The organism is Klebsiella sp. 2019SCSN059, assembly GCF_021739525.1.
GTDB classification, from domain to species: Bacteria; Pseudomonadota; Gammaproteobacteria; order Enterobacterales; family Enterobacteriaceae; genus Klebsiella; species Klebsiella quasipneumoniae.
Genome location: NZ_JAKKOM010000019.1, coordinates 1 through 57,671 on the forward strand (window position 1 = coordinate 1; position 57,671 = coordinate 57,671).

Consider the following 57,671-nt stretch of genomic DNA (forward strand, 5'->3'; position numbering starts at 1 on the left):
GACAGCGACTCTGACTCCGACAGCGACTCTGACTCTGACAGTGATTCGGACTCTGACAGCGACTCGGATTCCGACAGCGACTCGGACTCTGACAGTGACTCTGATTCCGACAGCGACTCCGACTCGGATTCCGACAGTGACTCGGATTCTGACTCCGATTCTGACTCCGACTCGGACTCTGACAGCGATTCAGATTCCGACAGCGATTCGGACTCTGACAGCGACTCGGATTCCGACAGCGACTCGGATTCCGACAGCGATTCGGATTCCGACTCCGACTCTGACTCCGACAGCGACTCTGATTCAGACAGTGACTCGGATTCCGACAGCGACTCGGATTCGGATTCTGACTCCGACTCGGACAGCGATGCGGACTCCGACAGCGACTCCGACTCTGACAGCGACTCGGACTCTGACAGCGATTCGGATTCTGACAGCGACTCGGATAGCGATTCCGACTCTGACAGCGACTCGGACTCCGACAGTGATGCGGACTCCGACAGCGACTCCGACTCGGATAGCGATTCCGACTCTGACAGCGATTCTGACTCTGACAGTGACTCGGATTCCGACAGCGACTCCGACTCTGACTCCGACAGCGATTCGGATTCTGACAGCGATTCTGACTCTGACAGCGACTCGGACTCTGACAGCGACTCGGATTCCGACAGTGACTCGGATTCGGACAGCGACTCCGACTCTGACAGCGACTCTGACTCCGACAGCGATTCGGATTCTGACAGCGATTCTGACTCCGACAGCGACTCCGACTCTGACAGCGATGCGGATTCTGACAGTGATTCGGATTCCGACAGCGACTCGGACTCCGACTCGGATTCGGACTCTGACAGTGACTCCGATTCAGACAGTGACTCTGATTCCGACAGCGACTCGGACTCTGACTCCGACTCGGACTCTGACAGCGATTCTGACTCCGACAGCGACTCGGACTCTGACAGCGACTCCGACTCTGACAGCGACTCGGATTCTGACTCCGACTCGGACTCTGACAGCGACTCGGACTCTGACAGTGACTCCGACTCTGACAGTGACTCTGATTCCGACAGCGATTCGGATTCTGACAGCGACTCGGATTCTGACAGCGACTCCGATTCAGACAGTGACTCTGACTCGGATAGCGATTCCGACTCCGACTCTGACAGCGATGCGGATTCTGACAGTGACTCGGACTCGGACAGCGATTCGGATTCTGACAGTGATTCTGACTCCGACTCCGACAGTGACTCGGATTCAGACAGCGATGCGGATTCTGACAGCGACTCGGACTCTGACAGCGATTCAGATTCCGACAGTGATTCGGATTCCGACAGTGACTCTGATTCGGACAGCGACTCGGACTCCGACAGCGACTCGGACTCTGACAGCGATTCAGATTCCGACAGTGACTCGGACTCGGACAGCGATTCAGATACTGACAGTGATTCGGATTCCGACAGCGACTCGGACTCTGACAGTGACTCTGATTCCGACAGCGATTCAGACTCGGACAGCGACTCGGATTCTGACAGCGACTCTGACTCCGACAGCGATGCGGACTCGGATAGCGATTCTGACTCCGATAGCGACTCCGACTCCGACTCTGACAGCGATGCGGATTCCGACAGCGACTCGGACTCTGACAGCGACTCGGACTCTGACAGCGATTCTGACTCCGACAGCGACTCGGACTCTGACAGCGACTCCGATTCTGACAGCGACTCCGACTCTGACAGCGACTCGGATTCTGACAGTGACTCGGATTCTGACAGCGATTCGGATTCTGACAGTGACTCGGACTCCGACAGCGACTCCGATTCGGATACCGAACCGCAGGCAAATGATGATACCCATACCGCGGCTATCGATACCGTAGAGGGCAATCTTAACAACGTGACCGGAACCGCAAGCCAGCTGCTCGGCGTCTCCTTACTCAATACGGTGGATGTCTCCCTGCTGGCGGCAAACTCAACGAAGTTCTCGGTTAGTGAAGGAACAACTGAGGACGTGACGATAGCTGTTACCGGTTCAACGTTGCTGAGTCTACAGTCGGTACTGGCACTGGTGGGACAACTGGTGGGAGGTGCTTCATCTATCACCGCCGATCTGTCGATAGTGAATACCGACACCGGTGAGGTGGTGCAGATTATTCCGGATGCCGTGAGCCTGACGCCATCTCTGGCGCTGCTCAATCTGGTTTACTCCGGCAGCGCGACCTTCAGCGACCTGCCGGCAGGGAACTACGCGGTGGTGGTTTCTTCACCACAGGCTTCCGGCGCGCTGGCCGCAGTGGTTGATGAACTGGCTTCAGCCAATCTGCTGTCGGTGGCGCAGGCGACGATCACAGACTCTACGCAGTACACCTCGACGGTAATTGCCGGCAACGTGCTGACTGCAGATGCAGGCGGTGATGTCGCAGACACCGGGGATGGCATTACGGTAAGCAAAATCGCCTCCAGCATGCAGACCACGCCGCTTGATGTGACGTCTGAAGGCGTTGTGATCAACGGTCTTTACGGCCAGCTGACGATCCATGCGGACGGCAGCTATACCTATAAGGCGACTGGCGATGCGGACGCTGTTGGCCAGGCTGATGTCTTTACCTACACGATAGTGGATGAGAATGGTGATATGGCGACGGCCACGCTGACAATTAATATTGTGGCAGGAAGCGATACCGGTGAGTCAGATGCTGATGCGGACAGTGACTCCGACAGTGACTCCGATTCCGACAGCGACTCCGACTCTGACAGCGACTCGGACTCCGACAGCGACTCTGATTCTGACAGTGATTCTGATTCAGACAGCGACTCCGACTCTGACAGCGATTCCGACTCTGACAGCGATTCTGACTCTGACAGTGACTCGGATTCAGACAGCGACTCGGACTCCGACAGCGATGCGGACTCGGACAGTGACTCTGATTCCGACAGCGACTCCGATTCTGACAGCGACTCGGATTCCGACAGTGACTCGGACTCTGACAGCGATTCGGATTCTGACAGTGACTCGGATTCTGACAGTGACTCGGATTCTGACAGTGATTCGGACTCTGACAGCGATTCGGATTCTGACAGCGACTCCGATTCGGACAGCGATTCAGACTCTGACAGTGACTCCGACTCGGATAGCGATTCTGACTCCGACAGCGACTCCGATTCCGTTGAGGCAATACCTGATACTAATAGTTCTGAGATTATTCAGCAGTACGGCAACCTTAATGGCACTGAAGGCAATCTCTCGCAACTGGTTGGTGTCTCGCTGTTGAGCACGATTAATGTGTCGCTGTTGTCTGGCAGTAGTTTCCGCTTCAACGTGGATAACAACACGACAGAAGATATGACGGTTGATGTCAGTGGCGTTTCTCTGCTTTCAACAGCAGGACTGTTAACGTCGATAGTCAATCTGCTGGGGGCGGGAAATACGCTGACAGCCGATCTGTCGGTGATTGATATCGCTACGGGACGCGTTGTTGCTATCGACCCGGGGAGCGTGAGTATTAGCGCAACCTTGCTTGGTGGGTTGGTCTATAGCGGCACCGCTTCCTTTGAGAATCTGCCTGCTGGTAACTATGCGCTGGCGATATCCTCACCCAATTCTGATGGGGTGCTGGTGAGCCTGATCAACACGCTGGCAGGGGCAGGCGTTGCCACCTTCGTTGAGGCAACGGTAACAGACTCGCTCGGTTATAGCGGAAGTACCGTTACAGGCAACGTACTGGAGGGATCCGACAACGGCGATATGGCCGATAGCGGTACCGATCTTACGGTAACGTCGGTAACGGCCACCACTGCCGCAGGCGAGACTGTCTCCGTGGATGGCGGCACAATATCGGTAACCGGTGCTTACGGTGTCCTGACTATTAACGCTGACGGCAGCTATAGCTATCAGGCATCAGGTAAGGCGGGGTCAGCAGGTAATGCAGATGTATTTACCTACACCATTACGGATGGTAATGGACTGCAATCCACCACGACCCTGACCATTAATATTGGTCAGGAGATCGAAACCGCCCAGGCCAACCCTGATACGCAGGCTTATTACGTCGGCAATGTCGAGGATAATCTTGATATTCAAGGGGGCAATGTCGTTCAGGTGGCGGGCCTGTCGTTACTGAATACCGTGAATGTCGCGCTTCCGACTAATGGCTTTAAGTTTACCGTGGCCGAGGGGACTGAACAGGATGTGACGTTAGGCGTTTCGGGGTCTACCGCCCTTAGCATCGCGCTTGGCGCTGTCACTCTGGATCTTATTCTGGTCAATACCGATACGAACCAGATTGTCGGGGTCATTAAGGATGGAATTACAGCAACGCCGACAGGTCTCCTTGGATTAAGCCTTGAGTATGCGGGGGGAGGAGAGTTCGAACGAATTGGCGCCGGTAACTATATGGTCGTTATTTCGTCACCCACCACAGGAGGGGTGATCGGCTCGATTCTGAATCTCAACTTGGGCACCAGTATTAGTATGGAGGTGACTGATTCGGCCAAATATGTGACGGGTAATGTTCTGCATACTGATAGCGATGGTGATGTCGGCGATACCGGAAACGGGATTACCGTAAGCAGCGTCCAGTTTGGTTCGCAGATAGAAACCGTCACCCCTGAGGGCGTCACTATAAATGGCACCTGGGGAACGCTGTTCATCAAGGCGGACGGTAGTTATAGCTATCATGCCAATGGTACAACGGGCGCCGGTCAAAGCGATGTCTTCACCTATACGATAGAAGATGCGTTGGGTCAGACTTCATCGACTACGTTGACGATGAATATTGAATCGACACCGGCGGTGGCGATAGATGATATCGTTTCCCTGTCGGCGCCGACGGCAATGCAAGCGGCCACCTGGACGCAAAGCGTCAGTAATCTTGCGGTGACGAACGCTGCGGTACAGACTGGCGCGACCTCGGCGGTGAAAGTAACAAGCCAGAACTTTACCATCGCGGAAGGCCGGGAGGTGGATGGGGCGTCTATCACTCTCAACCTGAGTGGTAACCGAACCAGTGGCCTTTCACTACTGAATGGCGATCTTTCCGGAACGGTCACGTTAATCCATCATGTGACCGTTGGCGGAGTCACGACAGATGTCACGGTGTGGACGGGGCCTCTGGAGATGGCCCTCAACGGTACCCTCTTGAGCCCGGGGGCGGATTCGGCTACCGCGACGCTAAACCTGGTCAACGGCAGCAACCCGGTACAACTGGCGGCAGGTGATTATACGCTGAGTATTAGTCATACGATGCAGGCTGGCCCGGCGATGACCTACAGCCTGTCAGCGAGCGTGACAGGAACCGAGATCCATACCGATGCGCATCTGACGGTCGCGCAATCCGTGGCAGGCAATATTCTCGACGGTTCCGATGCGAATGGCACACCGGATACGCTTGGTTCGCTGCATAGCGGCTTTACGATAAGTGGCGAAAATAATCTGGGCGTCGTGACCAACTGGACCTTCCATTCGGATGGCACAGTAACTAACGATACGGGGACCAGCGCCTCTAATGGAAATGCGGTGCTGTATGGTGAATATGGGATCCTGACCATTAATGGGGAAGGAGGTTACACCTATCAGTTGAACAATGGTGTCAATACCGACGCCATAACGGCTAAGGAGACGTTTACCTATACCCTTATCAGTAGTGATGGCAGTAGTTCGACGGCGAACCTGACCATCGATCTGCATCCGCAGATCGCCGGCAGCGTCAATGACGATAGCGTTCACAGTACCGCTTACGATGATACCTTCAGCATGGGAGTGGGAGCCGATACGCTGGTTTACAACCTGCTGGCGGATGACGACACAGGAGGCAATGGTAGCGATACCTGGAGCGATTTCTCAGTCGCGCAGGGAGACCATATCGATATTTCGGCGCTGCTGGTCGGCTGGAATGGTTCCAGCGATACGCTGGGTGACTATATTACTCTGAGTTATGTTGGCGGAAATACCGTGGTGTCTATTGATCGCGATGGTAACGGTGGAACCACTCATCAACCTGCGACGTTGATCACGCTACAGGGGGTCCATATCAATTCGCTCGATGAGCTGATTGATACCAACAATTCGAACTAAATATGTCAATGGGAATGGTGGCACAGGGATGTGCTGCCGTTATGGCTTTTGCCAAAAAAGGAGAAAGAAAAAACAAACCCGAGAACGACGGGCTATTGTTAAATAAAAGGAATGATGCGGAAAGAGTATATCCATATTTTCAGTGTGCTTTCTGAAAGGTAATTTTATGCGTCTATTTCAAAAAAAAGGGATGGTCAACGTTTACAGGTGCAGCACTATTTTCCTGTCAATAAGCATGGTATTAACGGTTGAGGCAGAGGAGCTTTCCTTTCCGCCCACCACTATCAGTACCCAGAGATTAAACGATAGTCAGCAGATTGCCGGATATAGCGAAGATCTTATCAATCCTGAAAGTCATCTGGCCGGTCCAGTGGATATTGCCACGGCGGTTAAATCAGCAGTCAACTGGCATCCAGCTATCACTCAACAGGTGAGTAAGCTCCAGGAGCAGGTGCAAAAAGTTGATGTAGCGAAAGCCAAATATTATCCGCAGGTCAATGCGGGTATGAATAATGGTTATAGTAATACCTACTCTGATTCAGGATATTCCCCTTCATTAGTGGTTTCTGTTTCGCAAATGCTGTACGACTTTGGCAAAGTCTCCAGCTCGGTCAGAGCGGCGGATGCCGCTGTTGCCCAACAGCAGGCGATGGTCATGCTTAATATCGATCAAGTGGCTCATGATACCGCGGGTGCAGTGGTACAGATGCAGGGTTATCAAAAGCTGGTGAAAATAGCTCAGGCCCAGGTGGATTCGTTAAAACATATTGGCGATCTTATTCGCCAGCGCAACGACGCCGGCGCAACATCGCTTTCAGATGTGGTGCAGACGGATACCCGCGTAGAGGGCGCGCAGGCAACGCTTATTCAATATCAGGCGGCGCTGGAGCGCTGGAAGGCAACGCTGGCGACTTATCTTGGTCTCGGGAGTATTACCTCCGTAACCGAAAGCGTACCGCAGGCGATGGATGCTGCCTGTGGCGTAAGTAAAATCGATTACCGAACCGTACCAGCGGTGCTCGCGGCTTTGGCGCAGGCTACGCAGGCGCAGGCGCAGTTAGATAATGCCACCGCGCAAATGTTGCCAACTATCTCGCTGGAACCTCAGGTAACGCATTACCTCAATGATAATTACGCCAACAGCGCGGTTTTAAATAAAACTCAGTATTCGGCATGGGTAAAAGTTGAAATGCCGATCTATCAGGGCGGGGCACTCACCGCTTCCCGCGAAGCGGCGCAGCAAACGTTATCTGCGGCTAATGCCGGGATCAGAAACGCGCAACTCGATGCCAGCCAGAAGTTAAGCGCCTCCCGCGACGAGGCGGTAAATCTGAAACAATCTATCGCCATCCAGCGCCGCCAGCAATTACTTGGCGAACAAACTCGCGCTCTGTATCAGGATCAATATTTACAGCTTGGCACGCGTCCGTTACTCGACCTGCTCAATGTCGATCAGGAAATTTATCAGGCGCAATTCAATCAGGTATTAACTGAAGCGCAACTGCGAAATCTGGAACTGGACTGTCTGTTCAGTACGGGGAAAATGCGCGCCGTTTTTGCTCTGGATAACCAAAGAATTCAGGGTGTGGAGATTCGACCATGAGCGAACAACGCCAGCGCAGCGATATTCCCCATTTGCAGGATTGGGCTAACGCTATGGCTTTTGTCGCCAGCCATTATCGGCAAAGTTACTCGCCGGGTACGCTCCATGCCGCGGCGGAGTGGGCGACGCAAAAAACGCTGCCTGATGCGCTTAAACATCTCTGCCGCCATGCCGGATTGCATTGCCAGTTTCTGAATGGCAATGACCGGAAAATGTCGGCCTGGCGTCTGCCGCTTGTGGTACAGCTCAAAGATGGTCAGATTGGCATTATTGAAAGCTTCGATCTGCATAATTCCGTCGGGATCCGTTTTGTCAAAGAGCTGACTTTACTAAGCCACTGCCCGCTTGACGCCTTATTAGATGAGATTGAATTCACCGTGGCTTTTCGTCCGGCCTCGCCGGAGAAAGATATTAGAACTGAAAGCTATCTCTCTCGCTTTCAGCCAGACTGGCTGCGTAAAATCGTTTTAAAAGATTGGCGTCCCTATCTGCATGTCATGCTGGCATCGCTGGCGATTAATATTTTGGCATTAGCCGGCATCCTGTTTTCTATGCAGGTATATGACCGGGTGATCCCTGCTCAATCTTATCCCACTTTATATGTCCTGTTCAGCGGTGTATTAATTGCCGCCCTGTTCAACTTCATGCTGAAAATTACCCGTGGACACGTCACGGATCTGTTAGGCAAACGTGGAGATATCCGTATCTCCGATCGCGTGTTTGGTCACGCATTGCGGCTGAAAAATACGGCGGTTCCACGCTCGACAGGCAGCTTTATTTCCCAAATTCGCGAGCTTGAACAGGTACGGGAAATGATGACCTCGACCATGATGACGGTCATTGCCGATTTGCCTTTTTTCCTGCTTTTCCAGCTTGTGTTATTTATCGTCTCGCCATGGCTGAGCTGGATTGCGCCTGTTGCGACTATTCTGATGCTATTGCCGGGATTGGTACTGCAGAAAAAACTGGCCGAGCTGGCGAACAAAAATCAGCATGAAAGCATGCTACGCAACGCCATTTTAGTGGAAAGCATTCAGGGGCTGCCGGATATCAAAATGATGCAGGCAGAAAGCCGTTTCCTGCAGCAATGGAACAGCTATGTGGCAATTACTGCCGAATCGGGAGTGAAAACCCGCAAAGTCACTCATGGCCTGGTGAGCTGGGGCATGTCGATTCAGAACCTGTTGTATGCCACCGTCGTAGCGGTAGGGGCGCCACTGGTTATTAATGGCGACATCACGACTGGCGCCATGGTGGCGGCATCGATGCTGTCCAGCCGAATGGTTGCTCCGATGACGGCCCTCTGCGGCGTACTGGCTCGCTGGCAGCAGGTGAAAGTCGCGAAAGCAAGCCTGGATAATTTAATGGCGCTGCCGGTAGAGGGCGGGCTGGATGAACCGCGGGTCCACCGAGCGGTTCTGCACGGCAATTATGAATTCCGTAACGCCGAGTTTCGTTACGGCAAAGACAATGGCCCCGCACCGCTGCGAATTAAACAACTTTCTATTAAAGCCGGAGAAAAAATAGCCGTTCTTGGGCGCATAGGCGCCGGAAAATCGACGCTATTGCAGGCGATGATGGGCAATGTCGAGCTGGCGTCAGGCGAACTTCGGCTTGACGATCTTTCGCTGCCACAGATCGATCTTGCAGACATTCGCCGTAACGCCACGCTACTGACTCAGGAGGCGCGGCTGTTTCATGGAACATTAAGGGAGAATCTGACGCTGGGGCGGCCAATGGCGAGCGATGATGAACTGGTGAAAGTGCTTGAACTGTGTGGTGCGCTGGAGTTCGTCAACAAACTGCCTATGGGTCTTGAACATGTGGTGATGGAAGGGGGACTCGGGCTCTCCGGCGGACAGCGGCAGTCCCTGTTGCTGGCGCGCTCGCTCATTCGCGACCCTAATATTATTTTGCTGGATGAACCCACCTCATTTTTTGATGAACGAACAGAAAAAGCGTTCGTCGAGCAACTGGCGTGCTGGGCAGGAGAGCGCACGTTAATCATCGCCACTCATAAAGCAGCAGTGCTCAATATCGTTGATCGTATTCTGGTTATTCAGGATGGTCAGTTAGCGCTGGATAAACCGAAGGCGACCGTATTTGAGCAGGAAAAAGCGCGCGCTCAGGTGGTGAACATATGAATAAACCCAGTACTGCAATTTTCCCGCGAGTACAGGAACCGGATCCGGTTGCCGCGATGGCTGATAACGAGCGTGATGAGGCTGAACTGGTTAATTCGCGACGCCTGATCGCTTTACTGGCACTGCTGTTGGTTGTCACAGGCGTATGGGCGTGGTTCGCGACGCTCGATGAAGTATCCACCGGAACCGGAAAAGTGATCCCCAGCTCGCGCGAGCAGGTGTTGCAAACGCTGGACGGCGGGATCTTAACTGAGTTGCACGTTCGCGAAGGCAGCCGGGTCGCCGCAGGTCAGGTGGTCGCACGATTGGATCCCACCCGCAGTGAATCCAATGTTGGCGAGAGTCAGGCTAAATATCGCGCGTCATTAGCCGCGAGCATTCGCCTGACCGCAGAGGTTAATAACCAACCGCTGATTTTTCCGCCATCGCTGAAGGCCTGGCCGGGGCTGCTGGCGGAAGAAACTCGCCTCTATCACAGCCGCAGGGAGCAATTAACGAAGTCTATGCGGCAACTGGAGCAGTCGTTGTCTCTGGTAAATAGCGAGCTGGCGATAAATGAAAAGCTGGCTAAGACCGGTGCGGCCAGTAATGTCGAAGTACTCCGTTTGCGTCAGCAGGCCGCCGATATTGAATTAAAGAAAATTGACCTTAACACTCGCTACTATGTTGATGCCCGCGAGCAGTTGTCGAAAGCTAACGCGGATGTCGCCAGCCTTGCCGAAGTGATTAAAGGCCGGGCAGATTCAGTGGCTCGGCTGACCGTGCGCTCGCCGGTGCAGGGGATCGTCAAAAATATCAAAGTGAATACCATCGGCGGCGTTATCGCGCCAAACGGTGAGCTGATGGATATTGTACCCATCGATGGTCGATTATTGATCGAAGCGCGTATTTCGCCGCGGGATATTGCATTTATTCATCCCGATCAGAAGGCACTGGTGAAAATTACCGCCTATGATTATGCCATCTATGGCGCCCTCAATGGTGTTGTCGAAACTATCTCTCCGGACACGATCCAGGATGAGGCAAAACCTGACGTCTACTACTATCGGGTATTTATCCGAACCGATCATAACTATCTGGAAAATAAACGCGGCAAGCGTTTTTTAATTGGCCCGGGGATGATCGCCACTGTTGATATTAAAACCGGTGAAAAGACCGTAATGGATTATCTGGTGAAACCATTTAACAGGGCGAAAGAAGCACTGAGAGAAAGGTAACACCCGCTAGCTGGCTGTATGTTTGGTGAAATTTTCAACGTATGGAGATTTGAGATGGCATTAAGCGATTTATTACAACAGGCTTGCTTTCAGTGCAAGCCATTAAAAACGACCGCATTGCCTGCCGATTATCCTGGATGGGTCATCTTTTTTAGCGTCAGTGACGGAAAGCAGCGCGCGCATGTCCAGGTATCGACCGCCGCCAGTTTTGATCAAGCCTGGTTAACCGGCGCCAGAGCGCTGCAGGAGTGGCGTAAAAAGCAGGATAATGAACCGCAATGGTTACGAATTGACATTGTCGATAGCGTAGAAAAACTCACCTGGGAAAATCTGCAAAAGAAACTCAATATCACTAAACGCAATTACTTCCGCTTCGGGATCTCTTTTGATACCCAATTTACGCAAGCGATCCTTGAACAGGAAATTGCGGCGAATGCGTTACTTTATGATGGCGACAATGGCGTAGCGGCGCCAAATGACATCAATCTGGAAAATTATGGTCAACGGCGGTTTAAATGTAGTTTGAACTGGCCGAGCGAGCCTCAGCAGATATTATGGCGTTTTAAAACGCGATCGGTGTTTTGCGATCGTAGCGGTGCCAAACTCATTGAACATAGCGGCCGCAGTTCCGGCTACCGCGTTATCGATGATGAATGGCAAAAAAACTATCTGCCCGAGGTGATTAAAAAGGGGAGCGACTATCTGGCTCGCCAGGTTAAAAAAGATGGGCTCTATTATTACGGTTGGTTTCCCTGCTTTGACCGTCCGGTACGTTCCTATAATGCTCTGCGCCACGCCAGCTCAACCTATTCGCTGATTGAAGGATGGGAAGCCACCAGGCAGCCGCACCTGCGTCAGGCAATCGATCGGGCGATTGGTTACCTGGTCAACAATCTTATTGCCGTTCGTACGCTTGCCGATGGGCGACAGGCCGCGTTTCTTTGCGATGTCGAAAATGAAATTAAGCTTGGCGGGAATGCGGTCAGTATTCTGGCGCTGGTAAAATATACCGAAACGACGGGTGACCGACAATATCTGGACTTGTTGTCGCAACTGGCCACCGGCATTGCCTTTATGCAGGATGCGCAAAGCGGTGAGTTTGTTCATGTTCTTAACAGCAACGATCTCTCATTGAAAGCCAAACATCGCATAATCTATTACGACGGCGAGGCGGCATTTGCCTTAATGCGTTTGTATCGTTTGACGCAGGCGCCGCAGTGGCTGTCCATGGTGGAGAAAGCATTTGAATACTTCATTCGACAAAAACACTGGCAGCATCACGATCACTGGTTGAGCTACTGTGTTAACGAATTGACGCGTTACCGCCCGGAAGAGCGTTATTTCCGTTTCGGGCTGGATAACGTGCGCGATCATCTGGATTTCGTGCTGCAACGCGTAACAACCTATCCGACGTTACTGGAATTAATGATGGCGGCGGCGGAAATGATTGCGCGTCTGGATGCCTCGTCCGAACAGCGCCATTTGCTCGACAACTTTGATAAAGAGAAGTTTTATCAGGCGCTGGAGTCGCGGGCGCGTTACCTGCTGGATGGTTTCTTCTGGCCGGAACTGGCGATGTTTTTTAAAAATCCTGCTCGTATCGTCAACAGCTTCTTCATTCGACACCATAGCTACCGCGTGCGGATTGATGATGTAGAGCACTATCTGTCTGGTTATATTGCTTATCAAAAGTATTATCAGGCTGCCAACACACGTCAGCAATCGCCAATCGCGGCGCCGCCCGCACCTCGGGGAACGACCATTTTTTTGTTAGAGAATCTGCGCGACGTGGGTAATGGTATTGAGGTAGCGGCTTCCCGGCGAGCAAGGCTGTTTGTAGAACATTTACAAACTGTTCCCTGGCTTATTACCGCGATGTGGGATCCCGAACTCAATGAGACGGTAAAAGCATTGAAGGCGCGGGGAGCGCTGCCGGAAGCGGTCCCGGTTTACAATCTGTACCATGCTTTGGTGTCGTGTCTGAAGAGCGGGAAAATCATTCCCCTACCTGCGCTTAAAGGGGAGATCGAACTTCGTCAGGCTGTAGCGCCAAAAGCAGAGGCGACGGTCGGTAAAAATAACTATCAATTACGCCCGCAGGGGCAACTGGTGGAGGATTATGTTGATAGCGCGGGAAACGTTTTGCTGCGTAAATATTTTGACGTGAAGAAAGCGAACCTGCAGATAGCCCGCATGGATCTCGCGCTACCCGGTGGAGAAATAAAATCCTTCAGCCAACAGGAGGCGTTTTTTTCCTGGATGCTGGAAATGATGCTGCCCGCAGCGGGCAGCTGGCATTTTATCGTCGATAAAAACAAAGCCTGGAAAGAATTCGTCTGCTCGCAACCGGCACAGCGGATGAACTGCACGGTTAGCGCAGTCATCCACTCTCATCATCAGTTGCTAAACGGCGGGATAAAAGCTTCATACCGTCATTTACTGGAACAACCGCAACGGGTGGATCGGTTAATCGTACTTACCGACGAACAATGGCAGGATTTACAGCAGGAGGGGATCCCCGGCGATCGCCTGGTGGTCATCCCCAATCATATGGATGACAGCAAAATTCCGGCTGACCCGCAAAAGGAACCCTCGGAAACAGTCATCTATCTGGCGCGTTACTCTGAAGAAAAACAGCATCTGATGCTTTTTAACGCGTTCCGTAACGTAGTGGCGCAATGCCCTGATGCGCGGCTACACACTTATGGCGTCGGTCCGCTTCGCCGTAAACTCAGCGAGCAGGTTAAGGCGTGGGGATTAGAAGAGGTCATAAAAATCAATGGATTTACCTCGGATATTGCTGCTGTCCATCGCCGCGCTTGCTGTACGGTACTCTGCTCAAATCAGGAGGGGCAATCCCTGTCGGCGGTCGAGGCAATGGTCTATGGCACGCCGTTAATTAGCTTTGCTATAAAATATGGGCCGCGCGATATTCTGCAGGATCGTCAGGCCGGGATCCTCGTACCTTACGGCGACGAAGAGGCGCTGGCCGCGGCATTAGTTCAGGTCATCTCCGATAAGGCGTTACAAAAAGAGATGCAGGCCGCCGCCATCCGCAATGCACGCCGTTATTACGCCAGCGCGATAGCCGGGCGCTGGGAGAACTGGTTACAGCAAAATGAGCAGCGAATGAAGGGGCTGGAGGAGAAGCCGGTCAACGTGGTTTCACTCAAACAACGTGTCGTGTGAGAACGTTTCCGCCCTGGTAAAATTAATTCGCTGGGGCGGACTACATCCGGAGAGGCGGTACCTTGCGATATAGCAGAACAGGAGCGGCATGCTGCGCCATATATCTTTTCGCGGCGTTTTGTTTGCCTTCCGCAGTGGCTAATGAAATGGTGCAGGAATCCCGCTGCGTCAAAGGTTCGATATTGCTTAAACATCGCCTCGAAAAAGAATATGTTGAAGATGATTTCCATATTTTTTATAGCCTGCAAGGGCGCGACGCGCTCAAATATCAGTACGACAGTTCAGGCAGTGGCGTCCCTGATAGTATCAAAGATATTGCTGTGCAGCTGCAGGCCGCCAAATATCTTTATTCCCATGTGCTTGGCCTCCGCTTTCCGTTACAGCAAAAGATTTATGCTCAGGCCAGACAAATCAATGTCTATGTATTGCAACTGCCGAAGGGGAATGGTCTGGCTTTCGATCGCGTGGCAGCAGAAACCATGAATGACGGCAGGCAGCTGCCTTGCGGTTTAAAGTTTGTATTGAATGCCGCGCTGGAACCGGCGCGTAACATTACCCCTGCTCATGAATTTTTCCATCTTTATCAGTATGGCTATGCCGTCTTTAAACAAACATGGTATCTGGAGGGCATGGCGCGGTGGATGGAAAACAGCTTTAAAGCCCCGGAGAAAAATACCCGGCCGCGCTTTCCGCTTCCTGATTGCGAAAGTAATTTTACACGCGGTTATAACGCCGCGAATTACTGGGCAAGCTTTGCGCAAGCGCACTTTTCTAATATCACTATCCCCGCAGCAGCACAGCGTTTCCGTTACAGCGATGGTTCGCCGGTCTTGATAGCACAGCAAGTGAAAGGGGGGGCGATGTTAACGCCGTTTTTTAATCAGCTGGCGCAGGGGAGCGCGGTACAGTCGCGGCAGTTAAACCTGGCGAATACCCGCTGGTCAGAAGCGCAGCAGCGCAGCCCCGAGTTTAATGAGACGATTTGTCAGACGCTGGCCGCCGTGGTTGGGGCGAAAAAATAGGCTATAAAGCAAAACGCCGCCCTGAGGGCGGCGCGGGTAGGCTAGTTACGCAACCTGGGCGCCTGCAACTGCTGACGAATTGTTTTGGCCAGCTCGTCGAGGGACGGCTGCTCCGGATGTTCGTCGCGGGGTTCGCTGCTCAGCTGCGCTTCTGCCAGATAGGTGTGGATGGGTTGGCCATCATCATCTTCCATCACTACATGGTACCAGGGGGCCGCGCGCAGTTCGTCATTGGCGGCAATTTCATCCTCTTCCGGTTCCGCGAGCGAGTACTCGGGATCGACATCGACGATGACGCCCAGGTAGCCCAAGAGCGTATGGCGGACCTGTTGGCCGATACCGAATTTGCTGGCTATCATAGGCACCTCCTGGGAAACATGAATACTCCCTATATGAGGCTCATGTTTCGTTTTTCAAGTTACATGACGCGACAGGCAAACCCCTTCAGATACAGCCCTTCCGGATAGGTTGCGATCACCGGATGGTCGGCAGCCTGACGGAACTGTTCTATAAATTGTACATCACGTCCGGCATCAATTGCGGAATCCGCGATGATTTTCTGAAATAAATCGGTGGTCATCAGGCCGGAGCAGGAGAAGGTCAGCAGCACGCCGCCGGGGTTCAGCAGCTGGATCGCCAGCATATTGATGTCTTTATAGCCACGGCAGGCGCCCATCAACTGGCTTTTATTTTCTACGAATTTCGGCGGATCCATCACGATGACGTCGAATTTCTCCCCTTGATCGCGGTATTTACGCAACAGTTTGAACACGTCGTCGCGCACAAACTCCGCTTTGGACAGATCCAGTCCGTTGAGCTCCACGTTCTGGCGCGCAACGTCGAGCGCCTCCTGCGAGGTATCCACGCTGGTGACCTGGCGGCAGCCGCCCATCAGCGCCGACACCGCAAAGCCGCCGGTATAAGAGAAGCAGTTCAGCACCCGTTTGTCCGCCACGTAGCGACGGGTCGCCAGGCGACTGTCGCGCTGGTCGAGGTAATAGCCGGTTTTGTGCCCGCCCTGGATATCGACCAACAGCTTCATGCCGTGCTCAGCGATCGGCAGCAGCGCTGGCGGCAGTTCGCCCACTACCGGCCCCTGGGCCAGCTCCAGCCCCTCTTTTTTACGCACCGCGACATCGCTGCGATCGTAAATGGCGCAGTCCGGGAACAGGCTCTGCAGGGCGCTGATGATGGCGGCGCGCTGGTATTCGGCGCCTGCGCTGAGGAGCTGCAGTACGAAAAAGTTGCCAAAGCGGTCGATTGTCACGCCCGGCAGCCCATCGGACTCGCCGGCGATCAGACGGTAGCTGTCGAGACCATCGCGCTCGGCCAGCCAGGCACGCCAGGTTTGCGCCTGCTGCAGGCGGCGTTCAAAGAAGGCGTTATCAATGGCTTCGTTGCGATCGAAGGTCCACACGCGGGCGCGGATCTGCGACGACGGCGAATAAGCGCCGCGGGCCAGCCATTTTCCCTGATGGTCAACGATATCGATGGTTTCACCGCTGCGGGCTTTACCTTCCATGCGGGCGACACCGCCGGAGAAAATCCACGGATGGCGACGCAGCAGGGATTTCTCGCGTCCTTTGGCTAACACTAAGCGGGGGAATAGGGAATCTGTCATGGAGCTACCTTTAAGCAACGGGAATGTCGGCACCGAAAAATGGCGCGTAGATTAGCACACCTGGCGCATACAAGCATCTTTCCCCCGCCAGGCGCGGTTGAGCGTTTCGGCACAAAATGCAGGCGCTTCAGCACATTCACTTTGCGCGGCGTTTCATACTCTGTCTTCTCACCCCCAGGAGGAGAAGACGATGAAAACAGGTATGCGGATAGTTGTGGCGATGGTTGCGGCAGTGAGCAGTGGCGCGATGGCTGCGCCGTTTAGCGTGAGCAGCAATGATATGCGTGACGGGCAGCCGCTGGCCCAGAAGCACTGGTTTACCGGTTTCGGCTGCACAGGAGGCAATGTCTCTCCACAGCTGGCATGGAAAAACGCCCCGGCAGGCACGCGCAGCTTCGCGGTCACCGTCCGGGATCCTGATGCGCCTACCGGCAGCGGCTGGTGGCACTGGACGTTAGTCAATATTGCCAGCAGCGTCTCTTCTCTGCCCGCTGGCGCGGGAGATAAAAACAGCGCTACACTGCCGGGCGGAGCGGTACAGGGCCGCAACGATTTTGGCTATGCCGGCTTCGGCGGCGCCTGCCCGCCGGCGGGAGATAAACCACATCGCTACCGTTTTACGGTGTGGGCGCTGGATATCCCCACGCTGCCGGTGAACGCCGATGCCAGCGGGGCGCTGGTCGGGTATCTGTTACACAGCCATGCTCTCGCCAGCGCCCAGTTGACGGCGACGGCCGGGCGCTAAAATAAAAGGGTGGTCGGATGGAGAGTATTCATTTTCAGCATAACGCCCTGACCGCCGCGGAGATCACCACCCGACGGCTATGCAGGCTGCATCGGGTGCGTCTGTTCGCCCCGGCGCTCTGTCGGGTAAAGCGCGGCAGCAAGGTGATTGTGCAAGGGGAGAGCCGGGTGCTGGCGACCCCGCAACAGCTGATTGTTTTGCCGGCTGACGTTGAGCTGGAGGTGATTAACCAGCCGGAGAATGGCCTCTTTTGCTCCGATCTGCTGTCGCTGACGCCCGAGCTGTTGACGGCGTTCAAGACCCGCTATGTCAGTGAACCACCGCCCGGGCGTCTGACCTCGCTCTGCGCCCCGGTGACGACTGAGCTGGCGTTTATGTGGCAAAGCGTTCTGCAGGCGGTGCGGGAAGGCTTGTCCCCCTCTCTGCAGCAGCATCAGACCATGGGCCTGCTGCTGGCCTTGCACGAGGCGGGTTATGCCGGCCCGCTGCTCGTCGAGCGGCAGCAGGATCTGTCGGCGCAGGTTCGACAACTGGTCATGCTGTCGCCAGCGCAAGCGTGGAGCGTGTCGCGGGTGGCGAAAATGCTCTTTCTCGGCGAGTCCACGCTGCGCCGTCGGCTGCAGCAGGAATCGCAGAGTTTTCGCCAGATTGTCGAGGAAGTGCGGATGGCCCATGCCCTGGGGCAGCTGCAGACCACTTCGCGGCCCATCGGGGAAATTGCGCAGAACAGCGGATATCAGTCGGGATCGCGCTTTACCGCGCGCTTCCGTCAGCACTATGGTTTACTGCCAAAGCACGTACGCTGAATGAATTTGCTATCCTCAGCGTAAAGGGTGAGCGAAAAGGAGACGATGATGGCCAGTATCTGCACGATGGCATGGGTTTACGGTTCAGTTCAGGGCGTAGGGTTTCGCTATTCGACACAGCGGGAAGCGCTGCAGCTGGGATTGACCGGCTATGCCCGTAATCTGGACGACGGCGGGGTGGAAGTGCTTGCCTGCGGCGAGGCGGAGCAGGTGGAGAAACTCATCGCCTGGCTGAAAGCCGGTGGGCCGCGCAGCGCGCGGGTTGACCGAGTGTTGACTGAACCCCATCAACCCACCCGCAGCTGGGACAAGTTCGCGATCCTCTATTAGATGCACTTCACCGGCTTCGGCAGACCGGCGATTTTGGTCGCTTGTTTGGCGGGGCCTTTCGGAAACAGGCGATAGAGATAGCGGCTGTTGCCTTTCTCTTCGCCAAACTTGTTGGCCATCGCCTTTACCAGCATGCGGATCGCTGGCGAGGTGTTGAATTCAAGGTAAAACTCGCGCACAAAGCGCACCACTTCCCAGTGCTCAACGGCGAGCGTTATCCCTTCCTGCGCGGCGATGACGTCGGCCATCGCCTCGCTCCACTGGGTGGTATCTTTCAGATAGCCTTCGCTATCCGTCTCAATTTCGTTGCCTTCAAAAATAAACATAATTTTTCACATACCGCCTGAAACTGGCCGCAGTGTAGCAAAAAAAAAGGCCCCGCATAAGCGAGGCCTTTGTTAGCAGGAGAACGGTTAGTCCCGGCTGGCGAAGCCCAGGATGCTCAGCAGGCTGACAAAGATGTTGTACAGCGAGACATACAGGCTGACCGTGGCGCGAATGTAGTTGGTTTCACCACCGCGGATGATGTTGCTGGTCTCGAACAGGATAGCGCCCGAAGAGATCAGGATGAACACCGCGCTAATCGCCAGGTGCAGCGCCGGCAGCTGCAGGAACAGGTTAGCGACCATACCAATCAGCACCACGACCACGCCGGCCATCAGCATCCCGCCGAGGAAAGACATATCTTTGCGCGTCGTCAGCACGTAGGCCGAGCAGCAGAAGAAGACCAGCGCCGTACCGCCCAGCGCCAGGCCGATCAAATCGCCCATGCCGGCAGAAAGGTACGCGTTCAGCATCGGTCCAAGGATATAGCCGAGGAACCCGGTGAAGGCGAAGGCGGAAATAATCCCGGTGGGCTTATTCGCCGTTTTATAGGTCAGGAACATCAGACCGTACATCCCCACGAGGGTTAAAATCAGCCCCGGGGAAGGAAGCATCAGCACCGTGCTGGCGGTAGCGGTGATGGCGGAAAACGCCAGCGTCAGGCTGAGCAGGAAGTAGGTGTTACGCAGAACCTTGTGCGTGCTGAGCAGCGAGGAACGGTCACGCGATGATGTAATTATGCGATCCATGAGTCACTCTCTTATGACAGATGTAATTAGGTATAAAGAATAAGAAAAACAAGCGTGAAGCCCTAATGCTTTTACCCATCTTTACTTAGCTTTTGCCGCTTTTGACTAGCATAAAATTCTGCATGGATTGGAAAAAGCGATATGTTTTCGCGTTTCGCTTCGGTGAGCCGATCGAAATCTTATAGGTTACTGAAAAATATTGCTTTATTGAAATTCTGCGACTAAGTGTGGAAGGGGGAATAACTCCGTACGTTAAAGGCAAAGGGAAATGACATTACATCAAAACAATCACATCACGCGAACGCTGCTGGCAGTCAGTATGATAGCAATGATCGGCGGGGCGCAGGCGGCGCAGGTGCCGCCGGGCACCCAGCTGGCGGAAAAGCAGGAGCTGGTCAGAAATAACGGCAGTGAACCAGCCTCGCTCGATCCGCACAAAGTCGAGAGCGACGTTGAAAATAATATTATTAGCGATCTCTTCGAAGGTCTGGTCAGCGTATCGCCTGCGGGGGCGGTCGAGCCCCGGCTGGCGGAACGCTGGGAAAACAAGGACAACCAGCTGTGGACCTTCCATTTACGTCCCGGCCTGACCTGGTCCGACGGCACGGCCATCACGGCGCAGGATATCGTCTGGAGCTGGCAACGGCTGGTCTCGCCGGCCACCGCCTCCCCCTATGCAAGCTACCCCGGCAATATGCATATCACCAACGCCCGAGAGATTGCCCTGGGGCAAAAGGGCCCCGAGACGCTGGGGGTGAAAGCCCTAAACGACACCACGCTGCAGGTCACCCTGACTCAGCCGAATGCTGCCTTCCTGGCGATGCTGGCGCACCCCGCGCTGGTGCCGATCGACAAAGTGCTGGTGGAGCGTTTTGCCGATAAATGGACCCGGCCAGAGCATATCGTCACCAGCGGGCCCTATAAGCTGACCCAATGGGTGGTGAATGAACGGCTGGTGGCTGAACGTAATGTGAAGTACTGGGACAATGCGCACACGGTTATCAATAAAGTCACTTACCTGCCAGTCTCTTCCGAGGCCGCCGATGTCAATCGCTACAAAGCGGGGGAGATCGATATTGTTTACACGGTGCCGATCAATCAGTTTGCGCAGTTGCAGAAAACCATGGGCGACCAGCTGGACGTTTCGCCACAGCTGGCGACCTATTACTACGAGTTCAATACCACCCGGCCGCCGTTTAACGACGCGCGCGTGCGTCGGGCGCTGAATATGGCGCTTGATAAAGATATCATTGCCGGAAAAGTTCTCGGCCAGGGCCAGCGCCCGGCCTGGGTGATCAGTCAGCCGGATATTGGCGGCGTGACGCTACACAACCCGGACTATGCCAGCTGGCCGCGCGAGAAGCGGATTGCCGAGGCGAAAAAACTGCTGGCGCAGGCGGGGTACGATGAGCGGCACCCACTGATCTTTACCCTGCTATATAACACCTACGAGTCACATCAGCGCATCGCCATCGCCGCCAGCTCTATGTGGAAGAAAAACCTCGGCGTCGAGGTGAAGCTGCAGAACCAGGAGTGGAAGACGATGCTGGATACGATGCATACGCATAATTTTGACGCCGTCCGCTACGCGTGGATTGCCGACTACGACGATGCCGCCTCCTTCCTCAATACCTTCCGCACCGGGGATAGCGAGAACACCAGTCAGTACAGCAACCCGGCTTACGATGAGGCGCTGCACAACGCGGCGAAAGCCACCGACGTGGCGACCCGCGGCAAATACTATCAGCAGGCGGAAGATCTGCTGGCGCAGGATGTTCCCGCCATTCCGGTCTATCACTATGTGCGTACCCATTTAGTGAAGCCCTGGGTGGGCGGCTTCACGCCGGACAAACTGGGGTACTACTACACCAAAGATATGTACATAAAGAAACTGCCGTCCGCGAGCGGCGATGGGCGCTGATTTTCTGTGCGAACTGCCTGAAATTCAGACGAATAACACAGATTTGTTTGTTTTTAAGGCAGTTGAACAAAATGGTGCTTTACAGCATCCGCCGAGGTGTTTATAGTGCGCCTCACACCGGAAGTGTGGCCGAGCGGTTGAAGGCACCGGTCTTGAAAACCGGCGACCCGAAAGGGTTCCAGAGTTCGAATCTCTGCGCTTCCGCCATATAAAAGAAGGGGTTACCGAAAGGTAACCCCTTTTTGCTTTTCCCTTTGACCATCCCAACCGCGCTTCATCCTGACCTTCGACTTCGCAAACCCGCCATGCGAAATCTCGTTGACTCTGTCAGCGCCGCAGCGTAATCAGCTGGCGAAAATGAAACCACCAATCCGTTTAAAAGGCGGAATGTTAATTGTTCCGAAGCACGATATAAGCGAATTGATGCTCAGGAATAAAAACTTTCCGCAAAAAAACTTCGTCTATACTTGGAAAAATGATGATTTACCTGCCACGGTTTTACGCAGAAAAGAGGCCAGTGAGGTCAGCATGCCTGTCATTAATCCGCAAGATATCAAAGAATTACGGGCGTTGGTTGAAGAACAATTAAAATACACGCTGTGTGTCAGCTTAAATAAAGCCACGCAAGGCGATATTTTTAACGCGGTGGCGCTGGCCATTCGTCATTTTCAGCAGGACCATTTTCTGTCGAGCCAGGCGCGGCAGCGCGAAGCGCGAAAAAAGCGAGTTTACTACCTGTCGATGGAGTTTTTACTCGGCCAGTCGCTGCGTAATAACCTGGTGAATATGAATTTACTGTCGGAGATGCGCCAGGTGGTCAATGACCTGGGGTTTGATCTTGAACGCCTCCTTGACGAGGAGCCTGACGCCGCGCTGGGTAACGGCGGATTAGGGCGCTTAGCCGCTTGCTTTATCGACTCGATGGCCACCCTTGACATTGCAGCGTCCGGGCATGGCATCAAATACGAATATGGCCTTTTTCGCCAGTCCTTTCAAAACGATCAGCAGATCGAACATCCTGATGACTGGCACTCCATGCATTCCCCATGGCTGGTGGAGCATCACGCCCAGCACATTCTGATCCCGCTGGGGGGGTATATCGAGCATAGCGAAGATATAGATGGTAATTACAACCCGATGTGGCTCGGCTGGAAAACTATCGTTGGTATTCCCCATGACTATTTTGTTTCCGGCTACCGGGATACGACCACCAACAAGCTGCGTCTCTACAGCGCGGTAGCCTCTGACTCCTTTAATATCCATATTTTTAATCGCGGCGATTATATCAAGGCGGTGAGTGAAAAAATCGCCTCGGAGAATATTTCAAAAATACTCTATCCTTCCGATGAGGTGCTGACCGGAAAAGAGCTGCGGCTGACCCAGGAATATTTTCTGGTGGCCTGTACGCTGCGGGATATATTTCGTGACTACGCTGAGGTTAATGACGACATTACTTTGCTGGCGCAGCATGTGGCTATTCAGCTTAATGACACCCATCCGGCATTGGCGGTGGTGGAGCTGATGCGGATCCTCGTGGACGAATACCGACTGCCCTGGGAGCAGGCGTGGGAGATAACGCAAAATACCTGCGCCTATACCAATCATACGCTGATGCCGGAAGCGCTGGAGACCTGGCCGGTGTCGTTGTTTGAGAAACTTCTGCCGCGTCATTTGCAGATTATATTTGAGATTAACCACCGTTTTCTCGAAGCGGTGGCCCGGCGCTGGCCGGATAAAAATCATCTGTTATCTTCGCTGTCTTTAATTGACGAACATCATGATAAGCAAATCCGCATGGCTAATCTGGCCATTGTCGGTAGCCATCGCGTGAATGGGGTGGCGTGGCTGCACTCAGAATTGGTCAAAAAACAGCTGGTGCCTGATTTCTATTTTATCACCCCGGAGAAATTCATTAATCAGACCAACGGCGTCACACCGCGTCGTTGGGTGCAGCAGGCTAACCCTGGGCTGGCAGAGTTTTTGCACAAACAATTGGGGGAGGGGTGGCCAACCGATTTACCCCAGCTCTCCCGTCTGGAAAACCTGGTGGACGATCCGGCCGTTATTGACAATATCCGGGCCATAAAATTTGCTAACAAAACCGCGCTCAGCCAGCTGGTGGCGCAACGCTACGGCATCCCGCTGGATCCGCTGGCCATGTTTGACTGTCAGGTCAAACGTATTCACGAATACAAACGACAGTTACTCAATATTCTTCACGTGATCGCGCTGTACCTGGATATCAAAGAGGCAGGGAGAACGATTGCGCCTAAGGTCCATTTGTTTGCGGGTAAAGCGGCGCCGGGCTACCGGATGGCGAAGCTGATTATTCAGTTGATTAATACCGTTGCCCGAAAAATTAACAGTGACCCGCAGGTCGCCGGGCAGCTTAAAGTGGTTTTCCTCGAAGATTATAAAGTCTCGCTGGCGGAAAAAATTATTCCCGCCACGGATCTCTCTGAGCAAATTTCCACCGCCGGGACCGAGGCGTCCGGCACCAGCAATATGAAGTTTGCCATGAACGGCGCGTTAACTATCGGCACCTATGATGGGGCGAATATCGAAATCCGCGAGGCAGTGGGGATCGATAATTTTTATCTGTTTGGCGCGGTGGCGGAAGAGATTGAAGAGAGCCGACGCCTCGGGCGTCACCATGCGTTCTATCATCAGAATCCGGCTATCGCGCGAGTGGTCGATAGCCTGGTGTCCGGGCAGTTTACCGCCGATCGCGAACGGTTTGCGCCGCTGCATCAGATGCTGACGGGGGCCGATCATTACTGCCATCTGCTGGATTTCGACAGTTATTGTCAGGTGCAACAGCAGGCGATGGCTGATTTTGAACAACCGGATCGCTGGCACCGCCGGGCCTTGCTCAACATTTGCCGGATGGGGGAGTTTTCCAGCGACAGAACCATCCGCGGCTACGCCAGGGATATCTGGGGCATCACCCGCTAAAAAAGCACACGCCAAACAGAACTGAGTCGCGTTGACAGGTGTCAGCCAACATTGAGGATAAAGATGAACGTTGAATTACATACTGAGCAGGGCGTCAAAATTATCGTGCCCCTGGTGCGTCGACTGGATGCTTCCGTTGTCTCGGCGTTTAAGCAGCAGGTCCTCGAGGCCATCGACGGGGAGACAAAAAACGTACTGCTGGATCTGAGCCATGTCGAGTTTATCGACAGCAGTTGCCTGGGTGCCCTGGTATCCATACTCAAGAGCGTCAGTGGGCAGGGAGAGCTGGTGCTGTGTTCGCTCAACGGGACGATCCAGAACCTGTTCAAGCTTACCCGTATGGATCGTATCTTTTCTATTAAAGAGAACCGTCAGGAGGCGCTGAACCTGTTTGCTCAGGGATGAGGTTTGTGCAGGGCAGGATTGCCGCCGGGTTACTGACCGCCCGCTTATTCTTCGATAATCCGTGCCTTCGGTTTACTCAGCAGGAGCATCACCAGCGCGACGTAGGGCATCGGCTTCCAGAAGAAGTAGCCCTGCAGCAGAGGAATATTCTGGCGATTGAGGTAATCCAGCTGGGCCTGGGTTTCAACGCCCTCGGCAATGATGCGCAGTGAAAGCGTTCGGGCCATCTCTATCACGCAGTCCAGCAGCTTGCTTGACGGCGTCTCTCCGGTCACGCGACCGACAAAGCTCTGATCGATTTTAATGTAATCAAACACCAGTTCGTGCAGATAGGAAAGCCCGGAATAGCCGGTACCAAAGTCGTCCAGCGCGATGGAAAACCCACAGTTGTGTAACCTGTTGAGCTTGTCGACCACCGCCCCATTGAGTAACAGCGGTTCCTGCTCGGTGATCTCCAGCATCAGCTTTACCGCTTTACCCTCAAAGCCGCGCTGAAAGTGCAGACAATCATCGATAAACGTCGGCGAGTTAATATGCGACGCGCTGATGTTGAGGCCGATATGAAACCCATCCGGTAGTTTATTAAAGAGCGGTCTCATCTGGGCGGTTACCTGCGCCATCAGGCTGCGGGTCAGCGGAATAATTAAGCCGGTACGCTCGGCCAGCGGTATAAATTCAGCAGGTGAACGCGAGGGCGTGGTGGTGTTTTGCCAGCGTGCCAGTATTTCCACACCGTATATCTCACCGGTTTTCCCGTTCACCAAAGGCTGGTAGTAGGGAACGATATAGCCCTGGGCGATGGCGTAGCGTAACTTTTCCTCTTCAGAGGTGTAAACATTGAGAAATTTACGCATCAGAAAATAAAACAGCAGCGAAACAGAGAAAATAAAAATCAGCAAACCGGCGCCATTATTCACCAGGCGGCCGGGGCTTAAAAAAGATGACTCGGGATAGGCAATGCGAAACGGATAGGCCGGCGAGGTAAAAACGCTCCGGCTTGGATCAGCAGCCTGTGGCTGGACATCGCCATGCCTGGTAATCATTTGATCCTGAACCCATAGCGCCAGCCCATTGCTATCCGAATCGCTATATAGCGCATCGCGCAGATGGACGTCGCTGATAGTGACAATTACCCGGATCTGCGCTGAGTGCGTCTGATAGATCAGCACCGGACGCTTATTGACCATCATTCTGGCCGGGAGCAGCATCAGAGGTTCGTCAGATAAAGAAACAGGGCTGAGCGTCAGGACCCGGTTGCCGGGCAGGGATGAGCACCACACCTGGCCCTCTTTTATCAGCATAATGGTGCGCAGATGCGGCTGCAGGGCGGCCTCCGTTCCGAGCTGAAACTGACCCTGTTCCGAGCACCCGCTGCGGCTAACGTTCATCGCCGTCACCGTTGCTGTGCGGGCCTCATCCAGAATAACGGCGATTTTCGTCGCCGCCTGGCGGGCGGCGGCGACATGGGCGGCCTGGTCGGAATGCCACAGTTGCCAGTTAATGACGAACACGCCAGCCAGAAATACCACCAGCGCCAGGGAAAAGGCAATCCATGCGTTTCGCCGCTTTATCTCTTTCATTTATCGTGCGTGCCAGGGTGAGTGTGCATAAAGTTAACCATCCCTCTGACGGTAAAGGCTTTTTAATGATCGTAGAAGGGGGATATCTTTCATGATGACGGCGCATATTAAAAACATGATCAGTATCACAATACCCGCCGGCAAAGACCGCAGATAACGTGCAGAGGCGGCTGCTCTGTCACGAAGGCAATAAAATAATCGCAGCTTAATGTTTTCTTAATCTAAATTTCGGGAACGGATGGTTTTAAGCATTTTCTAATCCCTAATAACAGACCGGCGCTATTTTTTGCTTTTTTAAGTTTATGATAATTGTTTTCATTATCATTCTTTTTTTGCTGTGATTTAATCCTCTCCGCTCAGGCTATTTACCATTAATTGCCCTATTTCATTAAGGATGCGTTCATGAAATCTCGCTTATCGCCCCTCCGCACGGCAGCGCTGGTTGCCGCTTCACTGTTTCTGGCGCCGCAAGGGATGGCGGCTGACGGTCAGGACGGGATTGTGGTCTACAACGCCCAACACGAAAATCTGGTGAAGTCGTGGGTGGATGGATTTACGAAAGAGACCGGTATTAAAGTCACGCTGCGCAATGGTGATGACAGCGAGCTGGGTAATCAGCTGGTTCAGGAAGGCGCCGCGTCGCCAGCCGATGTGTTTCTGACCGAGAACTCGCCGTCGATGGTGCTGGTTGATAATGCCAAACTTTTCGCCCCGCTGGATGCGGCGACCCTGCAGCAGGTTCCGGCGCAGTACCGCCCTCAGCACGGTCGCTGGATCGGCATCGCCGCGCGCAGCACCGTCTTCGTCTATAACCCGGCGAAAATCAGCGAGGCGCAGCTGCCGCACTCGCTGATGGATCTGGCAAAACCGGAGTGGAAGGGCCGCTGGGCGGCTTCGCCATCGGGGGCGGATTTCCAGGCTATCGTCAGCGCAATGCTGGCGCTGAAAGGCGAGCAGGCGACCCTCGACTGGCTGAAGGCGATGAAAACCAACTTTGTCGCCTATAAAGGCAACAGCACGGTGATGAAAGCGGTCAACGCCGGGCAGATCGACGGCGGGGTGATCTACCATTACTATCGCTTCGTTGACCAGTCAAAAACCGGCGAGAACAGCAAAAACACCCAACTGTATTACTTCAAACACCAGGATCCAGGGGCCTTCGTCAGCATTTCCGGCGGCGGCGTGCTGGCCTCCAGCAAACATAAAGCGCAGGCTCAGGCCTTTATTAAATGGATCACCGGTAAGCCGGGACAGGATGCGCTGCGCACCAATAACGCCTTCGAATATGCGGTGGGGGTAGACGCGGCCTCTAACCCGAAACTGACCCCGCTGAAAGATCTGGATGCCCCGAAGGTAGAACCTTCCTCGCTGAACAGTAAAAAGGTCATTGAACTGATGACGCAGGCTGGCCTGCTCTGATCCTGAGGAAGTGATGTTGCTATGTCTGTTCTGAGTCTGTCGCTCGGAAAGAAAACAGGACGCCTGCCCGAGCGCAGGCGTCCTGCATTTCCGATGGTTGCCTTAGCGCTCCTGTTTTCATTGCTGGCGCTGTTGCCGTTAGGGTTTGTGGTGGCGGTCGGATTCGATACCGGCTGGCCGACAATCAAAGCGCTGGTCTTTCGCCCGCGGGTAGGCGAGCTGCTCAGCAATACCCTGTGGCTGACGGTGCTGGCGGTCCCCATCAGCATTGTGCTTGGCGTGACGCTGGCCTGGCTGACGGAACGTACCGCGCTGGCCGGGCGGCAGCTGTGGTCGGCGCTGGCGGTGGCCCCGCTGGCCATTCCAGCCTTTGTTCAGAGCTACGCGTGGGTCAGCGCTGCGCCCTCGCTGCATGGCCTGGGCGCCGGGGTGTTTCTTTCCGTGCTGGCCTACTATCCGTTTATCTATATGCCAGTGACGGCCGTGCTGCGCCGACTCGATCCCACGCTTGAAGATGTCGCCGCATCGCTGGGCACTCCGCCGTGGAAAGTGTTCTTTCGGGTGGTCCTCCCGCAGCTGCGGCTGGCTATCTGCGGCGGTGCGCTGCTGGTGGCTCTGCATCTGCTGGCGGAATATGGTCTGTATGTGATGATCCGCTTCGATACTTTCACTACCGCCATTTACGATCAGTTCCAGTCGACCTTCAGCGGTCCGGCCGCCAATATGCTGGCGGGCGTGCTGGCTCTGTGCTGTCTGGCGATCCTGCTGCTGGAGAGCGCTTCGCGCGGTAAAGCGCGCTATGCGCGTATCGGCGCCGGGGCGGCGCGCGAGCAGAAGCGCCTGGTGCTGGGTAAAGGGGCCGCTTTCGGCGCGCAGCTGCTGCTTCTGTTGCTGGTGTTGCTGGCGATGGGGGTGCCGTTGCTGGTCCTGGGACGCTGGCTGTGGCTGGGCGGTATCGACAACTGGCTGCATGCCGATCTGTGGCATTCCCTGCGTCAAACGCTGCTGCTGGGGGCGGGCGGGGCGCTGCTGACGACGGTCTGCGCGATCCCCATCGCCTGGCTCGGCGTGCGCTATCCGCGTCCGCTGTTCCGCCTGCTGGAGGGGTGTAATTACATCACCAGCTCGCTGCCCGGCATCGTGACCGCGCTGGCGCTGGTCACCGTCACCATCCACTATGCCCGTCCGGTGTACCAGACAGAAGTGACGCTGTTTCTGGCCTATTTGCTGATGTTTATGCCGCGGGCGCTGATTAACCTGCGCGCCGGTATCGCCCAGGCGCCGGTGGAGCTGGAAAACGTCGCCCGCAGTCTCGGACGCAGCCCGGCCCGCGCCCTGTGGAGTATCACCATGCGGCTTGCCGCCCCGGGGGCGGCCGCCGGCGCCGCGCTGGTGTTCCTCGGCGTCAGCAATGAACTGACCGCCACGCTGCTGCTCTCGCCGTTAGGCACCCGCACGTTGTCGACCGGATTCTGGGCGTTAACCAGCGAGATCGACTACGTAGCGGCGGCGCCCTACGCGCTGTTGATGATCGTCATTTCGCTGCCGCTGACGGCGGTTCTCTATATGCAGTCGAAAAAAATGGCAGGGTTGTAACATGCTGGAATTGTCTTCTGTTTCGAAATCCTTCGCCGACGCGCAGGTCCTCGATAATATTCATCTTCAGGTGGCGCCGGGTAGCCGGACGGCTATAGTGGGTCCGTCGGGTTCGGGAAAAACCACGCTGCTGCGCATTCTCGCCGGTTTCGAAACGCCCGACAGCGGGCGGATCGTGATGCACGGCGCGCCGCTGTTTGCCGAGGGCGTGTTTGTTCCTGCCCACCAGCGTCGGATCGGCTACGTTCCGCAGGAGGGGGCGCTGTTTCCTCACCTCAATGTGGCGGACAATATCGCCTGGGGACTGGACGCCAGCCGCGAGGAAAAACGTCGCCGGGTGGGCGCGCTGATGGAGATGGTCGCCCTCGACCACAGCCTGGCGCGCCACTGGCCGCATGAGATCTCCGGGGGCCAGCAGCAGCGTGTGGCTCTGGCTCGCGCCCTGGCCCAGCAGCCGGCGCTGATGCTGCTCGATGAACCCTTTTCTGCCCTGGACACCGGACTGCGCGCCAGCACGCGCAAAGCGACCGCCGATCTGCTGGCGGAGACCGGCATCGCCTCGATTCTGGTGACCCATGACCAGACCGAAGCGCTGTCGTTCGCCACACAGGTGGCGGTGATGCGCCAGGGGCGTTTCGCCCAGGTGGGGACCCCGCTGGCGGTTTACGCGCAGCCGGTGGATGAAGAGACGGCGCTGTTTCTCGGCGATGCCCTGATCCTCCCCGCACGGCTGAGCCCCGGGCGGGCCAGCTGCGCGCTGGGCGACCTGGCGACAGACGCAGGGCATCCTGCTGGTGAAGGTAAGGTGATGTTGCGTCCGGAACAGCTGAGCGTCAGCGTGAGCGGGCCGCAGGAAAGTACCGCCACTATCCGCGATGTTGATTTCTCCGGCCAGCTCTCCACGCTGACGCTGTCGATGTCCGGGCACGATCGGCCGATTGTCCTGCGAACCGTAAGCCAGCCGGCGTGGCAGCCCGGCGCGACGGTGCGACTGACGGTCAGCGGCAAGGCGCGAGTGTTCAGCGGCTAATCTCTGAGCAGGCGCCGCCGGTTATCGGTGGCGCCGCACGGAAAGCTAATCAGCTGATGGATTTAGCCGATAGTATCCGCGCCACTGACCTCGTCGCCATGGAGTGGTAGTACGTTGGAACAATTCCGCGGGGTCAGTCTACCTCACCGCCGTTTTGTCGGCGCGTCGCTTTTTCATTCGTCCCGCTGCGCTTAACTGCTATCCTGTCCCGCGATCGGCCCTGTGGTTACCATGAGACATCGCTATGCCTGAATGCCTTATTCCTGCGAAACGCCCCATTCCGTCCGCTTTGGCGCGGGGTACGCTACTGCCTGCGCTGCTGGTTATCGTCGCCGTAGCTGTCGGCTGTGCGCTGGTGTCGCCGCCCATCGGCACGTGGCGAGAAATCCTGGCCAACCCCGGACTCTATATCGATTTGCTGGCGCTGCTGTTTCTGGTGTTTATGCTGTGGAGCTCAGCGAAGGTGCGGATGAGCCATATTGCCGTCAACTGGGTGCGCTATGGGCTGCTGCTGTGGATTGCCGGCGGCACGTTCGATGTGATGGATGAGATGGTGGTTCAGCCGCGCTGGATGGGCTACTACTGCGAAGATCTGCTGCGCCTCTCCGGGATGCTGCTGACCGTGGTGGGCGTCTACAAAATTATTGAGCGCATCAACCTGCTGTACGTTGACGCGCGCTCGCAATCCCTAAAAGATGAGCTCACTCAGTTGCCCAACCGCCGCTTTTTTATCGATACCATTCGCGAAAAGTCCGGACATGCGTTGGGGCTCATGATCCTGGATATCGATTTTTTTAAGAAAATCAACGATACCTGGGGCCACCTGGTGGGGGATGAAGTGTTATTTTCCCTGGGGAAACAGCTGGCGAAACTGACCAGCGAGCAGGTCCTGCCGGCGCGTATCGGTGGGGAAGAGTTTGCCATTATCGTCGATGGCCTGTCGGAGCCTGAGCTGCACGATCTGGCGCAGGCGATCCTCGACAATGCCCGCACCATCCTGATCAATCATCAAACACCGCTGTCGATCAGCATTGGCGTTGGAACCTGGCGGCCGGGCGAAGTTCAGGAGACGTTTATCCGCAAAGTCGACGAGGCGTTGTACAAGGCCAAGCACAACGGGCGCGGGCGCGTGGAGTGGGCGTAATATTCCGACACGGCAGGTTAGGCCTGCTGCGCGCTGCGGCAGTGTCGCCGATACTCTGACGGCGAACGCTCGGTGTAGCGTTTGAAGACCCGGCAAAAATAGTTGCTGTCGACAAAGCCGCAGTTATGGGCGATCTCTTTCACCTTCAGGTCATAGCCGCGCAGCAGCTGTTTTGCCTTTTCAAGACGCACCCGGGTCAGATATTCGTTAAATCCCACCGAGCCTGATTTCTGAAAAATATGCGAAAGATAGTTGGGCGTGATGTGAAAACGTCTGGCCACTGATTCCCGCGTCAGCGGCAGGCTCAGATTTTCCTCGAGATAGTCCTGAACGGCAAGAAACAGATCCCGGCTGCGACTGACGCGCATTTCCAGCCCAACCAGCTGTTCGCGACAGTGGCTCAGTAGCGCGGCGACCACCAGCCGGGCGGTCAGCGGATCGGGCTGCAGGCTGACTTCATTCAGGCTCAGCAGCAGGTAAGAGCCCACGCGCGGCCCGAGGCGGGCAACGCTTTGCTTCTCCGTGTGCAGGCTTTTCCCGTCCCAGCGCTGAATACTGAATCCCAGTTTCTGCCGGCCAAACAGGATACTCAGGGTAGTGGCCGGGCCGGTCCACTGCGGCAGCGTCCACTTTCCCGCCTGCACGTAGAGTACCTGCAGCGCGGTTAACGTCGAAGCGGCTAGCGGCAGCCCCTGTTCATTAAGCTGACCCTCCAGCACAATTTCCAGACGTGGAAACGGTACGTTGAAGGCAAGGGCAGGCACGGAGATATCCGGCTCAGGAAATCTCACCTGTAAGCGATCTTTTTGACCGATTAACCGATGCAGTATATCCGGCAGATCTTCAATCATTCTTTGCCCTCAGCATGCGCATTATCCTGTTGATGATAATTTATTTTTTCCTCCCCGGCAGCGTTTGTTAAGCCATTTTGCGCGGTGGATTCCCGGTCAGCTACAGCACAGGCATCGCCGAAAACGTGATTGTTGACGCCCATCACACTTTGTTGGCTCGCGTACGTATGTCCAGTTTTTCGTAGCGCTCGCCTCCTGTCATGCCGCGGATGGACCAGTAGAGTTTGTTTGTGTTATCGGAACGTTAAAAAGGAACGCAACATGAACTCATCATCAGCTAGCTTTCTCGATGCGTTAGGCGCCAGCCTGGCGCTCAGCGCGCAAATGAAACACGAGCTCGACACCCTCGGCTACACCGTTGTGCATAATGTCGTTGACGCCCAGTGGCTGAGCGAAATGCGACGGCTAATTGATACCCTGGTCGAGCGCGAAGGCGACAATCTGGCGATGGAACATCATCAGGAAGCGACCGCGACGCGGATCGCCAACCTGGTGAATAAGGGGGTTATCTGGGAGAAAGTCTGGGCTCATCCGCTGATCCTCTCCGCCTGCCGCTATATCTTCAACGGCGATTTTAAAGTCTCCAGCCTCAACGCGCGCGAGGCGTTATATAACGGCGGCCACCAGCCGCTGCACGCCGACTGGAAAAAGCCGCGCCCGGATTTTCCCAAAGTCCACCTGGTGAATACCATCTGGGCGATAGACGATTTGAGCGCCGCCAACGGCGCACCGCGGATTATCCCCGGTACCCACCTGCGTCCTGAGCTCCCGGAAGAGGTACTGGCCGACCCGGAGCAGGCCCACCCTGATGAAATCGTGTTTGCTGCGCCGGCCGGGAGCGTGATGATTTACAACGCTCACGCCTGGCACGGCGGCACGCGTAATCGTGAGGGCAGCAGACGACGGGTGCTGCATGGGTTATACATCGATCGCGCGGATACGCCGCAGCAGGACCAGCGGCGCTGGCTGACGCCCGAGACGGCCAGCCGCCTGACGCCAGCGCAAAAGTGGTTGCTGGATGTAGAGTAAGGCCTGTCGCCGGTCAGGGAAGTTCAACATAGACGACCGGCTTTTTCATGATGCTTTTCACGGCCTCGACGATCTGCTGCGGCTGCAGCAGGAAGCTCTTGATGCTGGTTTTAATCGTCCGCAGGCCGCGAAAGCGCTGGGCGTCGTCAATTTCGATATCCGTCACCAGCAGCACCACTTCGGCGCGGGCGATATCTTCTGCGGTAATGCGATTTTCAACGCCGAGCGCGCCCTGAGTTTCCACCTTAAGATGCCATTTTTCATGATGACCGACCTTTTCCAGCCGTTCGGCAGCCATATAGGTGTGCGCCACTCCGCTGACGCAGGCGGTGACGGCGATAATATTGAAGTCCATAACATCCTCCTGGCGTTAACCGCCGATAGTGACGTGGAATCCGGCCGCTTCGGCCATTACCCGATAAGGTTGAATGTCCGCTTCGTCAGGCGCTTTCACCCTGGCCAGCGCCCAGGGTTTGCCCAGCAGACGGTATTTGGGCTCGCCGTATTGATGAAATGGCAGCAGGTGCAATTCTGTAAGATTAAAAGGTGCGAGAAAGTTCAGAATCTGGCGAAAATTATCGACGCTCATGGTATAGCCCGGGATCAGCGGCACGCGTGGGATGAGGTTGATCTCTCTAGCCGCCAGCTGGCGAAAATTATCCAGTACCCGCGGCTGATTGATTCGCAGTAGCGACAATGCCCGCTCAGGTTCCATGATTTTAAAATCAAATAACACCTCGTCGCAGGCTTCAGCCACCGGTAAAAAACGGTTAAAGGGCCCGTCGCCAGCGGTTTCGATGGCGGTGCGGATCCCCCACTGGCGCAGGCGCTGGAGAAAGCGGGCGGCAAATTCGGCCTGCATGAGCACTTCACCGCCGGAGAGGGTGACACCGCCGCCGGAGGCGCGGAAGAAGACTTCATCCTTCAGCACCTCCTGAAGGAGGTTATCCAGCGTCATGTCGCGACCGATCTGCTCCCATGCCCCGGAGGGACACTCGGCGACATCCTGTTGGCAGCGGGCGCAACCCAGGCATTTACTCTGCCGGCGCAGGGTCTGGATCCTGGGTGACATTGACTCCGGGTTGGCGCACCACGGGCAGGTGTGGGGGCAGCCTTTGAAAAAGACCACCGTGCGGATCCCCTGGCCATCATTGAGCGAGTAGCGCTGCAGATTAAAAATGCGCGCCCGGTCGGCGCGCGTCTCCATCACCTCACAGCTGATGCGCGGTGCGGCGGATAATGTCATCCTGAATCTCCTTCGACAGCTCAACAAAGAAGGCGCTGTAGCCCGCGACGCGCACCACCAGGCCGGCAAAGTCCTGCGGCCGTTGCTGCGCTTCACGCAGGGTGTCGGCATTGACCACGTTAAACTGAATATGCTGCAGCTTGAGCTTGCAGAAAGCCTGTAAAAAGTCTGCCAGCTTGTTTAGCCCGCCGTCGCCGGCCAGCGTCGCCGGGGTGAATTTAACGTTGAGCAGCGTACCGTTCGACAGCAGATAGTTATCCAGCTTGCTGACTGATTTCAGCACCGCCGTCGGCCCCTGGGCATCCTGGCCGACCATTGGCGACAGGCCGCCGTCCGCTAACTGTTCGCCAGCCAGCCGCCCGTCCGGGGTAGCCCCCACCACCGAGCCCAGCGGCACGTGCGCCGAGACGGTATAGGAGCCGGGCGTAAAACGCCCGCCGCGCGGATTCAGATATTGTTCCACCTCTTTGCAGTAAAAGCGCAGCAGATCGGCGCTGATATTATCGACGTCGTCGATATCGTTGCCGTATTTTTCAAAACGGTTGATCAACCGGGCGCGGATTTTCTCTCCCTCTGGCGTCTGGAAGTTGGCTTTCAGTACCGCCATCAGTTGGTCAAAGCTAAGGCGCTGCTGGTCAAAGACCATCCCCTTCAGGGCATAAAGCGAATCGCTCAGGTTGGCGATCCCGATGCCCTGGACGCCGGAGAAGTTATAGCGCGCTCCGCCGGCGGTGATGTCTTTACCGTGCTGCACGCAATCTTTAATGAACGAGGAGAGGAGAGGCACCGGCGCCCAGTCGCGATGGCCGATATCGCAGATATTGCTGCCCTCGACCATCAGCTTGATGTAATAGCGAATTTTGTCGCGCATCTGGCGGATAAGCCCTTCCCAGCTGACCTCCGGTTGCCCTTCATTTTCCTGCAGGACAAGTTCCATGACCTTCAGCAGGTTGAACATGGCGATATCATGCAGGCCGTAGGTGCGGCCGGGGATCGACAACTCGACGCAGCCGACCACCGCGTAGTCGCGGGCGTCTTCCAGCGACACGCCACGATTGAGGAAGGCGGGGACCACCACCTCGTCGTTGAAAATCTGTGGAATGCCGGTGCCCAGGCGGATGGTTTCGGCGGTTTTACGCAGGAACGGGCGGTCAATCAGCTCGTTCACCCGCACGCCAAGATTCGGCTGCGGCAATTGCACGTTTTGATAGGCATCGAGGCATAAAAATGACAGCACGTTGACCGCGCTGCGCCCGGTTTCCGTTAGCCCACCGAGCAGGGCGGTATACCCGGTGGGAAAACCGGCGAAATAGCGTGCGCTACTGGAGGAGCGCAGCAGCACGATGTCGTTGCATTTTACCCAAAGCGACTCCAGCAGCTCCTTGAGCGACGCCGGATCCTGTCCTTGATTCAGCGACGCCTGATAAAACGGCAGCATGTACTGGTCAAAACGGCCGAGCGAAATGGAGCTGGCATTGGATTCGTACTGCAGAATGATGTTCATATACCAGAACAGCTGGCAGGCCTGGGGGAAGTCCGTTGGCCGGTGCTGCGCATTGTGGCGCGAAATCGCGGCGATGGTTAACAGCTCCCGCTGACGCTGCGGATCCTGACAGTGTCCAGCCATCTCCTCGGCCAGCGCGGCGTAGCGCAGAATATGGCGCTGAGAGGCCTCCAGCAGGATCAATACCGCCTGATAAAAAGGGTTATCAGGCTGCCGGTCGCAGTGTGATTGCATCTCCGCAACCAGCGCGTCCAGGCCATTATTCAACAGGTGCGGATAGTCGATAATGATATGGCCCTGGCCTTTATCGGTCTGGTTCACGCTGAATATTTGGGTGCTGACGGCGGCTTTGACCTCGTCGGTCATCTGGCCGTTGATGAAATCTTTCATTGAGCGCTTTTCCCAGTAGGGGAACAGCGTTTCCCGATAGACGCGCTTATCTTCTTCGCTTATCGCGAAGCGGTCCTGCGGTCGGGTCGGGAAGGTGTCAAGCTCGTTAAGCAGCCAGTAGGGATCCATCTCCGGCGACATAATGCCGGCCCGCGGTTTGATGGTACGGTTGCCGGCAATCAGTTCATCATCACGAATCGAAATGTCTACCTTATCGAGGATCCAGGCGGTGGCCTTCGCCCGGCGAATAATCACCGGCTCGCCCTCCGTTTGCCGATGGCTGGCGGTATACAGCAGGGCGCGTTCAAGTGATATTTCGCGCGGTTGGGCGAACAGGCTGGCTTTCAGGCGTTGAGTACGATTCGTCATGACAAACTCCATGTTGTGGCGAAGGGCGCGCGGGCGCCCCTTTTAAGGCTTCAGGCTCGTTGGGAAAGGTGGCTGTCTATCTTGTTCATGATGGCGTCGGCGCGTTTGACCGCATCGCTGATATTGACGCGTACGATAGTTTTCCCGGCAAAACGCTCTTCGAATTTGATACCGATATCTTTGGTCAGAATGACCATATCGGCGGCGGCGATCTCTTCCGCGGTCAGCTCGTTTTCAATGCCGATAGAACCCTGGGTTTCAACTTTGACCTGCCAGCCTTTGGCCTTAGCGGCGCTTTCTAACGATTCGGCGGCCATATAGGTGTGAGCCACACCCGACGGGCAGGCGGTGACAGCGATAATGTGGGTCATAATCTGTTCCTTCCAGTCTGTTAGTTAATTTCAAAATCAAGGTCTAATTCGTCGTCGGCTTTGGCGTCAGACGATTTCTTTTTAGCCAGCGCTTTCAGCACAATGACGCAGGCGGCGCTGACGCAGGCGCCGACCAGCAGCGCGGCGATAAAGCCGAGTTTGCCCTGGACCACCGGCAGCACGATGAGCCCGCCCCAGCCGGCGTAACACTGGGCGCCCAACAGCGCCGCGGTGACGCAGCCGCTGGCCGCGCCAATCATATTGGCCGGAATAACGCGCAGCGGGTCGGCAGCGGCAAAGGGAATCGCCCCTTCGGTGACCCCGACGCAGCCCATCACCAGCGCCGCTTTGCCGGTTTCCCTCTCTTCGGCGGTGAAATATTTGCGGCCGATCAGCGTCGCCAGTCCCATCCCCAGCGGCGGTACGGCGATGCCGACGGCGGCGATAGCCACTACGCTATAGACCCCCTGTGAAACGCAGATCAGCATGAAGGCGTAGGCCACTTTGTTCACCGGGCCGCCCATATCAAACGCCAGCATCAGGCCCATAATGATGGCCAGCACCACGATGCTGCCTTCGCGCATGCCCTGCAGCCAGTTGGTCAGGTTTGCCGTGAGCGCGCCTACCGGTTCGCCGAGCCCCCACATCATGATCCCGGCAGTAATAAAGGTGCCGATGATGGGAATAATGAATATCGGCATCACCGAGCGCAGCACCTTGTGGACCGGTATTTTTTTCAGGTAATAGACCACCAGACCGCCGATCATCCCAGCGATCAGCGCGCCAAAGAAGCCGGCGCCGAAGCTGTTACCTACCCAGGCGCCGATGGCGCAGGGGGCCAGCGCGGCGCGGTCGGCGATGGAGTAGCCAATGTAGGCGGCGAGAAAAGGGACCATCAGCGTCAGGCCGGCGACGCCAATATCAAACAGTTTCTTCAGGTTGGGATCAGTGGCGGCATCCGGAACCGCACCTTTGCCATACAACATGACGGACACCGCCAGCAGGATCCCGCCGGAGACCACGAAGGGGATCATATGTGACACGCCGGTCATCAGATGCTGGCGAGTATTTTTTAGTATTTGCACCAGTTCGTTCATTGCTTGCTCCTGAGCGCTGTAGGGCCCGTGACAGTATTGATGGCTCAACATTAGAAAAAGGGCGCCGCATAAAACAGTAGAGAAAAAGTGCATTTACTGGATATTTGTAAGGTTAGAAAAGAATTGCGATCCACCTCAAATCTTAGTGATGACAGGAGGAGTGAGCGCTAAAAGGGTGGAATTGTGATGGCGGGCATAAAAAAGTATCGTGTGTACAATAGTCCAGTAATTGCCAGTTTTGTCACCTAGTCCACTTGACCATCTTTCATTACCTTTTGGGGAATTAATGGATTACTCAGGAGGAAGGCGATGGCTCTGGTCATTGAATTTACATGTGATTTGCCCAACGGCGTGCATGCGCGTCCGGCCAGTCTGGTCGAAACGCTGTGTAACCGTTTTTCATCGGCAATTGAGTGGCGGAACCTGCGCTGCGATACCGGTGGCAATGCCAAAAGCGCGTTGGCGGTCATCGGCACGAACACCCTGAAGGGCGACACCTGCCAGCTGCTTATCAGCGGCGAAGATGAAGCCGAGGCTTACGCCGCGTTAACGGCCTTTCTGCGTGATGAATTTCCTCACTGCGACGCGCCGCTGCCTACGGCACAAGCGCTGGACGTCCAGCCGGTGCCGGAGTCACTCTCACGCCTGAACCCGACGCTGTTCCATGCCAGTCCGGTCTGCGCCGGCAGCGCGGGGGGCAGACTCATCCATCTAAAATCCCGCGATTTGCACGAGCTTGGCGCACTGCCCGTCGCCAGCAGTCCTGAACAGGAGCAGGCGGCACTGGATAACGGCCTGCGCCTGCTGGTGAAAGATATCGAACTGCGGCTGCTGGACAATGACGGTACCGCCAGCGCGATACTGGAAGCTCACCGTTCGCTGGCGACGGATGCCTCGCTGCGCCAGCATCTGCTCGGCGGGATCCTCACCGGTCTCAGCTGCGCCCAGGCGATCGTCGCCACCAGCGACCACTTCTGCGCCCAGTTCCGCGATTCCGGCAGCAGCTATCTGCAGGAGCGAGTGCTGGATGTGCGCGATGTCTGCTTCCAGCTGTTGCAGCATATCTATGGCGAAGCCCGTTTCCCGGCGCCGGGTCAACTGCGGGAAGCCGCCATTTGCCTTGCCGACGAACTCACCCCCAGCCAGTTCCTCGAACTGGATAAAACGCATCTCAAAGGGCTGCTGCTGCGCAGCGGCGGCACTACGTCGCACACCGTGATCCTTGCCCGCTCATTCAATATCCCGACCCTGGTGGGGGTTGACCTCGACGCACTGTTGCCCTGGGAGGATACTCAGGTGCAGATCGACGGCAACGCCGGGCTGCTGGTGGTCGACCTGAGTCCGGCGGTGGCGCGCTACTATCAGCAGGAGTCGTGGGTTCAGGCGCAGATCCAGCAACAGCAGCAGGTATGGCTGGATAAGGCGGGGCAGACGGAAGACGGTATCCGCGTCGAGATCGCGGCGAACATCGCCCATTCGGTAGAGGCGGTGGCGGCCTTCAACAACGGCGCGCAGTCGGTTGGCCTGTTCCGCACGGAGATGCTCTATATGGACCGGCCCGGCGCGCCATCGGAAGACGAACTCTACAACATTTTCTGCCAGGCGCTGGAGCCTGCCGCCGGGCGCAGCATTATCGTGCGGACTATGGATATCGGCGGTGATAAGCCGGTGGCCTACCTCAACATTCCGGCGGAAAATAACCCTTTCCTCGGCTACCGCGCGGTGCGCATCTATGAAGAGTACCAGGCGCTGTTTCATACTCAGCTGCGGGCGATTCTACGCGCTTCGGCGCACGGCTCGCTGAAGATCATGATCCCGATGATTTCCTCAATGGAAGAGATCCTGTGGGTGAAAGAGCGGTTGGCGGAGGCCAAACAGTCGCTGCGCGTCGAACAGATCCCGTTTGATGAAAAAATCCCGCTGGGCATCATGCTGGAGGTGCCGTCGGTGATGTTCATCATCGATCAGTGCTGCGAAGAGGTGGACTTCTTTAGCATCGGCAGCAATGACTTAACGCAGTATCTGCTGGCGGTCGATCGCGATAATGCGAAAGTGACGCGCCATTACAACAGTCTCAACCCGGCCTTCCTGCGTGCGCTGGACTATGCCGTGCAGGCGGCGCACCGGCAGGGGAAATGGATCGGCCTGTGCGGCGAGCTGGGGGCCAAAGGTTCGGTGCTGCCGCTGCTGGTCGGCCTCGGCCTGGATGAACTGAGCATGAGCGCGCCGGCGATCCCGGCGACTAAAGCGCGTCTGGCGCAGATGGACAGCCGCGCCTGCCGTCAGCTGCTGAATCAGGCGATGCAGTGCCGTACCTCGCTGGAAGTGGAGCATCTGTTGGCCCAGTTCCGCATGCGCCAGCAGGATGTGCCGTTGATTAGCCGCCAGTGCATCACCCTCAACAGTGACTGGCGCAGCAAGGAGGAGGTGCTGAAGGGGATGACGGATAACCTGCTGCTGGCCGGGCGCTGCCGCTATCCACGCAAGCTGGAGGCCGATCTCTGGGCCCGCGAGGCGGTGTTCTCCACCGGGCTGGGCTTCAGTTTTGCCATTCCGCATAGTAAATCCGAGCATATTGAGCAGTCGACCATTAGCGTCGCCCGCCTGGCGCAGCCGGTGAAGTGGGGTGATGAAGAAGCGCAGTTTGTGATTATGCTGACGCTAAACAAGCATTCGGCGGGCGACCAGCATATGCGCATCTTCTCGCGCCTGGCGCGGCGCATTATGCACGCCGAGTTCCGCCAGGCGCTGGTTTCCGCAGAGAGCAGCGAGGCTATCGCGCAACTGCTGCGCCGCGAGCTGGAGTTGTGATCGGTTATCCGGCCCGCGCCGCTGGCCTGAGCCCGTGGATGCTGGTGGAGGTGGCGACGAGCCTCTCCCTATGTGCTCCCGGTGCCAGGAGAGACTTAACGCAGAAGACATATCGGGAGCGCCATCTGCCCGGACATAACACAGAACAACCGTTTTTCCGGGGCGAAACCGTTGCAAACTGATAACTATATCGATTAATCCAGCTCTGACCGTCAGTCGGCCCGCGCAAGCGCCGCACCGCCGGGCGATGGCATCAGGCGCGGAGACGATTTTGTGCCGGGTGGCGGCTGCGCCTAACCCGGCCTACTCACTCCATTATCGTGCCTTTTGTAGCCCAGGTCAGCCGTAGCGCGACCTGTGAGCGGCCGGGATAATTACGCCAAAATAGCCTTGCAGATGGCGTCGCTGACCTGCTGCGTTGACGCGCTGCCCTGCATATCCGGCGTCTTCGGCCCGCTGGCGATCGTCTGCTCAATTGCCGCCAGGATGCCGTTGTGCGCGGCGTGATAGCGCGCATCGCCGTTCCCGAGAAAATCAAGCATCATCGCCCCGGCCCATATGGTGGCGATCGGATTGGCGATATTTTTCCCGTAGATATCCGGCGCTGAACCGTGGACCGGCTCGAACAGCGACGGGAAGGTGCGCTCCGGGTTGAGATTGGCCGATGGCGCAATACCAATGGTACCGGTGCAGGCCGGGCCGAGATCGGAGAGAATATCACCGAACAGATTGGAGCCGACGACCACGTCAAACCGCTCCGGCTGCAGCACGAAGCGGGCGCAGAGAATATCGATATGCTGCTTGTCCCAGCGGATCTCGGGATAGTTTTTGGCCATCTCCTCCACCCGCTCATCCCAGTAGGGCATGCTGATGGCCAGCCCGTTGGATTTCGTCGCCGAGGTCAGCGTTTTGCGCGGGCGGCTTTGCGCCAGCTCGAAGGCGTAGCGCAGGATACGGTCAACGCCCCGGCGGGTAAAGATCGACTCCTGAATCACCACTTCATGCTCGGTGCCTTCATTGGCGCGCCCGCCCAGAGCGGAATATTCGCCTTCGGTGTTCTCGCGCACCACGTAGAAATCGATATCGCCAGCCTTTTTCCCCGCCAGCGGGCAGGGGACGCCGGGGAACAGGCGCACCGGGCGCAGGTTGACGTACTGATCGAACTCGCGGCGGAACTTCAGTAGCGACCCCCACAGCGAGATATGATCCGGGACGGTATCCGGCCAGCCGACGGCGCCAAAGTAGATGGCGTCGAACCCCTTTAACTGCTCGCGCCAGTCGTCCGGCATCATCTTACCGTGATGAGCATAATATTCGCAGCTTGCCCACTCCATCTGCTCGAAGCTCAGCGCCAGATCCCACCGCTGCGCGGCGGCTTTCAGTACGCGGATCCCTTCAGGCAGGACTTCTTTGCCAATTCCGTCACCCGGGATGGCGGCAATACGACAGGTTTTTTTCATTCCGGTTCTCACTTTTTAGCGATGATGTTTGACCACCTGCTTATCCTATAATTGACTGATTCATAATTAATCACGCTAAATGGTGAAACATAAAACACAGATCATGAATAATCTGCCGCTGCTGAATGATTTACGCGTCTTTATGCTGGTCGCCCGCCGGGCCGGGTTTGCCGCCGCCGCTGAGGAGCTGGGCGTATCGCCGGCTTTTGTCAGCAAGCGGGTTTCGCTGCTGGAGCAAACCCTGAATGTGATGTTGCTGCACCGGACCACCCGCCGGGTCACCATTACCGAAGAGGGAGAGCGGATCTACGAGTGGGCGCAGCGCATTCTGCAGGATGTCGATGAGATGATGGACGAGCTCTCCGACGTGCGTCAGGTGCCGCAGGGAACGCTGCGGATTATCAGCAGCTTCGGCTTTGGCCGCCGGGTGGTGGCCCCCGCGCTGTCGGCGCTGGCGCTTCAGTACCCGCAGCTGGAGCTGCGTTTTGATGTCCAGGACCGGCTGGTGGATTTAGTCAATGAAGGGGTGGATCTCGATATTCGCCTCGGCGACGATATCGCGCCGAATCTGATTGCCCGCCAGCTGGCGCGCAATCACCGCGTGCTCTGTGCGTCGCCGCAGTTCCTCGCCCGCCATGCGCCGCCGAAACAGCTGAGCGATCTGGCGGCTCTGCCGCGCCTGGTGATTAAAGAGCGGGATCATCCGTTCGGCGTCTGGCAGCTGCATAGCAAAGAGGGCCAGCACGCCATCAAAGTGACCGGGCCGCTGTCGTCCAACCATGGCGAAATTGTTCATCAGTGGTGTCTGGACGGGCAGGGGATTGCGCTCCGTTCGTGGTGGGACGTCAGGGAGAATATCGCCAGCGGGCATCTGGTGCAGGTGCTGCCGTACTACTGGCAACCGGCCAACGTCTGGGCGGTTTACGTCTCCCGCCTGGCGACGTCGGCTAAAATTCGCACCACCGTGGAGTTTCTGCGCCACTATTTCCAGCAACACTATCCGCAGCATGAGCCGACGGCCAGGGCCGTCGGCAAAGACGATTAAACCCCAAGGCGGTCGCGCAGGCTGTAGTAGGCGGCGCCCATCGCGGTAAAGGGGATACGCAGGCTGCGGCCGCCCGGGAACGGGTAGTGCGGCAGTTTGGCAAAGGCGTCGAAACGCTCGGCGTCGCCGCGCAGCAGTTCCGAAATCAATCGTCCGGCGAGGTGGGTACAGGTGACCCCATGCCCGCTGTAGCCCTGCATGTAGTAGATGTTGCTATCCAGGCGACCAAACTGCGGCATCCGCGACAAGGTCAGCAGGAAGTTGCCCGTCCAGCGGTAGTCAATCTTCACCCCCTGCAGCTGTGGGAAGGTTTTCAGCAGCTTTGGCATAATCAGCCGCTCCACATCGTCCGGGTCGCGGGCGCCGTAGACCACGCCGCCGCCGTACAGCAGGCGGTTATCGCCGGTCAGACGGTAGTAGTCCAGCAGGTAGTTACAGTCTTCCACACAGTAGTTTTTCGGGATCAGCGAGCGGGCGACCTCCTCCGACAGCGGCGCGGTGGTGACCACCTGGGTGCCGCACGGCATGCTGCGCTTCGCCAGCTCCGGCTCCAGTTTGTCACCGAGATAGGCGTTGCCGGCGATGATCACATAGCGGGCAGTGACCTGGCCGCGGGCGGTGCTGACCACTGCCGGGCTGGTGTGCTGGATGCGGGTGACCGGCGACTGCTCATACACCCGGCCGCCGTTCAGGCGAATAGCGTCCGCTTCGCCGATGGCGAGGTTGAGCGGGTGAATATGGCCGCCGCTGTGGTCGAGCAGGGCGCCGACGTAGCGGTCGCTGTCCACTTCGCGACGAATCGCCTCTCTGTCCAGCAGCTCCAGCTGCGTGTTGCCGTAGCGCTCCCAGTTGGCTTTCTGTTCTTCCAGCGTCTCCAGCTGTTTATGGTTCATCGCCACGAACAGGCCGCCCGGTCGGTAATCGCACTGGATCTGATAGCGCTGGATGCGTTCGCGGATAATATCGCCGCCTTCGAACATCATGCTGCCGAGCATTTTCGCCGCATCCGGGCCGTAGTTTTTTTCAATCACGTCGATATCGCGGCTGTAGGAGTTAACCAGCTGACCGCCGTTGCGGCCGCTGGCGCCGAAGCCGATGCGCGCCCCTTCCAGCACCACCACGTCGTAGCCCATTTCGGCAAGATGCAGGGCAGATGAGAGGCCGGTGTAGCCGCCGCCGACGACGCAGACGTCGCAGCTTATCGATTCGTCCAGCGTCGGAAAGGGTTCATATTTGTTGGCGCTGGCGGCGTAATAGCTGGTGGTATGTTCGGTCATGATTAAGACTCCAGGGCAATCCAGATGGTTTTCAGTTCGGTGAATTTTTCCAGGGCGTGTAGCGACTTATCGCGCCCGTTGCCGCTCTGTTTGTAACCGCCGAAGGGGACGGTCATATCACCATCGTTATAGTTGTTGACGAAGACCGAACCGGCCTTCAGGCGGCGGCTCATGCGGTGGGCGCGTGAGAGATCGCGAGTCCATACCGCGGCGCCGAGGCCGTAGTCGCTGTCGTTGGCAAGCCGCAGGGCCTCGTCTTCGCTTTTGAATCGCGTCACCACCAGCACCGGGCCGAAGATCTCTTCCCGGCTGAGGGTGGAAGCCGGGTCGACGTCAATGAAAATGGTCGGGCCGACGGCGGCTGGCCATGGATTTTTCCGCCCATCGAGGAACAGCGTGCTTTTACTTTCGCCGCCGCGAATAAAACTGTGCACGCTGTCGGCATGGGTGTTGTCAATCAGCATGCCCATGGTGGTGTTTGGGTCGAGTGGGTTGCCCGGCTGCCAGTGTTGCGCTTCGGTTTTCAGTCGCGCCAGGAACTCGTCGGCGATGCTCTCCTCCAGCAGCAGGCGGGTGCCGGCGATGCACACCTGGCCCTGGTTGTAGAAGATGCCGCCGGCGGTGGCGCTGACCGCTTTTTGCAGATCCGGGCAGTCGGCGAAGACGATGTTGGCGCTCTTGCCGCCCGCTTCCAGCCAGACGCGCTTCATATTGCTGTCGCCGGCGTCTTTCAGCAGCTGCTTGCCGGTGCGGGTGGAGCCGGTAAAAGTAATGACCTCCACGTCAGGATGCAGGGCGAGCGCCTGTCCGGCCTCGTGACCAAAGCCGCTGACCACGTTCAGCACGCCGTCCGGCAGGCCAGCCTCTTTCGCCAGCCCGGCGAGGCGCAGGGCGGTGAGCGGCGATTTTTCCGACGGCTTAAGGATCACGCTGTTGCCTGCCGCCAGCGCCGGACCGAGCTTCCAGCAGGCCAGCAGCAGCGGGAAGTTCCATGGCACCACCGCGGCGATGACGCCAATCGGTTCGCGGACGATCATCGCCAGCTCGTTGCTGCCGGTGGGGGCCACTTCGCCATAGACTTTATCCAGCGCTTCGGCATACCAGCGGATGGCGCGGGCGGCGCCGGGAATATCGTCGCGCAGGCTGTGGCGAATCGGTTTGCCGGTATCCAGCGTTTCCAGCAGCGCCAGCTCTTCGCGGTGGGCCTCCATCAGGTCGGCGAAGCGTGTGAGAACCGCTTTACGCTGCGCGGGGGCGGCCTGTGACCAGTCGCCGTTATCAAAGACCCGGCGCGCGGCCTTCACCGCCAGCTCGACGTCGGCTTTTTTGCCGCGGGCGACATGGGCTAACGTTTGCTGCGCGGCAGGGTCAATGGTTTCAAAGGTGGTATTATCGACCGCGGCGCAATATTCGCCGTTAATAAATAATCGTGTTTCAATGGCCAGGCTTTTCGCTTTTTCCTGCCAGTAAGCCAGGTGCTGAAAATTCATCATGACTCCTTAAAAACATTATCGGCAAATTAATCATTTCGGCGTTTTCAGGCTGCACGGGGGCGCTGCGCCAGGCGCAGGGCATCGTGAATCCCCGGAGTTGAATACCGTTTTATTGCCCTAAATTTCGGCAGGTTGTCTGCATGCCGAATAATTCAGGGACGAGTCGCCATTCACGGCGTTAATTATTTCAGGGCCAGCAGGAAATAGGATTCCCTTCCGGCACAAACGTTATGACGGCGAGTTTTTCGCGGCGACGAAAATAAAATTTCCGCCGTCGCAGGTCTGAAGAAAGCCTGAACCTCGTTCAGGCTAACTATTCAGAATGTGGTGGGGGTGTGGGCACTGATGATGCGGCAGATGCCTGCCGAGGTGTTGCTGAAGCTGTGCGGGATGCCGGTGTTAATGGCATAGCTCTGTCCAGCCACCAGGTGGTACGACTGACCGTTAATGGTCAGCACGATCTCCCCCTCCAGTATGGTGCCTATCTCCTCACCCTGATGCTTAATCCTCTCCCCGGTCGTGGTTCCAGGCTGGTAAGTTTCAAAAATCATCGCCAGCGTACGGTTCGGATTTCCGTTATGAACCAGCTTCATGGAAACGCCCTGACTGCCCATTTCGATAAGGTCATCCTGATTAATGACCACCTGGGGTTCGTCCGGCTTTTCGGGTTCAGAAAAGAATTCCGAGAGCGACAGCCCATAGACTTTCAGCAGCTTTTGCAGCGTACTGATGGCGGGACTGACTTTGTCCTGCTCTATGGTGCTGATGGCACTATGTGTTAACCCAGACAGTTCGGCGGCACGACGCTGCGAGAGACCCAGCTGTTGGCGGATCTCTGACAGACGTTTCCCTGGCGCCAGTCCGTCATCGCTCATATTTGCATTTCCTTAACGGTAGTGGTCAGCGCCGCCGCTTTTCAGCATGATGGCCCTGACAGGCGGTGATAAAACCATCAAACAACATACGCGACAGGGCGTATTCGCTACTGTTCCATTCAGGATGCCACTGTACGCCCAGCGCGAAAGGGTGATCGTTCACGCTGACCGCTTCCACCAGTCCATCCGGCGCTCGCGCCTCCACGCGCAGCTGCGGACTCAGGGTTTTTGCCCCTTGTCCGTGTAGCGAGTTTACCCAAAACGTGTTGCAGCCCGGTATCAATTGCGACAGCAATCCTCCTTCCTGAACCTCAACCTGATGGGACGGGGCATACTGCTGCTCGACGGGCAGTTCAGGATCTTCGCGATGCTCCAGCAGCTCAGGCTGCTCGAACAGACGACGATACAGAGTCCCACCGGTGGCGACAACCAGTTCCTGCAGTCCACGACAGATGGCGAAAATGGGGATGCGCCTTTCGAGTGCGGCGTTAATCAGCGCCATGCTCAGAAGATCACGCCCGGGGTCGGCGTCAGGCTCATCGCCGTTTTCACCATAAAGGTGCGGCTGCACGTTACTGGGGCTGCCTGGCAGGTATATCCCGTCCAGTTTATCGACTAACGCGTTCAGCAGCTCCGGCTCCGCCAGCGCATGCGGCAGGGCGATCGGCAGTCCGCCGGCGTTAACAATTGCATTCAGGTACTTTTCTTGCAAGGTCTGGGTCTGGTGACCCTTAAGCCTGTTTCTACACATCACGACGCCAATAACTGGCTTGTACATTATATTTTCCATGATCGCCCTCACAAAGTGGACTAAATTATGACCGCTATAGCGGGTTTAACGGCCATATCGTTCAATATTTTCTCAATCTAGCAGTGGAAATAGCCCTTTGCAAACTTAATTTAACATTTGACAAACAATTTATTTGCATACACAGTCGATGGGGTGGACATTATATTTAACGGTCTGAGTGCAGGACCGAAACCAAACCAACGGCGGTGAATCATGGAAACCAATATCGTAGAAGTTGAGAATTTTGTTCAGCAAACGGAAGAGAGACGGGTCAGCGCGTTCGCGAAAGAAGTGAAGCGCTACCTCGAAACCTACCCTGATACCCAATATGTCGATGTCCTCCTCACTGATCTGAACGGCTGCTTCCGCGGCAAGCGCATCCCCGTTGCCGGCCTGAGCAAGCTGGAGAAAGGCTGTTATTTTCCGGCCTCGGTGTTTGCGATGGATATTCTCGGCAACGTTGTGGAAGAGGCCGGTCTGGGCCAGGAGATGGGCGAGCCGGATCGCAGCTGCATCCCGGTGCCCGGTACCTTAACGCCTTCAGCGGCCGATCCGCAGTCGATAGCCCAGGTACAGCTGACCATGGTTGATGAAGATGGCGCTCCCTTTGACGTTGAGCCGCGGAACGTACTCAACCGCCTCTGGCAGCAGCTGCGCCAGCGCGGGCTGTTCCCCGTGGTAGCGGTAGAGCTGGAGTTCTATTTACTGGACCGCAAACGCGATGCCGAAGGCTACCTGCAGCCGCCGTGCGCGCCGGGCACCGACGATCGCAACACCCAAAGCCAGGTCTACTCGGTCGATAACCTGAACCACTTTGCCGACGTGCTCAACGACATCGACGAGCTGGCGAAACTGCAGCTGATCCCCGCCGACGGCGCGGTGGCCGAAGCCTCGCCGGGCCAGTTTGAAATCAACCTCCACCATACCGATAACGTGCTGGACGCCTGCGATGATGCGCTGGCGTTAAAACGTCTCGTGCGTTTAATGGCGGAGAAGCATAAGATGCACGCCACTTTTATGGCCAAGCCTTATGAAGAGCATGCGGGCAGCGGGATGCATATCCACATCAGCATGCTGAACAATAAAGGGGAAAACGTGCTGGTGGACGGCGACGGGGAAGACTCCGCGCTGCTCAAACGCGCGCTGGCCGGGATGATCGATCTGATGCCGGCCTCGATGGCGCTGCTGGCGCCGAACGTGAACTCGTATCGCCGCTTCCAGCCGGGGATGTATGTCCCGACGCAGGCTTCCTGGGGCCATAACAACCGTACCGTGGCGCTGCGGATCCCGTGCGGCGAGCGGCAGAACCACCGCGTGGAGTATCGCGTGGCGGGAGCGGACGCCAACCCGTATCTGGTGATGGCGGCGATTTTCGCCGGTATCCTGCACGGGCTGGATAACCCTCAGCTGCCTTTGCAGGAAGAGGTGGAAGGTAACGGCCTGGAACAAGAAGGGCTGCCGTTCCCGATCCGTCAGAGCGACGCGCTGTGGGAGTTTATGCAGAACGATCACCTGCGTGAGCGTCTCGGCGAGCGTTTCTGCCACGTTTTCCATGCCTGCAAGCATGATGAATTATTGCAGTTTGAGCGTCTTATCACAGAAACTGAAATTGAGTGGATGTTGAAAAACGCCTGATGGTCGCCCCGCGAGGGGCGCATGAGTTGAGTCATGAGTAGCATCATACGGCCTGAGCGGAGCCTGGTCGTCCTTTTTGCTGGGAGCCCAGCCATTTCCCGGATGTCGCGTTAAGGAGCGCAGGCGGCAACGGGGCTTCAGTTAACGACACAGTGTGTGACGAGGAAATGAGATGATGCAGATGTTCAAATATCCGCAGGGAGAGGGAGGCCGCTCAGGCCGCATTGGATGCCAGCCAGCAACCGCTCACCGGTCCGTCTTACCCTTTTATTTATGCCTTACCCCCTTGCTAAGCAGGTTTGTCACGCGAACGTTGTGCCCGCAAACTGTTATCCGCAAGGGGGGAATGGTCGATGGCAATTAATCTTCCTGCGCATAACGCCGCTCAGGCGGGCAGACCGCGTCTGCGTAAATCCCTCAAACTCTGGCAAGTGGTGATGATGGGGCTCGCCTATCTGACGCCGATGACGGTGTTTGATACCTTCGGCATTGTCTCCGGCATCAGCAACGGCCACGTCCCGGCGTCGTATTTGCTGGCGCTGGCTGGCGTGCTGTTCACCGCCATCAGCTACGGCAAACTGGTGCGCCAGTTCCCGGAAGCCGGCTCTGCCTACACCTACGCGCAAAAATCCATCAGCCCGCACGTCGGCTTTATGGTCGGCTGGTCGTCGCTGCTGGATTATCTGTTCCTGCCGATGATCAACGTCCTGCTGGCGAAGATCTATCTCTCGGCGCTGTTCCCGGAAGTGCCGCCATGGGTGTGGGTGGTGACCTTTGTCGCCATTCTGACCGCCGCGAACCTGAAAAGCGTTAACCTGGTGGCCAACTTCAACACCCTGTTCGTGCTGGTGCAGATCTCGATTATGGTGGTGTTTGTCATTCTGGTGGTCCAGGGGCTGCACAAAGGCGAGGGGGTAGGGACCGTCTGGTCGCTGCAGCCGTTTATCAGCCAGAATGCGCATCTGATCCCGATTATTACCGGGGCGACCATCGTCTGCTTTTCGTTTCTCGGCTTCGACGCGGTGACCACGCTGTCGGAAGAGACGCCTGACGCCGCGCGGGTGATCCCGAAGGCGATTTTTCTCACCGCGATGTACGGCGGCATTATTTTCATCGTCGCGTCGTTCTTTATGCAGCTGTTTTTCCCTGATATTCATCGCTTTAAAGACCCGGACGCCGCGCTGCCGGAGATTGCGCTGTACGTGGGCGGCAAGCTGTTCCAGTCAATTTTCCTCTGCACCACCTTTGTTAACACCCTGGCGTCCGGCCTGGCGTCCCATGCCAGCGTCTCCCGTCTGCTGTACGTGATGGGCCGCGATAACGTCTTCCCGGAGCGCATTTTCGGCTATGTGCATCCGAAATGGCGAACCCCGGCGTTGAACGTGATTATGGTGGGTATTGTCGCGCTGTCGGCGCTGTTCTTCGACCTGGTGACCGCCACCGCGTTGATTAACTTCGGCGCGCTGGTGGCCTTCACCTTCGTTAACCTGTCGGTGTTCAACCACTTCTGGCGGCGCAAAGGGTACAACAAAACCTGGAAGGATCGACTGCACTATCTGCTGCTGCCGATGGTCGGGGCGTTGACGGTAGGGGTGCTGTGGATCAACCTCGAGGCCACTTCCCTGACGCTCGGTCTGGTGTGGGCGGCGCTTGGTCTGCTGTATCTGGCTTATCTGACCCGACGCTTCCGTAAACCGCCGCCGCAGTTCGATGCCGCCAAGGCGGAGCAGGCCTGGGAGTCCTAGAGCCTGACGCAGAAACCGAACAAAGGCAGGCCCGCAGGCCTGCCTTTGTTATGGCATCGGTAAGGGACAGTACAGGATGGTAAAGAAATCAGCAGAAAACGGCGGAGAACGGAAGGTATTATTTCTTCTTTTTATGGACAGGTAACTGACTGGCGCGCCGCTCTTTGAGGTACGACACCAGACTGTAGATGGCGACGCCCAGCAGCGCCACCGCGACGATAAAGAGAATAAGACCCGACATAGACCAACCTAAAATTCTGTTTAGAAAGGGAAAAAGATACAGGGCTCAGTTGAAGATAACATCGGGATATGTCTGAAAGATGACGCCTCATCGCGGGAATATCCGCCGCAGGGGTTGTGATAAAATATTTCCCGCAGGAATGTGAAAGCCTGGGTTTCAGCTGAAAGGGCGTAACACTCCGTTAAGTGATTTTACAGAAGTGCGGCCAGCAGCGGGTTACGCTGACCGCGAATTAGAATGATCTGAGAGCAAGACATGTATAAGAAAACCCTCAGCCTGCTGGGCGTGGCGCTGGCGCTGACGGCCTTCGCCAGTCAGGCTGAAAATGAACGTCAGGCGATCCGCGAGCGGATCGTGGAGCAGGTCCTGAAACCGTGTGAAGGTAAAAAAGCGGGCGATAAGGTGGTGATCACCGATCGCCGCGGCGGTGAGCACGAGGCGATCTGTACCCTGGCGGCGGTTCCACTGCCGGAGTGAGTTAGCGATATCGCGGCGCCGGTTGCCCGGTTCGCGCGCTGGTAAACAACGCCAGTCGCGTCTGCTCGAAAGCCTCCCACAATCCCAGGTCATGCACGGGCGGTAAGGTGACCTTTTCCCCCATCTCCAGTCCCCTGAGGGCGGCGTCAACCAGATCCTCGGTGGTCATGACCGTACCGGTGGGCAGGGCGTCCAGCGCCACGCCGGAGGTCGGCCACAGATCGGTGGCGGTCGCCGCCGGCAATACCGCCTGAATACGCACGCCGCTGTCGGCAAACTCATCCTGCAGGCCACGGGTAAAGCTCAACACCCACGCTTTGCTGGCGCTGTAGACCGCGCTGCCCGGCAGCGTATGCAGCGCGAGAATAGAGGCAATATTGATCAGCGTTCCGCGGCCCCGGGGAGCGAAAGCGGCCAGCGCGGCATAGCTCAGGCGCAGGAGCGCGGTGGTGTTGAGCGTATGAATCGCCTGGTGCTCGCGCGGCGTACTGGCGAGAAAGCCCGCCATTTTTGCCGTGCCGGCGTTGTTGATGAACAGGTCAATGGCGGGATCGTGCTGCAGATGCTGCTCCACGGCTTCAATGCCTTGCTCCTCGCTCAGGTCGGCCTTGACGATGCTGGCCCGGATGGCGTAGCGCGCCTGCAGCTGCCCGGCGAGCGCCTGCAGCCGATCTTCACGGCGGGCGGCGAGGATCAGATCGTAGCCGCGAGCGGCGAGTCGTTCGGCATAGATCGCGCCGATACCTGAGGAAGCGCCGGTGATAAAAGCAGTGTGCGATGACTGGGACATGAGTATTGCCTCTTAAAAGGTTGCATTATTAAACCAAATTCAGCATGAGATACTTGGTTTAATAATGCAACCATTTTGCCGGGCTTTTTTTATTTTTGCCTGCCGCGGGCAGCGATTAGTCCTTCAGCGGAACGGCGATGGTGATATCCGCTGGGGCCAGCTCACGGCCATCCGCCGCCTGCAGGACCAGTTTACGCAGGGGCTGGCGCTGCTGGCGGTCAATGAGCCGGGTTGCCGGTTCGTCAGGATCGAACAGATAGTCATCCGCCCACTGGGAAAGGGCGACCAGCACGGTCTGCAGGGCGCGGCCCTTATCCGTCAGGACGTACTCCTGCCAGGCGCTGCCGTCGGAGGCCGGCTGCAGACGCAGGATGCCTTCATCCACCAGCATTTTCAGGCGTCCGGCGAGCATATTTTTGGCAATGCCGAGGTTTTTCTGGAATTCACTAAAACGGCACGCCCCGCGCAGGGCATCGCGGACGATAAGCAGCGACCACCAGTCACCGATAACGTCGAGGGAGCGGGCGACAGGACAGCAGCTGTTTTCAAGACGGGTACGTTTCACGAAAGCCTCCGGGTTAGTTGTTTCATTATAAAACTATTTGGTCGGCAGAGGAAATTTTCGGCGGCGGTCTAAGTTTGCGAGCGAATGCCAGGAAAAATGGCATAAATCCGTCACAATTAAGCCGATGATAATAAATGACTAAGGATGAAGGGATGAAAAAACGTCTACTCGCCGCCGCCGTAGCCGGCGCGGTCATGTTATCCGCCGGCGCTCTGGCGCAGGACACGGCCGCCCCGGAGGGGTATCAGCTGCAGCAGGTGCTGATCATGAGTCGTCACAACCTGCGCGCGCCGCTGGCCAATAACGGTAGCGTGCTGGAGCAGTCCACCGCCAAAGCCTGGCCGCAATGGGATGTGCCGGGCGGCCAGCTGACCACCAAGGGTGGCGTGCTGGAGGTGTATATGGGCCACTATATGCGCGAATGGCTGGCGCAGCAGAAGCTGGTGACCAGCGGCGAGTGCCCGCCGGAAAACGCTGTTTACGCCTACGCTAACAGCCTGCAGCGCACCGTCGCCACCGCGCAGTTCTTTATCACCGGCGCGTTCCCGGGCTGCGGCATTGCGGTGCATCATCAGCCGCAGATGGGCACCATGGACCCGACCTTCAACCCGGTTATCACCGACGACTCCCCGGCGTTTCGTGAGAAAGCGCTGCAGGCGATGGAAAAAGAGCGCCAGGGGATGCAGTTGACCGAGAGTTACAAGCTGCTGGAGACGATGATCGATTACCGCAACTCGCCCTCCTGCAAAGAGAAGCAGGTCTGTTCCCTGAGCGAGGGTAAAGATACCTTTAGCGCCGGTTATCAGCAGGAGCCGGGGGTGTCCGGGCCGCTGAAGGTGGGCAACTCGCTGGTGGACGCCTTCACCCTGCAATATTATGAAGGCTTCCCCAAAGACCAGGTGGCGTGGGGGGAGATCGCCAGCGATAAGCAGTGGCAGGTGCTGTCGAAGCTGAAAAACGGCTATCAGGATAGTCTGTTTACTTCGGTGGCGGTGGCGCAAAACGTGGCCAAGCCGCTGGTCAACTATATCGATAACGCGCTGGTGGGCGAGGGGGCCAGCAAGGCGAAAGTCACGCTGCTGGTGGGACACGACTCGAATATTGCCTCGCTGCTGACGGCGCTGGACTTTAAGCCCTATCAACTGCCCGGCCAGTATGAGCGCACGCCTATCGGCGGCAAACTGCTGTTTCAACGCTGGCACGACAGCGGCAGCAACCGCGATCTGATGAAGATTGAGTATGTCTACCAGAGCACCGAGCAGCTGCGTAATGCCGACCCATTGACGTTGCAGACCCCGCCGCAGCGGGTCACGCTGGCGCTTAACGGCTGCCCGGTCGATGACCAGGGTTTCTGTCCGCTGGAGACCTTTAAAAAGGTGATCAACGAGGCGGCGAAATAACGAAAAAACCCGGAGCAATCCGGGTTTTTTCGCAGGTTAGGGTGAGACTCGGCAGGGATAAACGTCCTAGACGTTTTTACGCTCAATCGTCTGTTCACCCCAGAACAGCGCATCTTTATCGGTTTTGGCAAAGGCCAGCGCCAGCACTTCGTCGCTGCCTTCCTCCCAGATTTGCTCCGCCAGTTTTTCATCATAGTGGGCGACTTCGAAAATCGCCTCGGCGATCTCCGGCGAGGTGTTACGTAAACTTGCCCATTCGCCGACGCGATGTGCTTTTGCTTCTTGAGTTGGCATAGTGCTCCTCCTGCGGAAGATTAGCCGTGCAGTTTAACGGCCAGTTTGGCGACATGTTCACCCTGATAGCGGGCGATGGCTAACTCTTCCTCGCTTGGCTGACGCGAGCCGTCGCCGCCGGCAATAGTGGTTGCGCCATAAGGCGTCCCGCCGCGGACCTGGGAGATATCGAACAGCTCCTGGGCGCCGTAGCCGATCGGCACGATGATCATGCCGTGGTGGGCCAGCGTCGTCCAGGTGGAGGTAATGGTTTGTTCCTGGCCGCCGCCGGTGCCGGTTGAGCTGAATACGCTGGCGATCTTGCCATACAGCGCGCCGGATGCCCACAGGCCGCCGGTCTGATCGAGGAAGGTGCGCATTTGTCCGGACATATTGCCGAAACGAGTCGGGGTACCAAAGATGATGGCGTCATACTCAGCCAGTTCCTGCGGCGTAGCGACAGGCGCGTTTTGCGTTTTACCGCCTGCTTTGGCAAACGCTTCTGCCTGCATGGTTTCCGGCACTCGCTTCACAACCACCTCAACGCCGTCCACCCGGTTCGCCCCATCGGCGACGGCGTGAGCCATGGTTTCAATGTGTCCATACATGGAATAATAAAGCACCAGAATTTTAGCCATTTCCATCACTCCTCGGTTGCATTATAAGCCAGCCAAATAGCTGGTACCTTTAAAGATAAAGCCTCTGCCGAAGAGTGCAAATCCAACGGGCATTTATTTGATTTATAACAAAATGACAAAGCATTATTTACTTTTCCTTGCGCAGCGCGGCCTGAGCGGCGGAGAAGCGGGAAGCGATGCCTCCGCCATTCTGGCCGGTGCGGCGAGGATGTAGCATCAGGATACATTTTCGCTAACTATTTTTTCTTCGTCAGCAGAGGAGGTTAGCGCCATCACGCGGCGCGAGGGGATTTTTTTCGCCAGGCTTTGTTTCTGAATGTGACATTTGCCATCGTCAGCGGCAGTCATTCACTAACCTTATAGATACGCGGCAGGACAGCGGCGTCGCCGCTCCCGCGTAATGCACTATGATGTCTAACCTAATGGAGGTCAGTAATGGCAAACCATCGTGGCGGTTCTGGCAACTTTGCTGAAGACCGTGAAAGAGCATCAGAAGCAGGACGTAAAGGTGGCCAGCATAGCGGGGGGAATTTTAAAAATGACCCTCAGCGCGCCTCAGAGGCTGGTAAAAAAGGGGGTAAAAACAGTCACGGTAGTCGTGAGAGTTAACGCGCGACTCGCACTGTTCTCTTTGATGCGGTGTTAATCTCCCCGACCCAACCGCATCGCCCTCGCCGCCGGCATCAGCCGGCGGTTTTTTTTTAGCAGTCGGAGGTTGCGCTCCCGCCGGGCCGATTGCACACTGGTCGCCCGTTAATCGTCATGGCTGTTTTATGTCTTCGTTAAAATTCTCCGTTTGCCGCCAGGAAGCGCTCCTTATCATGATCACCATGTTCTGGGGAGGGACCTTCCTTGCCGTGCAGTATGCGGTCAGCCTCAGCGGGCCGCTGTTTTTTGTCGGCCTGCGTTTCGCGACCGCCGCGCTGGCGGTGGGTCTGCTCTCGCTGCGCACCCTGCGCGGTATGACATGGCTGGAGGTGAAGGCGGGGGTGGCGATTGGCGTGGCGATTGCGCTGGGGTATGGGCTGCAGACCTGGGGACTGCAGTCGATCTCCAGCAGTAAGTCTGCCTTTATCACGGCGATGTATGTGCCGCTGGTGCCGCTGCTGCAGTGGCTGTGCCTGGGTCGTATGCCGGGGGTGATGTCCTGCGTGGGGATTGTGCTGGCCTTTATCGGTTTGATCCTGCTGGCCGGGCCGGAAAACAATCTGCTGGCGCTTGGCGTGGGGGAGATGATCACGCTGGCGAGCGCGCTGGCGATTGCCGCGGAGATTATCCTTATCAGCGCCTGGGCCGGGAAAGTGGATGTTCGGCGGGTGACGGTGGTGCAGCTGGCGACCGCGTCGCTGGTGGCTTTCGCCGCCATGAAGCCGGCCGGTGAGTCAGTGCCGCCGTTGACGCCGGCGCTGCTCGGCGTGGCGCTGGGGCTGGGC

48 protein-coding genes, 1 tRNA gene and 1 pseudogene (1 of these 50 running past the window's edge) are annotated in these 57,671 nt (G+C 56.7%); 27 read left to right on the forward strand and 23 right to left on the reverse strand.

Annotation, left to right across the window (positions count from 1 at the left end):
• The first annotated feature begins 1,890 nt into the window (after positions 1 to 1,890).
• The 6 genes from L2I46_RS18355 (at position 1,891) to L2I46_RS18380 (ending at position 15,241) form a co-directional block, all read left to right on the forward strand.
• Complete coding sequence (locus L2I46_RS18355; RefSeq protein WP_409201482.1) at positions 1,891 to 6,066, forward strand: beta strand repeat-containing protein; 4,176 nt, start codon at positions 1,891 to 1,893, stop codon at positions 6,064 to 6,066.
• A 166-nt stretch (positions 6,067 to 6,232) separates the two neighbouring features.
• The gene (locus tag L2I46_RS18360) at positions 6,233 to 7,669 is read left to right on the forward strand and encodes a TolC family outer membrane protein (protein WP_044522009.1); all 1,437 of its coding nucleotides are present in this window, start codon (positions 6,233 to 6,235) and stop codon (positions 7,667 to 7,669) included.
• On the forward strand, positions 7,666 to 9,813 hold the full coding sequence (locus L2I46_RS18365; RefSeq protein WP_236948127.1) for a type I secretion system permease/ATPase: 2,148 nt from the start codon (positions 7,666 to 7,668) through the stop codon (positions 9,811 to 9,813). Before L2I46_RS18360 ends, L2I46_RS18365 begins: the two co-directional genes overlap by 4 nt.
• Positions 9,810 to 11,030, forward strand: a complete 1,221-nt coding sequence (locus tag L2I46_RS18370) for an HlyD family type I secretion periplasmic adaptor subunit (RefSeq protein ID WP_064154780.1) — start codon at positions 9,810 to 9,812, stop codon at positions 11,028 to 11,030. The genes L2I46_RS18365 and L2I46_RS18370 overlap by 4 nt, the downstream gene beginning before the upstream one ends.
• 54 nt (positions 11,031 to 11,084) lie before the next feature.
• On the forward strand, positions 11,085 to 14,219 hold the full coding sequence (locus tag L2I46_RS18375; protein ID WP_236948128.1) for a glycosyltransferase: 3,135 nt from the start codon (positions 11,085 to 11,087) through the stop codon (positions 14,217 to 14,219).
• Between the two features lie 146 nt (positions 14,220 to 14,365).
• Entirely contained in the window at positions 14,366 to 15,241 is an 876-nt protein-coding gene (locus L2I46_RS18380; RefSeq protein ID WP_105491106.1) for a peptidase, read from the forward strand.
• A gap of 41 nt (positions 15,242 to 15,282) precedes the next feature.
• Here the strand turns inward: L2I46_RS18380 and hspQ are convergent, their stop codons facing one another.
• The gene (hspQ, locus tag L2I46_RS18385; protein WP_023289058.1) at positions 15,283 to 15,600 is read right to left on the reverse strand and encodes a heat shock protein HspQ; all 318 of its coding nucleotides are present in this window, start codon (positions 15,598 to 15,600) and stop codon (positions 15,283 to 15,285) included.
• 59 nt (positions 15,601 to 15,659) lie between these two features.
• On the reverse strand, positions 15,660 to 16,862 hold the full coding sequence (gene rlmI / locus L2I46_RS18390; protein ID WP_023289059.1) for a 23S rRNA (cytosine(1962)-C(5))-methyltransferase RlmI: 1,203 nt from the start codon (positions 16,860 to 16,862) through the stop codon (positions 15,660 to 15,662).
• A 190-nt stretch (positions 16,863 to 17,052) separates the two neighbouring features.
• Here rlmI and L2I46_RS18395 point away from each other — a divergent pair, with 190 nt between their 5' ends.
• Genes L2I46_RS18395 through yccX form a run of 3 tightly spaced genes read left to right on the forward strand, consistent with a single transcriptional unit; the run spans position 17,053 to position 18,743 of the window.
• Positions 17,053 to 17,607 (forward strand): YbhB/YbcL family Raf kinase inhibitor-like protein, encoded by a 555-nt coding sequence (locus tag L2I46_RS18395; protein ID WP_032455288.1) that lies wholly within the window; start codon positions 17,053 to 17,055, stop codon positions 17,605 to 17,607.
• Between the two features lie 17 nt (positions 17,608 to 17,624).
• Positions 17,625 to 18,413, forward strand: coding sequence for an AraC family transcriptional regulator (locus L2I46_RS18400; protein WP_023289061.1), 789 nt, complete (start codon positions 17,625 to 17,627; stop codon positions 18,411 to 18,413).
• A gap of 48 nt (positions 18,414 to 18,461) precedes the next feature.
• Positions 18,462 to 18,743, forward strand: coding sequence for an acylphosphatase (yccX, locus tag L2I46_RS18405; RefSeq protein WP_004201446.1), 282 nt, complete (start codon positions 18,462 to 18,464; stop codon positions 18,741 to 18,743).
• On the opposite strand, the gene tusE is transcribed toward yccX, so the two are convergent.
• Both tusE and yccA read right to left on the reverse strand, forming a co-directional pair.
• A complete protein-coding gene (tusE, locus tag L2I46_RS18410) occupies positions 18,740 to 19,069 on the reverse strand; it encodes a sulfurtransferase TusE (protein WP_004201447.1) in 330 nt (109 codons plus the stop codon). The two genes, yccX and tusE, sit on opposite strands and share 4 nt — an antisense overlap.
• 87 nt (positions 19,070 to 19,156) lie before the next feature.
• A complete protein-coding gene (gene yccA / locus L2I46_RS18415) occupies positions 19,157 to 19,816 on the reverse strand; it encodes an FtsH protease modulator YccA (protein WP_002898458.1) in 660 nt (219 codons plus the stop codon).
• Positions 19,817 to 20,084: 268 nt separating this feature from the next.
• On the opposite strand from yccA, the gene L2I46_RS18420 reads away from it, so the two are divergent.
• The 4 genes from L2I46_RS18420 (at position 20,085) to L2I46_RS18435 (ending at position 25,097) form a co-directional block, all read left to right on the forward strand.
• A complete protein-coding gene (locus tag L2I46_RS18420; protein ID WP_087824727.1) occupies positions 20,085 to 21,737 on the forward strand; it encodes an ABC transporter substrate-binding protein in 1,653 nt (550 codons plus the stop codon).
• Positions 21,738 to 21,856: 119 nt separating this feature from the next.
• Positions 21,857 to 21,944, forward strand: a tRNA-Ser gene (locus L2I46_RS18425).
• 321 nt (positions 21,945 to 22,265) lie between these two features.
• Positions 22,266 to 24,692, forward strand: a complete 2,427-nt coding sequence (locus tag L2I46_RS18430; RefSeq protein WP_236948129.1) for a glycogen/starch/alpha-glucan phosphorylase — start codon at positions 22,266 to 22,268, stop codon at positions 24,690 to 24,692.
• A gap of 63 nt (positions 24,693 to 24,755) precedes the next feature.
• Positions 24,756 to 25,097 (forward strand): STAS domain-containing protein, encoded by a 342-nt coding sequence (locus L2I46_RS18435; RefSeq protein ID WP_023289065.1) that lies wholly within the window; start codon positions 24,756 to 24,758, stop codon positions 25,095 to 25,097.
• Between the two features lie 44 nt (positions 25,098 to 25,141).
• On the opposite strand, the gene L2I46_RS18440 is transcribed toward L2I46_RS18435, so the two are convergent.
• Positions 25,142 to 25,951, reverse strand: coding sequence for an EAL domain-containing protein (locus L2I46_RS18440; protein ID WP_224252777.1), 810 nt, complete (start codon positions 25,949 to 25,951; stop codon positions 25,142 to 25,144).
• Between the two features lie 111 nt (positions 25,952 to 26,062).
• A pseudogene (locus L2I46_RS18445) lies at positions 26,063 to 26,677 on the reverse strand (CSS-motif domain-containing protein); the annotation flags it as partial.
• Between the two features lie 402 nt (positions 26,678 to 27,079).
• On the opposite strand from L2I46_RS18445, the gene L2I46_RS18450 reads away from it, so the two are divergent.
• From L2I46_RS18450 to L2I46_RS18465, 4 genes are all read left to right on the forward strand, one after another.
• A complete protein-coding gene (locus L2I46_RS18450; protein ID WP_236948130.1) occupies positions 27,080 to 28,096 on the forward strand; it encodes an iron ABC transporter substrate-binding protein in 1,017 nt (338 codons plus the stop codon).
• 21 nt (positions 28,097 to 28,117) lie between these two features.
• Entirely contained in the window at positions 28,118 to 29,692 is a 1,575-nt protein-coding gene (locus L2I46_RS18455; RefSeq protein WP_236948131.1) for an ABC transporter permease, read from the forward strand.
• A gap of 1 nt (position 29,693) precedes the next feature.
• Positions 29,694 to 30,722 carry an ABC transporter ATP-binding protein gene (locus L2I46_RS18460; protein ID WP_023289069.1) on the forward strand — a complete coding sequence of 343 codons (1,029 nt, stop codon included), beginning with the start codon at positions 29,694 to 29,696 and terminating at the stop codon, positions 30,720 to 30,722.
• Between the two features lie 244 nt (positions 30,723 to 30,966).
• Complete coding sequence (locus L2I46_RS18465) at positions 30,967 to 31,866, forward strand: GGDEF domain-containing protein (protein ID WP_072420454.1); 900 nt, start codon at positions 30,967 to 30,969, stop codon at positions 31,864 to 31,866.
• A 17-nt stretch (positions 31,867 to 31,883) separates the two neighbouring features.
• Here L2I46_RS18465 and L2I46_RS18470 read toward each other — a convergent pair whose 3' ends face one another.
• On the reverse strand, positions 31,884 to 32,717 hold the full coding sequence (locus L2I46_RS18470) for a helix-turn-helix transcriptional regulator (RefSeq protein ID WP_023289071.1): 834 nt from the start codon (positions 32,715 to 32,717) through the stop codon (positions 31,884 to 31,886).
• A 261-nt stretch (positions 32,718 to 32,978) separates the two neighbouring features.
• On the opposite strand from L2I46_RS18470, the gene L2I46_RS18475 reads away from it, so the two are divergent.
• Positions 32,979 to 33,746: a phytanoyl-CoA dioxygenase family protein gene (locus L2I46_RS18475; RefSeq protein ID WP_023289072.1), complete on the forward strand. Its 768-nt coding sequence runs from the start codon at positions 32,979 to 32,981 to the stop codon at positions 33,744 to 33,746.
• Between the two features lie 13 nt (positions 33,747 to 33,759).
• On the opposite strand, the gene L2I46_RS18480 is transcribed toward L2I46_RS18475, so the two are convergent.
• The 5 genes from L2I46_RS18480 to L2I46_RS18500 are packed head-to-tail and all read right to left on the reverse strand — an operon-like array spanning position 33,760 to position 38,723.
• Complete coding sequence (locus L2I46_RS18480; protein ID WP_023289073.1) at positions 33,760 to 34,101, reverse strand: PTS fructose-like transporter subunit IIB; 342 nt, start codon at positions 34,099 to 34,101, stop codon at positions 33,760 to 33,762.
• Between the two features lie 15 nt (positions 34,102 to 34,116).
• On the reverse strand, positions 34,117 to 34,992 hold the full coding sequence (locus tag L2I46_RS18485; RefSeq protein WP_064158250.1) for a [formate-C-acetyltransferase]-activating enzyme: 876 nt from the start codon (positions 34,990 to 34,992) through the stop codon (positions 34,117 to 34,119).
• Entirely contained in the window at positions 34,958 to 37,255 is a 2,298-nt protein-coding gene (locus L2I46_RS18490) for a formate C-acetyltransferase (protein ID WP_032455297.1), read from the reverse strand. Before L2I46_RS18490 ends, L2I46_RS18485 begins: the two co-directional genes overlap by 35 nt.
• 50 nt (positions 37,256 to 37,305) lie before the next feature.
• A complete protein-coding gene (locus tag L2I46_RS18495) occupies positions 37,306 to 37,626 on the reverse strand; it encodes a PTS fructose-like transporter subunit IIB (RefSeq protein ID WP_023289076.1) in 321 nt (106 codons plus the stop codon).
• A gap of 20 nt (positions 37,627 to 37,646) precedes the next feature.
• Complete coding sequence (locus L2I46_RS18500) at positions 37,647 to 38,723, reverse strand: PTS fructose transporter subunit EIIC (protein WP_023289077.1); 1,077 nt, start codon at positions 38,721 to 38,723, stop codon at positions 37,647 to 37,649.
• 309 nt (positions 38,724 to 39,032) lie between these two features.
• Here L2I46_RS18500 and ptsP point away from each other — a divergent pair, with 309 nt between their 5' ends.
• Complete coding sequence (gene ptsP, locus L2I46_RS18505; protein ID WP_236948132.1) at positions 39,033 to 41,534, forward strand: phosphoenolpyruvate--protein phosphotransferase; 2,502 nt, start codon at positions 39,033 to 39,035, stop codon at positions 41,532 to 41,534.
• Positions 41,535 to 41,908: 374 nt separating this feature from the next.
• On the opposite strand, the gene L2I46_RS18510 is transcribed toward ptsP, so the two are convergent.
• Positions 41,909 to 42,994 carry a tartrate dehydrogenase gene (locus L2I46_RS18510; RefSeq protein WP_102002256.1) on the reverse strand — a complete coding sequence of 362 codons (1,086 nt, stop codon included), beginning with the start codon at positions 42,992 to 42,994 and terminating at the stop codon, positions 41,909 to 41,911.
• An 82-nt stretch (positions 42,995 to 43,076) separates the two neighbouring features.
• Here L2I46_RS18510 and L2I46_RS18515 point away from each other — a divergent pair, with 82 nt between their 5' ends.
• Positions 43,077 to 44,039 carry a LysR substrate-binding domain-containing protein gene (locus tag L2I46_RS18515; RefSeq protein WP_236948139.1) on the forward strand — a complete coding sequence of 321 codons (963 nt, stop codon included), beginning with the start codon at positions 43,077 to 43,079 and terminating at the stop codon, positions 44,037 to 44,039.
• Here the strand turns inward: L2I46_RS18515 and L2I46_RS18520 are convergent.
• The 4 genes from L2I46_RS18520 to puuD all read right to left on the reverse strand — a co-directional run bounded on the left by L2I46_RS18520 (position 44,036) and on the right by puuD (position 48,462).
• Positions 44,036 to 45,316, reverse strand: a complete 1,281-nt coding sequence (locus L2I46_RS18520) for an NAD(P)/FAD-dependent oxidoreductase (RefSeq protein ID WP_049014899.1) — start codon at positions 45,314 to 45,316, stop codon at positions 44,036 to 44,038. The two genes, L2I46_RS18515 and L2I46_RS18520, sit on opposite strands and share 4 nt — an antisense overlap.
• Before the next feature lie 2 nt (positions 45,317 to 45,318).
• Positions 45,319 to 46,806, reverse strand: coding sequence for an aldehyde dehydrogenase PuuC (gene puuC, locus L2I46_RS18525; RefSeq protein ID WP_032455303.1), 1,488 nt, complete (start codon positions 46,804 to 46,806; stop codon positions 45,319 to 45,321).
• Positions 46,807 to 47,126: 320 nt separating this feature from the next.
• The gene (puuR, locus tag L2I46_RS18530; protein WP_002898590.1) at positions 47,127 to 47,684 is read right to left on the reverse strand and encodes an HTH-type transcriptional regulator PuuR; all 558 of its coding nucleotides are present in this window, start codon (positions 47,682 to 47,684) and stop codon (positions 47,127 to 47,129) included.
• A gap of 25 nt (positions 47,685 to 47,709) precedes the next feature.
• On the reverse strand, positions 47,710 to 48,462 hold the full coding sequence (puuD, locus tag L2I46_RS18535) for a gamma-glutamyl-gamma-aminobutyrate hydrolase (RefSeq protein ID WP_072199196.1): 753 nt from the start codon (positions 48,460 to 48,462) through the stop codon (positions 47,710 to 47,712).
• A 225-nt stretch (positions 48,463 to 48,687) separates the two neighbouring features.
• Here puuD and L2I46_RS18540 point away from each other — a divergent pair, with 225 nt between their 5' ends.
• The 3 genes from L2I46_RS18540 (at position 48,688) to L2I46_RS18545 (ending at position 51,854) form a co-directional block, all read left to right on the forward strand.
• The gene (locus tag L2I46_RS18540; RefSeq protein ID WP_002898595.1) at positions 48,688 to 50,109 is read left to right on the forward strand and encodes a glutamine synthetase family protein; all 1,422 of its coding nucleotides are present in this window, start codon (positions 48,688 to 48,690) and stop codon (positions 50,107 to 50,109) included.
• A 181-nt stretch (positions 50,110 to 50,290) separates the two neighbouring features.
• A complete protein-coding gene (locus tag L2I46_RS29795) occupies positions 50,291 to 50,473 on the forward strand; it encodes a YmjE family protein (protein WP_418887452.1) in 183 nt (60 codons plus the stop codon).
• Positions 50,463 to 51,854 (forward strand): APC family permease, encoded by a 1,392-nt coding sequence (locus L2I46_RS18545; RefSeq protein ID WP_023289089.1) that lies wholly within the window; start codon positions 50,463 to 50,465, stop codon positions 51,852 to 51,854. The genes L2I46_RS29795 and L2I46_RS18545 overlap by 11 nt, the downstream gene beginning before the upstream one ends.
• Before the next feature lie 118 nt (positions 51,855 to 51,972).
• Here L2I46_RS18545 and L2I46_RS18550 read toward each other — a convergent pair whose 3' ends face one another.
• Positions 51,973 to 52,095, reverse strand: coding sequence for a small membrane protein (locus L2I46_RS18550; protein WP_002898600.1), 123 nt, complete (start codon positions 52,093 to 52,095; stop codon positions 51,973 to 51,975).
• Positions 52,096 to 52,350: 255 nt separating this feature from the next.
• On the opposite strand from L2I46_RS18550, the gene L2I46_RS18555 reads away from it, so the two are divergent.
• Positions 52,351 to 52,572, forward strand: a complete 222-nt coding sequence (locus tag L2I46_RS18555) for a hypothetical protein (protein ID WP_023289090.1) — start codon at positions 52,351 to 52,353, stop codon at positions 52,570 to 52,572.
• Position 52,573: 1 nt separating this feature from the next.
• Here L2I46_RS18555 and L2I46_RS18560 read toward each other — a convergent pair whose 3' ends face one another.
• Together L2I46_RS18560 and L2I46_RS18565 are read right to left on the reverse strand one after the other, a co-directional pair.
• Positions 52,574 to 53,362: an SDR family NAD(P)-dependent oxidoreductase gene (locus tag L2I46_RS18560; protein ID WP_032455305.1), complete on the reverse strand. Its 789-nt coding sequence runs from the start codon at positions 53,360 to 53,362 to the stop codon at positions 52,574 to 52,576.
• Positions 53,363 to 53,477: 115 nt separating this feature from the next.
• Positions 53,478 to 53,927 carry a winged helix-turn-helix transcriptional regulator gene (locus tag L2I46_RS18565; protein ID WP_110211695.1) on the reverse strand — a complete coding sequence of 150 codons (450 nt, stop codon included), beginning with the start codon at positions 53,925 to 53,927 and terminating at the stop codon, positions 53,478 to 53,480.
• A 152-nt stretch (positions 53,928 to 54,079) separates the two neighbouring features.
• Here L2I46_RS18565 and agp point away from each other — a divergent pair, with 152 nt between their 5' ends.
• Positions 54,080 to 55,327: a bifunctional glucose-1-phosphatase/inositol phosphatase gene (gene agp, locus L2I46_RS18570; RefSeq protein WP_023289094.1), complete on the forward strand. Its 1,248-nt coding sequence runs from the start codon at positions 54,080 to 54,082 to the stop codon at positions 55,325 to 55,327.
• Positions 55,328 to 55,393: 66 nt separating this feature from the next.
• Here the strand turns inward: agp and L2I46_RS18575 are convergent, their stop codons facing one another.
• From L2I46_RS18575 to L2I46_RS18585, 3 genes are all read right to left on the reverse strand, one after another.
• Positions 55,394 to 55,621 carry a YccJ family protein gene (locus tag L2I46_RS18575; protein WP_008805934.1) on the reverse strand — a complete coding sequence of 76 codons (228 nt, stop codon included), beginning with the start codon at positions 55,619 to 55,621 and terminating at the stop codon, positions 55,394 to 55,396.
• A gap of 20 nt (positions 55,622 to 55,641) precedes the next feature.
• Entirely contained in the window at positions 55,642 to 56,238 is a 597-nt protein-coding gene (gene wrbA / locus L2I46_RS18580; RefSeq protein WP_002898704.1) for an NAD(P)H:quinone oxidoreductase, read from the reverse strand.
• Between the two features lie 216 nt (positions 56,239 to 56,454).
• Positions 56,455 to 56,586: a hypothetical protein gene (locus L2I46_RS18585; protein ID WP_032428724.1), complete on the reverse strand. Its 132-nt coding sequence runs from the start codon at positions 56,584 to 56,586 to the stop codon at positions 56,455 to 56,457.
• Positions 56,587 to 56,673: 87 nt separating this feature from the next.
• Between L2I46_RS18585 and L2I46_RS18590 the strand changes: the two genes are divergently transcribed.
• Entirely contained in the window at positions 56,674 to 56,847 is a 174-nt protein-coding gene (locus tag L2I46_RS18590) for a general stress protein (RefSeq protein WP_002898708.1), read from the forward strand.
• Positions 56,848 to 57,011: 164 nt separating this feature from the next.
• Positions 57,012 to 57,671, forward strand: the 5' portion of a protein-coding gene (locus L2I46_RS18595; protein WP_236948133.1) for a DMT family transporter. 279 nt of this gene lie beyond the right edge of the window; only the first 660 of its 939 coding nucleotides appear in the window; its start codon is at positions 57,012 to 57,014; its stop codon lies off the right edge, out of view.

What these genes read in the sequence shown, in the direction of transcription:
- puuC (WP_032455303.1), bottom strand. Translation starts at nt 46,806, where the DNA reads ATGAATTTTCAGCACCTGGCTTACTGGCAGGAAAAAGCGAAAAGCCTG.
- L2I46_RS18590 (WP_002898708.1), top strand. Translation starts at nt 56,674, where the DNA reads ATGGCAAACCATCGTGGCGGTTCTGGCAACTTTGCTGAAGACCGTGAA.
- L2I46_RS18365 (WP_236948127.1), top strand. Translation starts at nt 7,666, where the DNA reads ATGAGCGAACAACGCCAGCGCAGCGATATTCCCCATTTGCAGGATTGG.
- L2I46_RS18490 (WP_032455297.1), bottom strand. Translation starts at nt 37,255, where the DNA reads ATGACGAATCGTACTCAACGCCTGAAAGCCAGCCTGTTCGCCCAACCG.
- L2I46_RS18560 (WP_032455305.1), bottom strand. Translation starts at nt 53,362, where the DNA reads ATGTCCCAGTCATCGCACACTGCTTTTATCACCGGCGCTTCCTCAGGT.
- L2I46_RS18380 (WP_105491106.1), top strand. Translation starts at nt 14,366, where the DNA reads ATGGTGCAGGAATCCCGCTGCGTCAAAGGTTCGATATTGCTTAAACAT.
- puuR (WP_002898590.1), bottom strand. Translation starts at nt 47,684, where the DNA reads ATGAGCGATGACGGACTGGCGCCAGGGAAACGTCTGTCAGAGATCCGC.
- L2I46_RS18520 (WP_049014899.1), bottom strand. Translation starts at nt 45,316, where the DNA reads ATGACCGAACATACCACCAGCTATTACGCCGCCAGCGCCAACAAATAT.
- L2I46_RS18545 (WP_023289089.1), top strand. Translation starts at nt 50,463, where the DNA reads ATGGCAATTAATCTTCCTGCGCATAACGCCGCTCAGGCGGGCAGACCG.
- L2I46_RS29795 (WP_418887452.1), top strand. Translation starts at nt 50,291, where the DNA reads ATGTTCAAATATCCGCAGGGAGAGGGAGGCCGCTCAGGCCGCATTGGA.
- L2I46_RS18395 (WP_032455288.1), top strand. Translation starts at nt 17,053, where the DNA reads ATGAAAACAGGTATGCGGATAGTTGTGGCGATGGTTGCGGCAGTGAGC.
- L2I46_RS18435 (WP_023289065.1), top strand. Translation starts at nt 24,756, where the DNA reads ATGAACGTTGAATTACATACTGAGCAGGGCGTCAAAATTATCGTGCCC.
- L2I46_RS18480 (WP_023289073.1), bottom strand. Translation starts at nt 34,101, where the DNA reads ATGGACTTCAATATTATCGCCGTCACCGCCTGCGTCAGCGGAGTGGCG.
- tusE (WP_004201447.1), bottom strand. Translation starts at nt 19,069, where the DNA reads ATGTTTATTTTTGAAGGCAACGAAATTGAGACGGATAGCGAAGGCTAT.
- yccX (WP_004201446.1), top strand. Translation starts at nt 18,462, where the DNA reads ATGGCCAGTATCTGCACGATGGCATGGGTTTACGGTTCAGTTCAGGGC.
- L2I46_RS18540 (WP_002898595.1), top strand. Translation starts at nt 48,688, where the DNA reads ATGGAAACCAATATCGTAGAAGTTGAGAATTTTGTTCAGCAAACGGAA.
- L2I46_RS18495 (WP_023289076.1), bottom strand. Translation starts at nt 37,626, where the DNA reads ATGACCCACATTATCGCTGTCACCGCCTGCCCGTCGGGTGTGGCTCAC.
- L2I46_RS18575 (WP_008805934.1), bottom strand. Translation starts at nt 55,621, where the DNA reads ATGCCAACTCAAGAAGCAAAAGCACATCGCGTCGGCGAATGGGCAAGT.
- L2I46_RS18500 (WP_023289077.1), bottom strand. Translation starts at nt 38,723, where the DNA reads ATGAACGAACTGGTGCAAATACTAAAAAATACTCGCCAGCATCTGATG.
- L2I46_RS18450 (WP_236948130.1), top strand. Translation starts at nt 27,080, where the DNA reads ATGAAATCTCGCTTATCGCCCCTCCGCACGGCAGCGCTGGTTGCCGCT.
- L2I46_RS18550 (WP_002898600.1), bottom strand. Translation starts at nt 52,095, where the DNA reads ATGTCGGGTCTTATTCTCTTTATCGTCGCGGTGGCGCTGCTGGGCGTC.
- L2I46_RS18430 (WP_236948129.1), top strand. Translation starts at nt 22,266, where the DNA reads ATGCCTGTCATTAATCCGCAAGATATCAAAGAATTACGGGCGTTGGTT.
- hspQ (WP_023289058.1), bottom strand. Translation starts at nt 15,600, where the DNA reads ATGATAGCCAGCAAATTCGGTATCGGCCAACAGGTCCGCCATACGCTC.
- L2I46_RS18510 (WP_102002256.1), bottom strand. Translation starts at nt 42,994, where the DNA reads ATGAAAAAAACCTGTCGTATTGCCGCCATCCCGGGTGACGGAATTGGC.
- L2I46_RS18585 (WP_032428724.1), bottom strand. Translation starts at nt 56,586, where the DNA reads ATGACTGCCGCTGACGATGGCAAATGTCACATTCAGAAACAAAGCCTG.
- L2I46_RS18470 (WP_023289071.1), bottom strand. Translation starts at nt 32,717, where the DNA reads ATGATTGAAGATCTGCCGGATATACTGCATCGGTTAATCGGTCAAAAA.
- yccA (WP_002898458.1), bottom strand. Translation starts at nt 19,816, where the DNA reads ATGGATCGCATAATTACATCATCGCGTGACCGTTCCTCGCTGCTCAGC.
- L2I46_RS18370 (WP_064154780.1), top strand. Translation starts at nt 9,810, where the DNA reads ATGAATAAACCCAGTACTGCAATTTTCCCGCGAGTACAGGAACCGGAT.
- L2I46_RS18375 (WP_236948128.1), top strand. Translation starts at nt 11,085, where the DNA reads ATGGCATTAAGCGATTTATTACAACAGGCTTGCTTTCAGTGCAAGCCA.
- rlmI (WP_023289059.1), bottom strand. Translation starts at nt 16,862, where the DNA reads ATGACAGATTCCCTATTCCCCCGCTTAGTGTTAGCCAAAGGACGCGAG.
- L2I46_RS18420 (WP_087824727.1), top strand. Translation starts at nt 20,085, where the DNA reads ATGACATTACATCAAAACAATCACATCACGCGAACGCTGCTGGCAGTC.
- L2I46_RS18360 (WP_044522009.1), top strand. Translation starts at nt 6,233, where the DNA reads ATGCGTCTATTTCAAAAAAAAGGGATGGTCAACGTTTACAGGTGCAGC.
- L2I46_RS18440 (WP_224252777.1), bottom strand. Translation starts at nt 25,951, where the DNA reads ATGCGTAAATTTCTCAATGTTTACACCTCTGAAGAGGAAAAGTTACGC.
- ptsP (WP_236948132.1), top strand. Translation starts at nt 39,033, where the DNA reads ATGGCTCTGGTCATTGAATTTACATGTGATTTGCCCAACGGCGTGCAT.
- wrbA (WP_002898704.1), bottom strand. Translation starts at nt 56,238, where the DNA reads ATGGCTAAAATTCTGGTGCTTTATTATTCCATGTATGGACACATTGAA.
- L2I46_RS18400 (WP_023289061.1), top strand. Translation starts at nt 17,625, where the DNA reads ATGGAGAGTATTCATTTTCAGCATAACGCCCTGACCGCCGCGGAGATC.
- L2I46_RS18465 (WP_072420454.1), top strand. Translation starts at nt 30,967, where the DNA reads ATGCCTGAATGCCTTATTCCTGCGAAACGCCCCATTCCGTCCGCTTTG.
- L2I46_RS18460 (WP_023289069.1), top strand. Translation starts at nt 29,694, where the DNA reads ATGCTGGAATTGTCTTCTGTTTCGAAATCCTTCGCCGACGCGCAGGTC.
- L2I46_RS18475 (WP_023289072.1), top strand. Translation starts at nt 32,979, where the DNA reads ATGAACTCATCATCAGCTAGCTTTCTCGATGCGTTAGGCGCCAGCCTG.
- L2I46_RS18485 (WP_064158250.1), bottom strand. Translation starts at nt 34,992, where the DNA reads ATGACATTATCCGCCGCACCGCGCATCAGCTGTGAGGTGATGGAGACG.
- agp (WP_023289094.1), top strand. Translation starts at nt 54,080, where the DNA reads ATGAAAAAACGTCTACTCGCCGCCGCCGTAGCCGGCGCGGTCATGTTA.
- puuD (WP_072199196.1), bottom strand. Translation starts at nt 48,462, where the DNA reads ATGTACAAGCCAGTTATTGGCGTCGTGATGTGTAGAAACAGGCTTAAG.
- L2I46_RS18555 (WP_023289090.1), top strand. Translation starts at nt 52,351, where the DNA reads ATGTATAAGAAAACCCTCAGCCTGCTGGGCGTGGCGCTGGCGCTGACG.
- L2I46_RS18455 (WP_236948131.1), top strand. Translation starts at nt 28,118, where the DNA reads ATGTCTGTTCTGAGTCTGTCGCTCGGAAAGAAAACAGGACGCCTGCCC.